Raw genomic sequence first — 57,671 nt, 5'->3', positions numbered from 1 at the left:
AACGACGCGTTGCTCGAGAAGCTCAAGTCGAACATGCAGGAAGTGCGTGCGCGCGGCGGGCAGCTCTTCGTGTTCGCCGACGCGGACACACGGATCGATAACGGCGACGGGGTCTCGGTGATGAGGATGCCGGATTATTACGGGTTGTTGTCGCCGATATTGCACGTCGTGCCGTTGCAGTTGCTCGCGTATCATGCGGCGTGCATCAGGGGGGCGGATATCGACAAGCCGAGGAATCTGGCGAAGTCGGTGACGGTGGAGTAGGGAGGGTGGGGCGCGCGGTCACGGGAAACGAAAGCCGTAACTGAGGCTCGTTTACATCTGCCGAAATGTGTTTGCCCATCCTGCTTTTGAGGCAAACCGCCGCGTCGGCATCCGCTCCGCGCGCCTGCCCAAACGTGATGACCGAGGTTTCGCGATGCCGCGTATGTCTCGGCGTCGAGCGTCGTGCTGATGTGATCCTCGGGCGCGAGCGCCGCGCGCGCATCGGCGCGGCGCATCGCCGCGTCGAAGATGCACGTGTGTTCCGCGTGCGCGTCGCGTTTCGAATCTTCGAGGCTGATGCACACGCGCCGGTAGCGCTCGCTCTGCTGCGACAGCATGCGCCGCACCAGATAGGTCCACGGTGACGCGGCCGCCTAAATCAGCGCCTCATGGAACCGGCGGTTGCACGTTTCCCACGCGGCGCGGTGCTCGATCGACACCGGCTGCTCCCACGCATCGGCAGGGTCGCGAAGCGGCCGAAGCGCGCCGGATGCCGGGCGACGAAGTCGGCCGTGTATTCGTTGACCCGGCGCGGCGGCGAGTGGGGCGCGATCCAGCGGTATCTGGAGAGGGTGGGCCAGCGCGTCGCATCGGCGTGACGCCGGCGTCATTCGTCCATCAGCCGGACCTTCACGCGCTTGCCCTTGATCTTGCCCGCATTGAGCTTGCGCAGCGCGTCGCGCGCAATGCCGCGTTCGACCGCGACGTACGTCGAGAACTCGGTCACGTTGATCTTGCCGATCTGCGCGCCGCTGAAACCCGCATCGCCGGTCAGCGCGCCGAGCACGTCGCCGGGGCGGATCTTGTCCTTGCGGCCGCCGAGGATCTGCAGCGTTTCCATCGGCGGCAGCAGCGGTTCGTTGCGGTCGGCCTTCAGTTCCGCGAGCGGATGCCATTCGACGTCGCGCTTTTGCGCCTGCTCGATGCCGCCCACGCGTCCCATCTCGTCCATGCTCGCGAGGCTCAGCGCCCAGCCGTCCTGGTCCGCGCGGCCCGTGCGGCCGATGCGGTGCACGTGCACCTCGGGATCGAGCGTCACGTCGACGTTGATCACCGCTTCGAGTTGCGCGATGTCGAGGCCGCGCGCGGCGACATCGGTCGCGACGAGCACCGAGCAGCTCCGGTTCGCGAACTGGATCAGCACCTGGTCGCGCTCGCGCTGCTCGAGTTCGCCGTGCAGCGCGAGCGCGTGGAAGCCCTGCGCGCGCAGCACGTCGAGCAGGTCGCGGCATTGCTGCTTCGTGTTGCAGAACGCGATCGTGCTCACCGGACGATAGTGGTTCAGCAGCAGACCGACCGCGTGCAGCCGCTCATCCTCGGTCACTTCGTAGAAGCGCTGGCGGATCTTGCTGTCGTCATGGCGTTCATCGAGCTTCACTTCCTTCGGATTGCGCAGGAACTGCTGGCTCAGCTTCGCGATGCCGTCCGGGTAGGTCGCGGAGAACAGCAGCGTCTGGCGCGCCGGCGGGCATTGCCGCGCGACCTTCGCGATGTCGTCGAAGAAGCCCATGTCGAGCATCCGGTCCGCCTCGTCGAGCACGAGCGTGTTCAGCGCGCCGAGCGTGAGAGTGCCGCGGTCGAGGTGGTCCATGATGCGTCCCGGCGTGCCGACGATGATGTGCGCGCCGTGTTCGAGGCTTTGCGTTTGCGGGCGCATCGGCGTGCCGCCGCACAGCGTCAGCACCTTGACGTTCTCCTCCGCGCGCGCGAGGCGGCGCACTTCCTGCGCGACCTGGTCGGCCAGTTCGCGCGTCGGGCACAGCACCAGCGCCTGCACGTCGAAGCGGCGCGCATCGAGGCGCGCGAGCAGCGCGAGCGAGAACGCAGCCGTCTTGCCGCTGCCGGTCTTCGCCTGCGCGATCAGATCGTGGCCGGCGAGCGCGATCGGCAGGCTCGCGGCCTGGATCGGCGTCATGTCGGTGTAGCCGAGCTGCGCGAGATTCGCGAGCGTGGCGGGCGTCAGCGGCAGCGTGCTGAACGGCATGGCGGTCGGTTGGCGGGTCATGGCGTCGGGGGAGGTCGGTTGGAATTCGCGGAGGCCAACGGGTTGAGCGGCAGTCTGATTCAGATGGAAGCGCGGCGTAAATGCAGCAGATGATCGGTCATGGCGGCGAGCCTGCATGCGCTGCCGGTTGCAGAGGATCTCGATGTATTCGCGGATCGCGCTTCGTGCCCGCTCACGCGTCGTAAAGCGCCGATGATAGACCAGTTCGTTCTTGAACGTGCCGGAGTAGGATGCGATCGGCGCGTTGTTGCAGCAGTTGCCGCGGCTCATCGACGCGCGCATGCCGAACGATCCGACGCCCCGTTTCTCGATTTTTCAATGTCGGCAAACCGTCCGGAAGCACCCGCGGCCTCGTCGGTTGCGCGCCGCGACCGCACGCCCCTCGCTCGAAATGCGCGCAATCCGTCAGCTATACGACTGATACACGCTAGGCTGCCCGCCGCGCCTGATCAGCAGCACGTCATAAGGCATGTGACGGCCGTTGTACGCCGGTCCGTCCATCCCGGGCGCGCCGATCGGCATCGCGGGCACGGCAAGCCCGACGGCGTTCGGTTTCTCGCGCAAAAGCCGCTTGATCTCGCGAGCGGGCACGTGGCCTTCGAGCGCGTATCCCTGGACGAGGCCCGTATGGCACGACGCGAAGCGTTCCGGCATTCCGGCTTTTTGCCGCACGTCGGACGTGTCCTCGACGTTGTGCACGGCGACATCGAAGCCGTTGTTCTTCAGATGCGACAGCCAGTCCTCGCAGCATCCGCAAGTGGGTGTCTTCCACACCTGAACGACGGGTTTCGCCGCCGTCTTCTGCGCAAACGCGACGACAGGCAGCAGCGCGAGGCCGGCTGCAATCGCGCGTCTCGTGGGCGAAACCGGTTTGTCTTCGGGGAGTTGGGCCATGATGATTTCCGTTGAAATGAAAAGCGGGCGCGGTGTGTGCGCTGCTTGCCGAGGTAGTCTTGCACGGCGCGCCAAAGGGGCGAGGCGGGCGATCGATCAGCGCGCGTGGCCATTTTAGCGGGCCATTCCGCGCATCGGCGTTTCTGTCGATGTTGCCGCCGGTTCTGCGTCATTGTGCCGCATCGAGCGGTTCGAATCGCCGATCCCGCCGAAAGGCGCGAACCAGAAGATGCCGATGAGCCCGCGGAACAAGCGAAATCTCGAAGTGCTGAGCGACAAGCCGATGCAGCGAGAAGCCGATGCGTTATCCAATCACTTAATTCGATAATCCAGTTTTCATATAAATGATCGAATTTTGACTTGCCGGTTTCGGTGAACTATTTTTAATCCGTTATGCGGCGCAAAAAACAAAGACCCGGTGCAGGTCATCAACAACTGAAATAGCCTGTGGAGACAACCATGAAACCAACCGAATTCAAAATCACGGTTTCCGGCGCGGCGTTGGACGGGAGACAAATCGCGCATGCGTCCGCGCAACTGAACATCGCGCTGCTTACCGCGCTCGTCGGCGAGAATGCCACTCAGATCAAGGGGCCTGCGTGGAACGTCGTGCTGCCGAACGGCGGGCGGATCATCGTCGCCGAAGAGGCGGAGCGCCTGCTCAAAGTGACCGAGCAAGAGCGGATCGGGGAATGAGATGACGCCGGCCGGAGGAAGCGCGGCCGGCGCGGCGCAGGCGGATGCGGGCGACGCGTCGCTCGGCACCTGCCCGAGCGCGCCGGCCGAGTCGGCCTCAGCGGTGCTGGGCGCGGTGATGGACAGCGGGACCGTCGCCTATATCAGCCCGAAGATCCCGATCAGCAGGGAATTGCTCGACGGTCTGCGCGCAAACGGCGTGCCGGTCGAAAACCGCGTTCGATTTCTCGGCCCGTGCCTGGGCGGGAAGTGCGCGCAGTGGACCGGGCATCGTTGCGGCCTCGTCGATGCGATCGTGAAGGAGCCTGCGGTGCTTGCGCCGCCGGAGGCAGGATTGCCGAAGTGCGGCATCCGAAGCACGTGCAGGTGGTACGCGCAGCATGCGAGCGCCGCCTGCATGCAATGCCCCGTCGTCATCCATGAGCCGCATGCCGGATAGCGTGTCCGGCGTGAAGGTTTCGATGACGGCGAACATGTCGGACGATGTCGCCGAATGCGGCAAGCATCATGCATGGCGGGTTGGAGAGGAACGCGCGCCGCAACGGAAGACGCGCCGAACCGATTCCGTCCGAAGGTAGCGAAGCTGTCAATCAAGCCGCTTGCGAAGCGATGATGCGAGCCGGCGGTCGTCGACGTGCACCGGGGCCCGAATGTCGACGATGGGTCATACATCTGCCTTTCAGTATCGCGGGGGCGCGTTCGATCGGCCGGCATGCTGTTGCGACCGGCCGTCGCCGCATGCTTTCTTCATACGATGCTGGAAGCGACAGGTGCTTTGCCGGATTGACGAAGCGCGCGATGTTCCCGAACCCAGGCGCTTCGCCACTTGCGCGCCGCGCACGCGAATCGCGCGGTGCGACATGTCCATAACGAGAATAAGGATATCGAATTGTCTGAACGAGAATCGATTCTATTATCGTCCGCATCTCTTCATCTTCATCCTTTCCTTTCGTTCATTACATGAAAGCTCTTCAGACGATTTCCGCACTGGCGTTCGCGTTCGCGTTCTCCGCTTCGGCGACGCCCGCGTTCGCCGCCGACGACGCATACAGCCTGACGCTCAAGGATCACAAATTCTCGCCCGCGGATTTCACGATTCCGGCCGGCAAGAAAGTGAAGGTGACGGTCAAGAACCTCGACGCGACGCCCGCCGAGTTCGAGAGCGACGACTTCAAGGCCGAGAAGGTGGTTCCCGCGGGCAAGCAGGTCGACGTCTACATCGGGCCGCTGAAGGCGGGCACGTACGAGTTCCACGACGAGTATCACGAAGCCGAATCGAAAACCAGGCTGAGCGTCAAGTAAAGCGCCGCGCACCATGCTCTCCACCGCTGTCATCGTCTTTCGGGAAGTGCTCGAAGCAGCGCTCGTCGTGTCCATCGTCCTCGCGGCGACCAAGGGCGTGCGCGGCCGCACGTGGTGGGTGAGCGGCGGCCTGCTCGGCGGCGTGGTCGGCGCGGCGCTCATCGCGGCGTTCGCCGACGTCATTTCCGCGTGGGCGTCGGGCATGGGGCAGGAGGTGTTCAACGCGGGCGTGATGTTCGTCGCGACGATCATGCTCGCGTGGCACAGCATCTGGATGGGCAAGCACGGCCGCGAGATGGCGCTGCAGTTGTCGCAGGTCGGCCGGGCCGTCGCGGCCGGCAGCCGGCCGCTCACGGGGCTCGCGATCGTCGTCGGCGTCGCGGTGCTGCGCGAAGGCTCGGAAGCCGTTCTGTTCCTGTACGGCATCGCGGCGAGCGACCCGGGGCAGACGCCGCAGATGATCGTCGGCGGCGCGCTGGGCGTGCTCGGCGGCGTCGGGCTGGGCGCCGGCATGTATGCGGGGCTGCTGCAGATTCCGCTGAAGCGTCTCTTTTCCGTGACCAACGCGCTGATCGTCCTGCTTGCCGCGGGCATGGCGAGCCAGGGCGTCGGTTTTCTCGTGTCGGCCGGCTGGCTGCCTTCGTGGGGCGACACCGTCTGGGACACGTCGTGGCTGCTCAAGGAATCGAGCGTCGTCGGCAAGATGCTGCATACGCTCGTCGGCTATACGGCGCGACCGGCGGGCATCCAGATCGTCGCTTACGTCGCCACGCTGCTCGTCATCGTGCTGCTTGCGCGCAGAGTGGCGCGTGCGCAAGCGACTGCCGCGTCGCCGACTCGCGCGGCGTAGCCGCCGGCGCATCGACGTTCGCGCGATGCCGAACCCTTCCGGCATCGCCGCGAAGAAAACATCGGCACGCGAACGCCATGCCTGATGAAAGCCAAACGAAATCGATCCTGCGCGACGAGCGGTACGTCATGGACAGCGGCAATCCGCAGGCGTGCACTCGTATGACGAGATAGCCGCGCGTCCACACCCGTTCTCCAAACTCCGTCGCACATATGCGGCGCGCCGTTGCGGCGTCCCGCGGCTGCCGCACGAGCGAGAAGCCGCTGCGCTGTCATCAGCGGGTCACTCCGTGCCCTTAGGGTTCCTGTCTATTACCGATCATTACAACACCGGCGCCGTCAAAGCGGCGTCGCGCCTTCTTGAAGGGGTTCATTGTGTATAGACGTTTCCTGCTCGTTGGGATGACGGCGTTGGCGCTCGCGGCGTGCAACAGCGATTCCGTCGACACGCCAGCGCTCGGCGACACCAGCACGACGCTGCTTGCGACGGGCCAACTGATCTCGCCCGCGGCCGCGCCGGGCACGGCGTTCGTTCCGCTGAATCCGGGGCTCGCGGATTCGCCGAACTACATCGCCGGGCAGCCGGTCTCCGAGGCGCTCAGCCCCGACCGCAAGACGCTTCTCGTGCTGACGAGCGGCTACAACAACGTGCTGGATGCGAACGGCAAGATGATCAAGTCGGACTCGGGCGAATACGTGTTCGTGTTCGACGTGTCGGGCGGCACGCCCATCAAGAAGCAGGTGCTGCAGGTGCCCGACACCTACGTCGGCATCGTGTTCGCGCAGGACGGTCAGCACTTCTACGTGACGGGCGGAGGCGACGACAACCTGCATCGCTTCGCGCTTTCGCAGGGCGCATGGGGCGAGGCCGGCGCGCCGATCGCGCTGAATCACAAGACGGGCAACGGCATCGGCAGCACGCCGCTCGCGACGGGCATCGACGTGACGGCGGACGGCAAGCGCGCGGTCGTCGCGAATCGCTACAACGATTCGATCACGCTCGTCGATCTCAACGCGGGCGCGGTGCTCGCCGAGCGCGATCTGCGGCCGGGCAAGAGCGGCGGCGCATCGGGCACGCCGGGCGGCGAGTATCCGAATGCGGTGCGCATCGTCGGCAACAAGACCGCATACGTGTCGAGTGAGCGCGATCGCGAGATCGTCGTCGTCGATCTCTCGACGAATGCGCCGCAAGTCGTCACGCGCATTCCCGTCAAGGGCAATCCGAACAAGATGGTGCTGAACGCGGCGCAGTCGCGCCTTTACGTCGCGTCCGACAACGCGGACATCGTATCGGTGATCGACACGGCCGCGAACAAGGTCGTGTCGACCGTGTCGACGGTCGCGCCCACGGGGCTCGTCACCGAGATGCAGTATCGCGGCGCGTCGCCGAACGGGCTCGCGCTGTCCGCCGACGAGCGCACGCTGTACGTGACGAACCGCGGCACGAACGACGTCGCGGCGATTTCGCTCGCGGGCGCGTCGCCCGCCGTCACCGGCCTGATTCCGACCGGCTGGTATCCGTCCGACGTCGCGGTCGGCGCGGCGAACGCGCTGTACGTCGTCTACACGAAGAACATGCCGGGCCCGAATCCGGGCAACTGCAAGGACAGCGGCCGCACCGTGCCGTGCCCGGTGAAGAACACGCCGGTGAAGCTCGTCGAGAATCAGTACATCGAACAACTGAGCAAGGGCGGCCTGATGTGGATGCCGGCGCCCGGCAGCAAGACGCTCGATCTGCTGACGACGCAGGTGGCGAACAACAACAGCTTCAACGCGGCGCTCACGTCGAACGACATCGCGACGATGGCCGCGCTGCGCAAGAAGATCAAGCACGTGATCTACATCGTCAAGGAGAACCGCACGTACGACCAGATTCTCGGCGACGTCGGCCGCGGCAACAGCGATCCGTCGCTCGCGGAGTTTCCCGACGCGACGACGCCGAGCATGCATGCGCTCGCGAAGACGTTCGTCACGCTCGACAATTTCTACGATTCCGGCGACGTGAGCGGCGACGGCTGGCCGTGGAGCACGGGCGCGCGCGAATCGGACGCGGGCGCGAAGATGCTGCCCGTCAACTATGCGGGCAGCCCGGTGCGCGCCGGCTCGCGCGGCGGCTCGTACGATTGGGAAGGCCAGAACCGGAACGTTGACGTCGGGCTGACGGGCGCGCAGCGCGCGGCTGCGAACCCGGCGCTGCCGGCCGATCCGGACCTGCTCCCCGGCACGGCTGACGTGTCCGCGCCGGACGGCCCGTCCGACGCGGTTCAACAGGGCTACATCTGGAATGCGGCATTGCGCGCGGGCCTCACGGTGCGCAACTATGGGTTCTTCATGGAGATTGCGCGCAACAGCGGTCCAAACGCGATCCCGATGGACCGCGCACCGTTTGCCGACCAGGTGGTGCAGGGATATTGCGTGACGCCCGCGCTCGTCAATCTGACCGACTCCTATTTCCGCGGCTACGACAACGCGTATCCGGATCTCTATCGCGAGCTCGAGTGGGAGCGCGAGTTCAACGGCTTCGCCGCGAACGGCCGGATGCCGTCGCTGACGCTGTTGCGCCTGCCGCACGATCATACGGGCTCCTATTCGACCGCGCTCGACGGCGTCAATACGCCGGAGATTCAGATGGCCGACAACGACTATGCGGTCGGCCGCGTCGCGCAGGCAGTCGCGAACAGCCCGTATGCGGCCGATACGCTGATCTTCGTCGTCGAGGACGACGCGCAGGACGGCCCGGACCATGTCGACGCGCATCGCAGCACGGCGTTCGTGATCGGGCCGTACGTGAAGCAGAACGCGGTCGTCAGCACGCATTACACGACGGTCAACATGATCCGCACGATCACCGAGGTGCTCGGCCTCGATCACCTCGGGCTGTTCGATGCGACGCAAGGCCCGATGACCGACGTGTTCGATCTGAACCAGTCGAAGTGGGGCTTCAAGGCGGTCGCGTCCGGCCTGCTCGCGAACACGCAACTGCCGATTCCGTCGGGCGACATCAGGACGGCGGCGCTCAGGCCGACGCACGGGATGCGCTACTGGGCGCTCGCGACGCGCGGCATGGACTTCTCGGTCGAGGACCGGATCGACGCGGTCGCGTACAACAAGGTGCTGTGGAAGGGGCTGATGGGCGGCCGGGCGTACCCGGTGCGCGTTGGCGAGCGCGTGACGCCCCATCGCCGCGACGACGATGACGACGTGAAGGTGTCGCAAGCGAAGAGCGCGGCGCGCGGTTGATATGCAAGCCGTCGAGCGGTGCGCGCAGGCGCGCCGCTCGGTCGAAATGCGCGTGGTGGCGGCACGCGCGGGAGAAGAACGGATCGGCTTCGCGCCGGTCCGTTCTGCTTTTCGGGGCATCGCCGGTCGCGCGGCGGAGAAGGCTCGTCCGCGAGCGTTGCTTGTCCGGGTGGGTTGCGTTTGCAATAATCCTCGACTGACAGCCGAAGTCCGTGCCGCGCCGTGTCGTTCTCGACGATAAAGCGTCGGCGGTCCGGCTCCGATTCTCCCGAACGTTCCGATTCTCCATGCGCAAACGTACGCAGTTCGTCATCAGGATGTGGCTCGCGCTGAGCTGCTGCCTCGCAATCGCCGCGCACGCCGCTCGAAGCATCGAGCCGGCGGACGTCGGGCGCATCGTCGACGCCGTTGCGCAACCTCTGCAAGAGAAGTACGGCATTCCGGGGCTCGCGATCGCGGTGAGCATCGACGGGAGGCATTACTTCTACAACTACGGCGTCGCGTCGACAGCGACGCGGCGGCCCGTCACCGGCCGGACGCTGTTCGAGATCGGCTCGCTCAGCAAGACGTTCACGGCGACGCTCGCCGCGTACGCGCAGGAAGGCGGCGAGCTGTCGCTCGCCGACAGCGTGAGCCGCTACCTGCCGGCGCTGCAAGGCAGCAGCTTCGATCGGATCAGCCTCCTGAACATGGGCACGCAGACGTCCGGCCTGCCGCTATTCGTGCCCGACACGATCACGAATACCGCCGAGCTGCTCGACTACCTGAAGAACTGGCGGCCCGACCGTGCGCCCGGCACGCATCGCGTCTATTCGAATCTCGGCATCGGCACGCTCGGGATGATCGCGGCGGCGAGCATGAACGAGCGCTTCGAGGCGCTGATCGAGAAGAACCTGTTTCCCGAGTTTCGCATGCTGCACAGCTACATCGACGTGCCCGCCGAGCGGCAAGACGATGATGCGCAGGGCTACACGAAGCAGGGCGCGCCGATTCGGCTGAGGGCGGGCATGCTCGCGTCCGAAGCGTACGGCGTCAGATCGTGCGCGACGGATCTGATCCGCTTCGTCGACGCGAACATGGGGCTCGTGCCGCTGAGCGACAAATGGGCGCGCGCAATGAAAGCGACGCATGTCGGCTACTACGAAGCGGACGGCATGATCCAGAGCCTGATCTGGGAGCAGTACCCGTATCCGGTGAGTCTCGGCAAGCTGCTCGCGGGCAACGATCTGATCGGCAAGGACGTCGTCGCGAAGCCGTTCGATCCTCCGCTGCCGCCGAGGCAGGACGTGTGGATCAACAAGACCGGGTCGACCAACGGGTTCTCGACGTATGTGGCGTTCGTCCCGTCGAAGAAGGTCGGCGTCGTCATTCTGGCGAACAAATCGTATCCGTTGAACGAAAGAGTGACGATTGGCTATACAATCATCGACTCGATCGTTCGGGCCGAACGATGAGACACCATCCAACTCGTCGAGACCTATAGTGAAAATCCGGCACGCGCTGTCGAGCGCGCTCGTTTTGCTGGGCTGCGCCGCCGCCCCCGCGCATGCGAAAACCCTCTGCACGGCGATCGCCGACGCAACGACAGGCAAGTTCCTGCTGAAGGACGGCGATTGCAGCCGTCGCGCGACGCCCGCTTCGACGTTCAAGATCGCGATGAGCCTCATGGGCTACGACGCAGGCTTCCTGCGCAATGAACACGAGCCTGTCTTGCCGTATCGCGACGGCTACGTCGACTGGGGCGGCGCGGCATGGAAGCAGCCGACCGATCCGACGCGGTGGCTCAAGTATTCGGTCGTGTGGTACTCGCAGCAGATCACGCATCATCTGGGCGCGCAACGCGTTGCGCAATACGCGAAGGCGTTCGGCTACGGCAACGCGGACCTCTCCGGCGACCCCGGCAAGAACAACGGTCTCGATCGCGCGTGGATCGGCTCGTCGCTGCAGATCTCGCCGCTCGAACAGATCGGATTCCTGCGCAGGATGCTGAATCGCGATTTGCCCGTGTCCGCGAACGCGATCGACATGACGGAGCGGATCGTCGATACGACGACGCTTGCCGACGGAACGATCGTGCACGGCAAGACCGGCATGGCTTACCCGCTTCTGGCAGACGGTACGCGCGACAAAGCGCATGGATTCGGCTGGTTCGTCGGCTGGATCAAGCGCGGCAAGGAGACGCTCGTGTTCGCGAGTCTCACGCAGGACGAGCGCCAGGAGCCGGGTTCCACGGGCGTTCGCACGCGCGATGCGTTCCTGCGCGAGTTGCCGCAGCGCCTGGCTGCGCACTGACGCGGCGACGCGCGGCGAGCGCGTCTACGATTCCTTTCGCGATGCGAGCGCGCCGTCGCGCGTGCGGCAGCGCATTGCCGAACGACAAAAAAGCGGCAGGCGTCATAAGACGACCTGCCGGACGTTTGATCCGCGATCACGCGGGACGCTACCATGACGCTCAGGACCCGGCATACGGGTTGCAGAACGTGCGCGGGCCGACGCAGCGCTCGTCCTGAGCCGCTTCGGACATGCCAGACGTACCCGCCTCTGCGGCGCCGCGCGTATCGGCGACCGCGTGCGTGGGTTGCTGCGGCTTGGCCCTGTTCGCGAAGCGCGGCGCGTAGAGCGGCGAGATTTCCGGATAAGACGCGTCGGTCACGTAGTCGAGCCCGTTGGCCTTGGCCTCGACCAGTTCCTGGTAGACCTGGGCGCGCGTCTTCCCGGCCGGTGCGTCCGCGAATGCCGCAGGCGAAACGAGCGCGGCGGCGAGGGCGGCAGTGAGGAATGTGGCTTTCATACGTTCTCCATATCAATATCGAATCCAGAAGGGGGAATTCGATGATTGACATTTTGAACAGGGGGCCCTCCGGCAACGTGACTTCGCTATGATGTTTTTGTCATTTTGATGAAAAAGCCGCATTCGAATTTAAAATGGCTCGCGACATGACTCAAGTCTGTTCGAGATGCCAACGCGAATCATGGCCAGACGGCGCGCAATCGCCACCGTCGGTCACGTGCTCACGAGGAAAGCGCAGGAAGAACGTAGTGAAGACGTTCGGCATGCTTGCGACCCGGCAATCGCCGCCGTGCTCGGTCATGATCGAGCGCACGATCGCGAGCCCGAGCCCGGTGCCCGAGGCCGAATCGTATCGCGAAGGATCGACGCGATAGAAGCGATCGAAGATCCGCGGCAGATGCACGGCTTCGATCCCGCGGCCGGTGTCGGTCACGGCGATCACGACGTCCCGCTCCGACTGCTCGCAGCGGACGACGACCGTCGAGTGATCGGGCGCATGACGGATCGCGTTGGACAGCAGATTGCTCAGCGCCCGCTGCACGAGGATCGAATCGCCGCTGAAGCTCGCCTGGCCTTCGACCACGATCCCGATGCCGCGATCCTCGGCGACGGTCTCGTAGTAGCGGACGAGCCGATCGGCCATCTCATAGGCGTCGATCGGCTCGATGTCGAGCTTGTTCTGATGGCCGTCGGCGCGTGCGAGGAACAGCATGTCGTCGACCATCCTCGCGAGCCGCTGATATTCCTCGACGCTCGATTCGATCACCTGACGATACTCGTCGACCGACCGCCGCTGCGACAGCGCGACCTGTGCTTCGGCGAGCAGATTGGTGAGCGGCGTGCGGATGTCGTGCGCGAGGTCGGACGAGTATTCCTTCAGCCGCGTGAATGAAGCATTGAGCCGCACGAGCATCCGGTTGAACGACACCGCGAGCTCTCTGAGCTCGCCTGCCATTTCCGTTTCGGCCAGCGGCTGCGCGAGACGGCTGCTCGAGATCTGATCGGCCTGCGCGGCGAAGCGGCGTAGCGGCATGAGCGCGTAAGCGGCGATCCAGTAAGCGACGGTTGCCGCGACGGCGGTGCCGACGAGAATGATCGCGACGATGCTGATCGCGCACGTTCGCAGCAGCGACTGCTCGCGACGGAAGTCGTACTGAACCGCGACGCGCAGCGGCAAGCCCGGATTGCCGGTGAGGCGCGCGTTGGCCACGAGATAGCGCCTTGCGTTGCGCTTGTCGTCGACGATCGCGGGATCGAGGCCGGGTCTCGCCTGCCGCACGCCGCCGTATGGCACGTACCAGCCGCTTTGCATGCATGCGGTGCCCAGTGCGTCGTAGATCGCGAAGTCGACCTTTTCGTCGCTATGGAACGAGTAGTAGAACTTGGTTCCCTTCTCGCGCAGCTCGGCGATGCTGCGCGCCTCGTCGATGTGCGCGACGACGCCGGCGAGCGTCGTCTCCATCGCGCGCTCCGACGAATACGCGAACGTGCGCGTGAGCGTTTCGTACAGCAGCAGGCCGCTGATCGCGAGCAGCACCGACGTGGACAGCGCGAACTTGATCGCAAGCCGCGCGCGCATCGTGCGCGGCGCGAGGCGACGCATCATGCGCACGATTCGCACGGCTCGCCTCGCTGCTCGAGGACGTAGCCCATTCCGCGCACCGTGTGGATCAGCTTGGGCTCGTAGTCCTGATCGACCTTCGCGCGCACGCGCTTGATCGCCGCGTCGACGACGTTCGAATCGCTGTCGAAGTTGATGTCCCAGATCTGCGATGCGATCAGCGAGCGCGGCAGGATCTCGCCCCGCCGGCGCATCAGTAGCCACAGCAGCAGAAATTCCTTCGCGGTGAGCAGGATCGTGTTGCCCTGGCGGCGGGCCTTGCGCTGGATGAGATCGAGCTCGAGATTCGCGACGCGCAGCACCGGCGCATCGGTCGCCTGGCCGCGCCGCAGCAGCGAGCGCACGCGCGCGAGCAGCTCGGCGAAATCGAACGGTTTCGCGAGATAGTCGTCTCCGCCGAGCTCGAGGCCCTTCACGCGATCGTCGACGTGATCGCGCGCGGTGAGGAACAGCACCGGCGTGCGGTGCGTTCTGCGCAGCTCGCGCACGACCGTCCAGCCGTCGCAGCCGGGCAGCATCACGTCGAGGATCGCGAGATCGTAGTTCTCCGTCTGCAACTGGTGCAGACCGCTGATCCCATCCTGGGTCCAGTCGCAGACGAAGCCTGCTTCGGTGAGCCCGCGCTTCAGATACATGCCCGTCTTCGGCTCGTCTTCTACGATGAGGACCTTCATTTCAAACTCTTTAAGAACTCGTTAAATTTTCTTTGAGAATGTGTGTCGTTCACAGTTCAACATTTCGGTTTCCGTGATTAAACGTGCGATTCGGATATCGTTTTTTCCGGCAAATGCAGCGATAAAACGTCACATCCGAGAACCGATCCGTGACATGGACGTGCGATGCGAAGAGGTGAGGGCGTGCGGGCGCCCGGTGATGCATCGATGATGCAACGTGCCGTGGCGCGTCGTCGTTTGCGTTTGTCACGTCGCTTGCGCTGACGACGACGTACGATGGACGTCTGCGTCGGTCGAGCGTAACAAACATGTCATGCGGATGCGGCAGCAATCGATTCGACGCCTCGATGCCGAAGAGAGAAACCGACGTGTGCCGACACGCTTCGTCAGATGGCGTGCGACGCGCGAGGCGGGGGAGCAAAAAACGAAAAGCGCGGCTGCAACCGGGAAAATCGAAGAAATACGATACGCTTGCATGCGATGAAAAGTGCCGGGCGTCACGAGCAACGCACGCAAGTGAGTGACGGTATTCCTTATAAGGTTTGGGGATATTCGACCTGAAATAGCTGCTGCGCACAAAACCTTGTGGACCGTCCCGCTCGATTTGGCGCCTGAAAATCTCTCGCCCTTACGCTTTCAAACAGCATTTTCTTGCGCAGCCGCTACTTTCTTCTACGAGATCGGCGGCATGGAGAAACGGCGCAGCGTGGAGCCGGCGTCCGCATTCGACATGATGGTTGTTTTTGCCCGGACGCGGAAAGCGATTCTCCGCCGGGTAATTGAGATGAAACTTTTTTTGATATTAGCTAAAAATGTTTGACACGAGGATTTCAGCGAGATAAGTTTTGTGCAAGCTTCTGGAAAGAAACGAGACCGGGCGGCGCAAGCGCCGCAACGTGGACAGGCGGGCGACTCTGCTGACGATAGCCGGTGCCGGCGGGTCCGCCGATCCGCCGCTTGCACGCTGCTCGTGATCTCGTGTCGACATCGAGAAACAAGAATGTAATCCGAGTTCGCCGTCGTCGAACGACACGGCGAATGCTTGATGCGGGCCTGACGAGTCGCAAAGATGTACCGATAAATACAAACGCGGCAAAAAGAACCTGAGAGGGTGGGGCAGACGGAGCGGGTCACCGTTCCGCTCGTTCCCATGACGCAGATCTGACGGAAGACGAACCGTCCGGCTCGCGCAGCCGGACGGTTCGGTCGACCGCGATCGGTTTGTCGGCAACACGTCGTCCAGCCAAGTTACGTCGTTCGCATCGGCGCGGCGTGTCCTTTCTTGCCGGCAGCGCAGCGAAGCAAGCAGCGACAGCACAACATCGTCGACTCATTCCGTTCCATTCCGTTTGGGGGAGTATGGGCATGTCAATATTGATTCGTACTACTTCTATTAGGATGACCGTGCTGTGCGCCGCACTGGCAGGTCTCGCTTCGGTCGCGCGAGCGGAAACCACAGCCGCGCCTTGGGTTCCGGGGCCCGCCGATGCGGTCGATCAGTTGATCGTCAAGCTGCGCGCCGCGAAGACGTTGTCCGGTGCGCCGGCCGCGAAGGCCGCGCAAGCGGACGTCCAGGCGGTCATCGATCGCGTGCTGGCCGCACGCAATGCGCGCGCGGCGGGGCGCGCATTCGGCGCGGCCGCCGCATCCGCGCCCGGCAATCCGGGCGATCCCGCCGCGGGCATTCGCATCAAGCGCGACATGTCGGGCGGCGCGACCGTGCTGTCGCTGCGGCGCCGCGTGCCGCTCGCGGAGGCCGAGGGGCTCGCGCGCGATTTCGCGGCGGACGGTGCGATCGAATATGCGGAGCCCGATGCGCGGATGCATGCGTTCGTCGTGCCGAACGACACGCGCTATCCCGAGCAGTGGGGCTACTTCAATCCGACAGCCGGCGCGAATCTGCCGAAGGCATGGGATCGCACGACCGGGTCCGCGCGCATCGTCGTCGGCGTCATCGATACCGGCTATCGCCCGCACGCGGATCTCGCCGCCAACCTGCTGCCCGGCTACGACTTCATCTCCGACGTCCCGACCGCGAACGACGGCAACGGCCGCGACAGCGACGCATCGGACCCCGGCGACTGGGTCACCGCGCAGGAGGACACCGATCCGAGCGGTCCGTTCTACGGTTGCGGCGCGAGCAACAGCTCGTGGCACGGCACGCACGTCGCGGGCACGATCGGCGCGGTGACGAACAACGGCGTCGGCGTCGCGGGCATCTCGTGGGTCGGCAAGGTGCTGCCCGTGCGCGTGCTCGGCAAGTGCGGCGGGATGCTGAGCGACATCGTCGACGGCATGCGCTGGGCGGTGGGCCTCGCGGTGCCGGGCGTGCCGTCGAATCCGAATCCGGCGAAGGTGCTGAACCTGAGCCTCGGCGGATACGGCCGCACGTGCAGCTCGACCTACCAGAACGCGATCAACGAGATCGCGTCGCGCGGCGCGAGCGTCGTCGTGGCGGCGGGCAACAACGGCGGCCCGGTGTCGACGACGCAGCCGGCGAATTGTCAGGGCGTGATCGCGGTCGGCGCGATCGACAGCAACGGCGTGCGCGCGAGCTTCAGCAACTACGGCGCCGCCGTGAAGATCGCCGCGCCGGGCGTCGGCATTCTGTCGACGCTCAATGCAGGCAAGACGTCGCCGGGGGCGGACAGCTACGCGAGCTACAACGGCACGAGCATGGCGACGCCGCACGTCGCGGGCACGGTCGCGCTGATGCTCGCGGTCAATTCGACGCTGTCGCCTTCGCAGGTCTTGCAGCGGCTGCAATCGAGCGCGCGCCCGTTCGCGAGCGGATCGAACTGCTCGACGAGCACTTGCGGCGCAGGGCTGCTCGACGCGGGCAACGCGGTCGACGCCGCTGCGCAGTGAGCGAACGCGGGCGTTGCGGCAGGGAGGTTTCGCGTTCGCGCGCGCCGATGTCCGTCATGCGGGATGCGGGCATCGGCGCGGCGCATCGATGTGCGACGCGCTTTCCCTTGCAACGCCCGCATAGCGACGCCGCCGTCGCAGCATGGCCGGCGGCGTCGAAGCATCGCGTCGCGGACGCGCCCGATTTCGTGAGGGCGACGATACGCGCGATGCGGCCGGCAGCGCCCGCCGGCATGTTCAACACGACGCCATCCCGCACGGGATGACCGTTCCCAGACGATCATCGAAACAAGGACAACAATGAGACTTCATCGAACCGAACCGCGTCGCGCCTGGATTGCCGTACTCGCCGCCGCCGCGACGCTTGCCGCTTGCGGCGGCGACGACGGCGCGGGCATCCCGGGTGCGTCCGCGCTCGCTCAGGTCCAGCAGGAGGGGGCCGCGCCGTCCGCGGCCGGCACACAGCAGCTCGCTGCGCGCTTCTCGCCGTCAGGCGTGGCGTATGCCAGCCTGTCGAGCGGCGGCCGCTATCGGCCCGTGATCCAGAACGGGCAGGTGCAGCCGTCGCTGTCGGGCGGCACGATCTCCGAGGAGGCGTGGGTCGAGACGCCCGTCGATTCCGACGGCGACGGCGCGAAGGACCGGATTCACGTGCGCATCGTGCGTCCGTCCGAAACCGCGTCGGGCGCGCGCACGCCCGTCATCGTGCTCGCGAGTCCCTACTACAACGGGCTTGCCGACAGCCCGAACCACAACGTCGACGTCGAGCTCGACGGCACGCCGCATCCGGCTGCTTCGGTGTCCGCACGAATCATGGCCGCCGCGCCGCAGACGCGTATCTGGCAGCAGGTCGACGCGGCCGCCGCGGGGCGCTCGTGGATCGAGGGCTATTTCGTGCCGCGCGGCTTCACGGTCGTGTACGCGGATTCGCTCGGCACGGCCGGCTCGGACGGCTGCCCGACGATCCTGACGCGCGACGAATCGGTGGCGATGGCCTCGGTGATCCGCTGGCTCGGGCGCGGCGCGGCCGCGAAGGACGCGAATGGCAAGCCGGCCGTCGCGACCTGGTCGACGGGGCACGTCGGCATGTACGGCGTATCGTACGACGGCACGCTGCCGAAGATGGTCGCGAGCCTGCGCACGCGCGGGCTCGATGCGATCGTGCCGGTCGCCGGGCTGACGGACATGTACGGCTACTACCGGTCGGGCGGGCTCGTGCGCGCGCCCGACGGCTATCAGGGCGAGGATGTCGACGTCTACATCAAGGCGCTGCTGACGAACCCGCATCCGGAGCGCTGCACGCATCTGATCGATGAGGCATTGCAGAAGGAGGATCGCAAGACGGGCGACTATTCGGCGTTCTGGGCGGCGCGCGAGATTCCGAGCGCGCTCGCGGTCGCGCCCGCGCTCGTCGCGCAGGGGCTTGCCGACGACAACGTCAGAACCGATCAGTCGACATCGTGGTATCTCGCCATGCGGCGCCAGGGCGTGCCCGCGCAATTGTGGCTGCACCGCGCGCGCCACACCGATCCGACTCGCGTGTCCGCGATGGCCAACGCGTGGACCGAGCAGGTGAACCGCTGGTTCACGCGCTATCTGCTCGGCTACGACAACGGCGTCGAGCGCAGCCCGGGCTCGGTGATCGAGCAGGCGGACGGCACGCTGCTGAAGGAGGCGAGCTGGCCCGCGCGCGGCGCATCGTCCGTCACGTATTTCGCGGGCGGCGACGGCGCGAGCACCGGCACGCTGCTGGCCGAGCCGGCGGACGGCCCGCTCGCGAAGTTCACCGACGATGCGAGGATCATGGCGCTCACGCTCGCGAACGCGAACACGGGCGAGCATCGCAGCCGCTTCGAGACGATGCCCGTCGCAAGCGCGACGCGGATCTCGGGCACTGCGACCGCGCGCGTGCGCCTGACGTTCTCGGCGACCGCGAACGTGACCGCGCTGCTGATCGATCGCGCGCCGGACGGCAGTGCGACGATCGTCACCCGTGCATGGACGGACCCGCGCAACCGTCTGTCGAGCTGGTTCTCGGAGCCGGTGCTGCCCGGCATGCCGTACGACTTGCGCCTGACATTCATGCCGCGCGACTACAAGCTCGAAGCGGGCCACCGGCTCGGGCTCGTCGTGCTGTCGAGCGACAACGAGGCGACGCTGCGGCCGACGCCCGGCACCGAGCTCACGCTCGATCCGGCCGGAACGAGCGTGACGGTACCGCTGCTTCCGGCCTGACGGGAAGCGCGCGGGCACGGGGCGGCGTGCCCGCGCGCCGCCTGACCGGGGCTTCGACGCGGGCGGGTCGCTCGCGGCGAAGCCGTTTGCAGCGACGATTCGGAACACGAACGAACCGGGCGTTTTCGGACGATCAGCGCTTCGTCCGCCGGCGGCCTAGCGGTGGCAGCAGCAGTTCGGCCACTTTGCCGCGCAGCGCGGGCAGCACCTCGGCGTCGAACCAGGGATGCTGCTTGAGCCAGCCCTGATTGCGCGGCGATGGATGCGGAAGCGGAATGAATTCCGGTGCGTACTCGGACCACGCGCGCACCGTTTCGGTCAACGAAGGTTTGCGGCGCGCGCCGAGGAAGCGGCGTTGCGCATACTGGCCGATCAGCAGCGTGAGCCGGATGTCGGGCAGTTCGCCAAGCAGCTTGTCGAGCCAAAGCGGCGCGCATTCCGGACGTGGCGGATTGTCGCCGCTCGCGCCGCGCCCCGGATAGCAGAAACCCATCGGGACGATCGCAAACAGCGATTCGTCGTAGAACGTCGTATCGTCGACGTTCAGCCACTTCCTCAACCGTTTGCCGCTCGCGTCATCCCACGGGATGCCGGATGCATGGACGCGCGCGCCGGGCGCCTGACCAACGATCAGGATGCGCGCACGCGGATCGGCGCGCACGACCGGCCGCGGCCCGCACGGAAGATGCGGCGCGCAGACGGTGCACGCGCGGATCTCGCGAAGGAGGGCATCGAGGCAGGCGTGTCGCGTCGGCTTCGGACGTGTGCCGTTGCGGATCGGCGACGGTTCGTTTCGTTTCGGTGGCATCGCCCGTGATTATGCCGCCGTTTTGCCGCGCGCGTTCCATCCCGTTTCAAACGTTTGAAGCGACTGCCGATGAGGGAGAGCGCTGGCAATCCTAATGCACATCGGCGCGCGAAACTGGTAGGGTGGCGTGCGGCTCCACCGCGGCGGCGCGTCGGCGTCGCGACCCGAACGCGTGACGCATGCGCGCCCCATTGCATCGAAAGCGACTGCACGGGCAGTCGGCAGCAACGAAAGGAAGCCTTCATGAGCACCGCATCCGCCGCCGGCATCGATCCGGCCGAATGGAAACTCCGCTGCGACCTGGCGGCGTGCTATCGCCTCGTCGCGATGCACGGCTGGGACGATCTGATCTTCACGCACATTTCGGCGCGCGTGCCCGGCCCCGATCACCATTTTCTGATCAACCCGTACGGAATGATGTTCGAGGAGATCACCGCGTCGTCGCTCGTGAAGGTCGATCAGGCCGGCAACAAGGTCGGCGATTCTCCTTACGCGGTGAACCGCGCGGGCTTCGTGATTCACAGCGCGGTGCACGCCGCGCGCGAAGACGTGCAATGCGTGCTGCACACGCATACGCGCGCGGGCGTGGCCGTCAGCGCGCAGCGCGGCGGCATGCGGGCGATTTCCCAGCAATCGACGTTCGTGCTGCCGTCGCTCGCGTATCACGATTACGAAGGCGTTGCGCTCAGAGATGACGAGAAGCCGCGCTTGCAGGCCGATCTCGGGCGCGCGACGTTCCTGATGCTGCGCAATCATGGCTTGCTGACGGTCGGTCCGACGATCGCGGACGCATTTCTCGCGATGTATCTGTTCGAGACCGCGTGCCAGATTCAGCTTGCCGCGCAGAATGGCGGCGAGTTGATCGAGATACCGCCCGAGATCGTCGCGACGAGTGCCGAAGCGGCGTCCGTGCAGACGGGCGGACTCGGTGGCGCGTTCGTGTGGCCGGCGTTGCTTCGCAAGCTAGAGCGTCGCGACGACGGCTACAGGACCTGAACGCTCGCACACGCAAACTCGAATACAAAGGAGCGGCGCGCTTTGCGCGCGCCGCCCAACGCCCGTCGTCGTGCGGACTGCTCACGACGCCTGCTTGCCATTCACGTTGACGAATCTCGGACCGTAGAACACGGGTTTCGACAGATCGGTGTAAGTGCGCAGGTAGCCGATTTCGTCCGGATACAGCTCGGCGAGTTGCGCGACGGCGGCGGCCGGCACCGGATGGCGCATGATGTTGAAGCACGACAGCACGCGCAGGTCGACCATCCCGTGCACGGCCCCGCCGAGCGTCTTCCACGAAGCAGCAGACGGGCCGTTCCATACAGCGTCGAGCGCCGACAGGATCGCCGAAAAGCCGTTGTCGAACGCGTTCAGATCGTTTTCCACCGTGCTGCGGTCGGGATCGAGCGCGAGAATCCTCGCGTAGCCGTCGCCCGGCACGGCGAGCGTGTTGATCACGACGGGCGCCGCGATCGCCGCACCGCCGAAGAAAAGCGGCTCGTTCTTCGGATTGAAATCGACGGGCGGTGACGGCGCCTGGTAGCGCGCGCCGTAATAGAGCTCGGCGAAGCGCGCGTAGTGCGACTCTTCGTCCTCGAACGGATTGCCGGCGAACACGTCGCCGCGCCCAGAACCTTCGCCCTGCTGAAGAATTTCGTCGATGCCCGCATGGAACGAGTCGACGGGATCGACGCCCGGCGTGTACGTGACGGTCGTGAAGCCGATGTCGTCGCCGACCTGGTTCGCCGGGCCGCCCGCCTGCACCGCCGCGCGCACTGCGTCCGCGTTGCGCTCGACGGCATCACGTATGCTCTCGTAGAACGCGGCGATCGTCGGGTAGCCGCCGCCGCGGCCCAACTGGCGCAGCAGGAAGGCGGGCGTCTCGATGCGCAGGAAGTTTTTCAGTTGCGGCTTCGAATAGCGCGCGAGACCGACGTGCAGATCCGGCTCCGCGCCGCCCGGCAGCCCCGTCGTCGGATATGCGATCCGGATCGACTGGAATTGCGGCGAACCGCCGAGCGCGGCGAGCAGATTCGACGCGATGGCCATGTGCACCATTTCTTCCATCGCGATGCTGCGGATCGCGTTGTATGCGGTGTAGTTCTGGACTTCCAGCGAAAACATCGCGGACAGATACAGCGGCAGCGTCGAGTATTCGAGCTCGATCGCGGCTTGCAACGCGCGCTTGATCCACGCGACGTCGCGCGCAGCCGGGGGGACAGTGTTCGGGTTCATCGCAGGTTCCTCGATCGATCGTTCAGCCTCGATAGAACAGCGCATACGACGCGTTGCCGGCGCGATACGGCACGACGTGCGACGCGCCCGCGACCGTCGTCGCGGCGCCGATGCGCGTCCAGCCGAGGCAGTTCGCGTGAATCCGATAGACGGCCGTCGCGCCGTCCGAGGCGATGTACGTGATGAGCGTTGGCTCGCCGTGCGCCCACGGCACGCATGCCGCATTCGTGATCTTCAGCGCGTCCGGAAGCTGGCCTTGCAGGTAGCTGCCGACCTCGACCGTGCCGAGCGCTGGATTGTCCTGGATGTGATCGATGTTGACGTTGAGCTTCGCCGTGTTGATCTTGAAGAAGAAGTTCGCGCCGCCGAGCTGGAAGAACGAGAACTGCGTCCAGCCCTTCGCCCACTCGTGATACCAGACGTTCAGCGCGAGCAGCGGCGGCACGCCGTCCGCCGACGAAGGCGTCACGGCGACGCTGAAGTTCGCGACGCGCCCCGTGTTGAAGTCGTAGCCGAGGATGTATTGCTGGCCGAGCGACGTGAACGGCGCGACGTTCGTGAAGCCGCGCGTCGGGGTGTTGCGCGGCAGCGCAAACGTGTACGGCGGAAACGCGCTCCGATCGGCGCCGAGCGCGAAGAAGCCGAACGTGCCGTCGTCGGCGCGATACGTAAGCAGATACGGCACGTTGCCGAGCGCGAACGACGCGACGCTGTCCCACGGCCCGCCGGCGAGTTCGATCTTCGAATCGACAGGATTGATCCACGGCGCGGCGTCGCCGAGCGCATAGACGTCGGTCCTCTGCGTGGCCTTGTTGTAGGCGATCAGATCGGGCCCGCCGGCGCGCGGCAGCGCGACGAAGCTCGTGTAGCCGCCCGCGAGCGGGCCGTCGCCATCCCACACGCGTTTCAGCGCGATTTTTTCGGACCCCGAATCGGGGTGAATCGAATAGAGGCTGCTCATGTTCGCTCCTTTGCGATCGAACGGCCGGTGACCGGCGGGCCGGGCGCGAACGGCGTCCAGGCGCTGCCGACCGCTCATGAAATCGATTCGACGAACAGCGGCAGCGGCGTCGGGTCCGCTCCCGCGACCTGGAAGTAGCTCAGCCGGGCCGGCTTGCCTGCACCCGCGAGCTCGAGGATCTGGAAGCCGCGGTTGTACCAGCCGTCGATCAGATCGAGCTGCAGCTCCGCCTGCTTCAGCGGCACCGGATACTTTTGCGCGTAAGGCGCTTCGTTCGCCTGAACGGGAATCGCGCTGTGTCCTGCGCAGCGGCCTTTCGGCAGCGTCTTGAAGATGCGCGTCGCCTCGTCGCCGTCGGCCGGCCAATCGGACGGGCGATACGCATCCGCGAAGATGCCGAGGTTGTGCTCATGACCCCAGATCCACGCGGCCACGCGGTCGCCGAACGTCGGGCCGAATTGCCGCCAGAGCCCGGTGTTGACCCATTCGCGATTGAAATCGGCGGGATCGGGCGCGCCGGATGCGTCGCGGCGCTGCGCGATGCCGCACACGTCGAGCGCCGAGTAGAGCTGATGGTGCGACAGCAGGACCGAGCGACCGGGGAAGTTCGTCAGCTTGTCGAGATGCCATACCGCTTCGTCGGTGCGCACGCTTACCTGGTCGACGGGCGACGTCGTGTCGCGCGTCGGCAGATCGTCAAGCGGCGTGTGCAGAAAGTACGGATTCCTGTCGGTCGGCCAGTGCGGGCTCGCGCCGGCGCCCGCCGTCTCGACCTTGCCGATGTGCAGCCGCTCGAGCGTCGCCTGCTGCGCCGACGCGGCGACATTCATGTAATGCCCGTGATAGCCGGTGTCGAGGCCGAGGAACTGCCAGCCGTCGTCCGCGGTGCGCAGGCAGAAATAGCTTGCCTGCTGCCGCTGCGCGGGACTGTCGACGAGCTGGCCCGAATCGAGCGCATGCAGGAACGACACCGCGCCCGTGAAATACTCGTGATTGCCGGGTACGGTGAAGAACGGCACGCGCCGCTTGCCGCCGCGCAGCACGTCGCGCACGAGGCCGGCCAGCCGATGATCGGTTTCGAAGCGCGTGCCGGAGAAATAGACGTCGCCGAGATGCAGGATCGCGTCGGGCGCGAATTTCAACGCGGCGACGAGGACGGCTGCCGCGACGTCGGTGCCCGTACCGATGTCGCCGACGATCGCGACGCGCGCCCGCGCCGGCAGCTTCCATTCGATCACGCCGTAGCGCAAGTCGCCCTTGCCGGCGCCGGCGGCCTGCCATGAGCGATACTGCGGCTCGCCGCCCTTGTGATACGGATATTGCCAGTAGTACTCGAAATACTGGACGTACATCTGCTGCCACAGCGGATTGCCGAATTTATACTGCTGCGTCTGATGTTCGACGTCGCGTTCGATCTGCGCATCGTCGGCGATGCGCGCGTGCGCGCGGCGGTGATGCAGATACGACAGGTAGGCTTGCACCGCTGCCTCGTCGTCGCTATCGGCGGGAGGCGCATCGAGCGGCTGGTTGTCGAGCATCGCGCGGCAATAGCGGTCGGTCGCGCGCATCAGCGGGTGGTCGGCGTCGATGCCGGCGGACGGGCGATGCTCGACGCCGAGCGCGTGCGCGAGCACTTGCGCGACGCACGACTTCCACAACGCCAGGTGCGGAACCTCGAAGTGTTCGATCGGAATCATTCATGCCTCCGGTTCGCGCGGCGCGGCGCGAGACGTGCGCGGCCGGGGGAACTGCAAGTTGATGCACGTGTCGCGCGTGAGGTCGAGACCCGGCCAGTCGTCCCAGAGTCCGGCCGGCAGCGTGAGCGGGCGCGGCGCCATCCGCAGCACGGGCGTCGTCAGCGCCGCGAGCTGATCGAGCGCCGGGAAGGAGCGCGGTTGCGGATACGCGCTGTGTATCCACGCAGCCACATAATCGTCTCCGCAGCACACGAGCGCGCCGTCTACGCCGTCGGGCGGCTCGACCTGAAAAGACGCCGCCCACACGTGTACGGCCGCGAGAAAATCCGACGCCCGAAGATTCGCGCGCCTTGCGCCGACGAAGTGCTTCGTGCTGCCGAACATCCAGTCCGCGAGGCGATCGATGAGGAAATACGGCTGCTCGGCGACGAGCGCATCGGCGTGCGGGTCGAGCGCAACGGGCACTTCGGGCAGCTTGCTGCGCGTCATGTCGTAGACGTCGCCGTGCAGGTTCTGATAGATCCGCGCCGCGATCGCCTTGGTCGCGCGATCGTGCGACGCGGGCGTCGCCCAGAACATCAGCGCGGTCTGGTCGGGGACGGCGGGCGGCTTGCCGGCTTGCGGCATCATCGTCGGCAGATAGGCGCGCAGTCCGACGGGCGGTTGCAGAAGCACGCAAGCGGGCACGAACACGCTGCCGAGAAACTGCGCGAAATGCTCGTAATCGAGCGCGGGCGACCGGAAGCCGCGCCACACGTAGACGGCGTTCGGCGCGACCGGGAAAGACTCCTGCGGCGTGTTCATCGGCTGACCTCGCGTGCGAATTGCATGTTGAAGCTGCTTCCCGAGCGCACGTCCATGCCGGCCCATTCGTCCCAGAGTCCGATCGGCAGGAACGTCGGCGCGGGCGCGAAGGTTTCGCTCCAGTCGGTCAGCACGGCCTGCAGGCGCGGCACGCCGCTCGGCGGCTGCGCGGCGCCGGCCGCGACGGGGCCGAGCTCCCAGTAGACGACATAGTCGTTGCCCGCGCATGCGAGCGCGCCGGCAAGCGGTACGTTCTTCTGAATATCGGCGAGCGCTTTGGCGATGGCCGAGCGAAACGACGCGGGATCGGCGGCGGAGGGCCGCGCCGCGACGAGATGACGGATCGCACCGTGCATCCAGTCGGCGGGCGCGTCGTACAGATAGACGGGCTGATCGACGGCGAGCGTACCGTCGAAGCGGACCGGAAAATCGGCGCGGCTCTGATTGTCCTGCGTCAGGTAGACGCCGTTGTGCGTCAGCGTATACGTGCGCACCGCGAGCCGCGTGAAGCCGTTCCAGTACGTCGCGGGCGACGCCCAGAACAGGATCGCGGTCTCGTCCGGCACGGACGCGGGCTTGCCGGGCAGGCCCGCCGGCACCGTCGGCGCATATGCGCGCAGGCCCGCATCGATCTGCATCTTCACGGTGGCCGGCACGAACACCGTGCCGAGCTTGCTCATGAATTGATCGAGGCCGAGCGACGGCAGCCGGAAGCCCCGCCATACCCGCACCGAATCCGGTGCGACGCGCATGTCCTGCGGCAGATCGTTCGTGCTCATTGCGGTGCTCCTGTCGTGGCGTCCGACTTGGCCTCCGATGCAGCGGGCCTGCCGGTGGCGACGAGATGCTGCGCGACCCTGGCGAGAAAGCCGGTGGGCGGTTGGGGTTCATGTGTCTTGTCGTAGCGGCATTCGTTCGGGAATTGCCAGTGACGATTCACGCAGAACCGGCATGAGCCTTCGGTGCGCGACAGATAGCCGCCGCCGTCGGCGTCATGCCACGTGAGCGCGCGTTTCGCGTAGAGCTCGTCGAGCACCGAAGCCATCGACGCATGCGCGTCGACGAAGTACGCATCGAGCGTGCGGGACGCGTCGGGGAACTGGCTCGCGAGCCATGCGCGCGCCGCATTCGCCGCATCCGCGTCGGCGGGCAACTGGATCGCGACATAATCGTCCGGGTACTCCTGCGTCGGCGGCACGAGCGTGAAGCCGTTCTGCGGCGTGAGCGCCGCGACGCATTGCGGCTGGGCCGCACCGAACGCCTGCCAGTCGTGCGGGCTCATCCGGTATTGCTGCAGGAAGAAACTGTTGTACGAGAAGTGCGGCGTGATGACGAGGCGTGTGCGATTGAAGTAGCGCACGCCGCCGATCGTCACGTCGAACTCGACATAGGCCGGATGCGCGGGATCGGTCGTTTCCTTCAGCAGCGTGTAATCCTTGTCGGCGGGATGCGGCGACAGTGGCGGATCGCGCCGCACATGCGCGCCGAACGCCGAATGGAACATGTTCCAGCTCGATTCGCTGACGATGTAGAGCACGGCGGGCCGCGTCTGCACCATCTGCTTGATCGCCCATGCGTTGCGGCTCACGCAGTTGTCGACGATCGCCGCGACGCTCGCTTCGCTGCCGCCGAGGAAGCCCGGCTTCCAGTGCGGCGACGCGCACGCGACCATATCGAGCTGGCAGACGTCCTCGCCGACGTGCAGCGCCGCGGCCGGATGGCCGCCGTTGCGCAGCGTGCGCTCGAAGCGCTCGAGCACGGGCACGAACTGCAGGTAGTAGCTTTGCGGCTGCTGCAGCACGTCGACCTGGATGCCTTCCGGCACCGACACGCGCGCGGCGAGCACGTCGCCAGCGGCGAAGCGGTTGTGCGGCCGGTAGGTGTCGAAGAGCAGCACGTACGGGAAATCGCCGGCCTTGCCGGGGATCGCGATCGTCGTATCGGCTGCGTCGCCGTCGTAGCGCACCGTGATCGACCACGCGGGGCTGTCGTCGATGCGCGCGGCGCCCGTCACCTCGCCGCCGCGCGCTGCGCTCACGCGTCCTTCGAGCAACATGAAGCGCCGCACGAAATCGAGATAGAGCTTCTCCTGATAGACGGTGCGATAGCGGTAATACCACGCGTATTTCGCCCATGCGTCGGTATCGCCGTCGGACGAGAAATCCGGATAGCACCATGCGGCACCCGTCTGGCCCGGCAGGAACGCAGTCAGATTCGGATTGATGCCGATCGTCATGATGGGCGCCTTGCGGCAGCCGTCGATCACTTCGCCGTTCGGGAACGCCGGCGGCCGCGTGTGGCCGGTGATCCAGCGCGCCGCGCCGCTCTTGCCGTTCGCGCTTGCCGGATAGGGCACGGTGACGTCGAAGTCGAACGCCGTATACGGGCCATACGCGCGCTGCTTCAGATCAGCGGGCCAGAAGAACGAGCACGTGCCGCACGAGCGCACCTGGAACGCGAGCTGCACCTCGAGCGGATCGTCTTCGTCGGCGGGCCGGTGCTCGCGGCTCGGGTTGTAGGTCGCCGAACCTTCGCCCGCTATCGTCGCCCACGTCGCGAGCGCGCCGTTGTAGCTCGTCTGCAGTCCGAACGTCGAATAGATGAGGCCGGACCAGTCTGCGCGCACGGCGTCCGGGATCGGCGTGCCTCGGTCGGTGCGGCGCCGGACGATCGGATCGGAAATATTGCGCACGCAAGCGAAACGCACGCCGAGGCGGTTCGCCTGCTGGGCGATGATCGCGTCGTCCATTTCGAGGCACGAGTACGCATGCGCGTCGTTGCCCTCCGCGATGTAATAGAAATCCGTCGTCAGAAGCGGCGTGTCCTTCAGCGGGCGGATCGCCGGCGCGTGCAGGCATTCTGGCCGAATCGCGTCGTTGAGAAGATCCGGCAGCGTCAGCTCGCCCAGGCCCGGATCGTCGGGATGGCGCGCCTTCAGTTCGTCGAAGAGCGCGGCGAGCGATTGCGGCGTGACGATTTCGCTCATCCTGAACAGCAGCTTGCTTTGGACTTCGCCGACGAGCGCGGTCGACGGATACCACGTCGGGCAGCGATACATGTTGCCGCGGTCGGGGCTCGCCGTGTTCTGCGGGCGTTGCAGTTCGAGCAGCGCGGCGTTCGCGAGCACCGTGTCGCCGAGGCGCTGATCGTGGCGTGCGCCGCCTGCGGTGCCGATCGTGTAGATGCGGTCGGGGCGCGCGTCCTCGACGATGCAGCGGAGCATCGCGGACAGGCCGTCGAGCCACGGCGAATGCGCGAGATGCGTGTTCGACTTGAACAGCAGCACGTTCCACGGGCGTTCCGAGCGGTCGACGATCCGCACCATCTGGAAGAGCCCCCAGAGCGTGCCCGATTTCGCGTCCGCTGCGTACGACGATGCGCCACGCGTGTACGGCAGCCATGCCTGCTTCCATGCGTAATCGTCGTAGTTGCCGGCGTGGCCGCTGTTGACGAACACGTGGTCGAGTGCGAACCACTCGGCGCTCGTCCACGTGATCACGACGATGTCGGCGTGCGGCAGCGGATCATCGGGCGTGCGCGAGCCGGGCGCGATGCGCACGGGCGCGCGCCGGCCGATGCGCTCCCATGCGACGGGCGGCAGCGTCGTGACGCCACGCAGCGGCGCGGCGGTTGCAATGTCGGTATGGCGCGTGACGAGCGGTACGAGCGCGCCGTCGGGCAGATGCGCATTCATGGCAAGGCTCCTGGGCGATGTGGGGGCGCGTGAGCGTCGACGTTTTGTTCTACTGAGGACGCTGCGCTATTCGGCCGGTTCGTGAGTCTTGCGGATCAGTGCGCGCGCCTGTGCATCGGTCTTGCCGGGCGGCGGCACGATCAGATCGGTTTCGGACAGCGCCTTCCACAGCTTCGGGTCCTGGAAGGCGATCGTGCCGCCGCCGCGTTTCTCCTGCGTCACCATCCGGTTGATGTCGCCGACGCATACCCAGTTGTCGGTCGTCGTGATGCCCCATTTCGCGTGGTCCTGCGTCTCGGGCCATGCCCACGGCGCGCCCAGCTTGCGCAGATCGATGAACTTGATGTCGTAGGTCTTGTGCACGCCGTCGGAATCGAGGATGGGCGGGACTTTGCCGCGAATCCACGTTTCGACGTACATGTCGGCTTTCAGCGTTGGGCCGACGAGGTCGTTCCAGAAATCCTTGCCCCATTTGCGGTTCTTCGCGATTACCTTGAACGGCACGCCGCCGCGCGTCTCGAAATCGAGCGAGTCGGAGTCGCCGGGCGCGGACGCGTTGAGCGGCTGCGTGAGCGCGTATAGCGGGCTCGCGTGATCGAGTCCGCCGGTGCGCGGCAGGTAGACCTGCGGCTGCTGATGCAGCGCCATCTGCGCGGCGAGCTTGCCGGCCGTCGCGAGATCGAGGCTCATGCACAGGAACGTTTGTCCGTACAGCGGCGTCGGCACGCCGGGCGCCGACGGGTCCGCGTATTTCGGCCACGAGTGCAGCAGCCACAATGCGGAGTTCGACGCGGTGTCGAAGGCGATCACGCCTTTGGTATGGCCGAGCGTCGCATTGTTCGAACGATTCGCATCGGCGGGCATTTCGTCGTTGTAGAGAATCCAGCCTGTCGTGCTGCCCGGATCGCCGAAGATCGAATCGAGCGTGTAGAACAGCGCCCCCTTCGGATCATTCATCAGATTCGGCGATTTCTGCACGGCCCCGGTTTCGCGATCGTAGTACACGTATTCGTAGCCGGTCGCGCTGTCGCTGTCGGTATCCTTCGTGAGCTTCGGCACTTTGTAGGCGAACCATAGATCGACGGATCGATTCTGTTCGTCGCGCGGCGAGATAGCCATTTGATGCCCCCGGTTGCTGAATGGCGCCGCATGCGCGGCGAGCGGCGCCCGCTGTTGCGAGGCGTCTTTTTCTTGTCGTCGACGGTTGTCCGCTGTCGCCGGCTGCGTGGCACGCGCAACGCGGCAGAGCTTCGCTTTATCCGGGCGCGCAAGCGCCCTCGCGAGCGGCGGACGGATGCGCGTTGCGCGCACGGGGTTGCCGAATGCCGGCATGCGTGCGCACGACGTCACCCGCCGGCTCGCGTCGCGAACCGTCGGTATCGACGATCAATGAGTAGGAATGCGAATGGACTAGCGGTTGAATCGACTGATGCGCATAGAGGTCCCCTCTTTTTTACTTTCCGTTGTCTTCGCGCCTGAACCCGTTCGTTGACGGCCGAACCGGTCCGACTCCGGACGCAGCGGATTCTTGTGGTCTTAGCATAGGACACGCAAACGAAAACGGTAAGCACAATCCGGGCGCGTTGCGATGCGGGATGGGATCGGCGCGGGTTTTCGGTGGGGGCGAGGCGCTAGCCTCCTGGCGTGGGGCGAGCCGCGGCGCCGGGGGAGATGTCGTCTGTGCGGGCGCCGCTCGATTCTGAGTTAAGCGCTTCACTCGCCCGCACGCCGCGACGATGGTCCGAACGAGCGCCTGGCGCGGCGGGGCAGCCGTCGCGCGCCGGGCTAACGTCGATGTCGTCGGCACTTCCGTGGCGCCCGTGCCGCTTGTGTGTCAGGCGCGGCAACGCACTTCGACGGTCACGTGAGACAAACTCTTGAAGCGCTTCAGCAACTGATGATAGAAGCGTGAGTCGCGCGCCGGATCGCCTGTTGCGACGGACACGACTGCGCTCATGTGGCCGGGGCCGAGACGCCAGACATGCAGATCGGTGACGCGATCGCCGCTGCCTTCGATCGAGCGGCGTACGCTGTCGGCGAGGCGGGCGTCCGGATTGACGTCGAGGAGGATGCGCCCCGTGTCGCGCAGCAGGCTGTACGACCAGTTCGCGATCACGAGTGCGCCGACGATGCCCGCGAGCGGGTCCGTCCACATCCAGCCGAACGCGCGTGCGAGCACGAGCCCGACGATCGCGAGCACCGAGACGGCCGCGTCCGCGATCACGTGCATATAGGCGGACCGGATGTTGTGATCGCTCGACGTGGCGTCGCTCGTGCCGCCGTGGCCGTGATGGTGCGCTTGTTCGTGCTCGACGAACGCAAGCGAATGCTCGGCGTCGTGGAATTTCACGATCGCGGTGAACGCATGTGGTTCGGGGATCGTATCGATCGATTCCAGGCAGTCGCCGCGATTCGCCATGGCGAACGTCTGCCGCGATCCGTCGGCGCGGATCGTCGTGATCGTCGCCCGCGAGTCGCCGATGGACGCCTGTTTTGCCGCAGGCGAGATCCGGAATACCGGCGGCACGCCGTCCTCGAAGATCGAGACGGCGAACACGCCCGCGCGCGTCGAGATCGCCTGCGCTTCGTCGTCGTCGTGTTCATGGCGGGCGTCGTGTCCATGCGCATGGCCATGATGATCGCCGCTCAGCAGCCACACGCTCGCGAGATTCACGAGCAGGCCGAGCATGGCGATCGGAATCGCTTCGTCGAAGTGGATTGGAACGGGCGACAGGAACCGCGCAATCGCTTCGTATGCGATGAGCAGCGCGATCATCGCGAGCACGATCGCGCTCGTGAAGCCGGCCAGGTCGCCAAGCTTGCCCGTGCCGAACACGAAATGCGCGTCGTTCGCGTGCCGGCGCGCATACGTGTACGCGAGCGCCGCGATCAGCATCGCGCCCGCATGGGTCGACATGTGCAGGCCGTCCGCGACGAGCGCGAGCGAGCCGAACAGCGTGCCGCCGACGATCTCCGCGACCATCATCGCCGCGCACAGCGCGATGACGATCCAGGTCCTGCGTTCGTTCTGCTCGTGCGCCGCGCCGAGGAAAATATGGTCGTGACCTGCGCCGAACGCGACGTCTTCGAATTCGCTCATGGATCGCTCCGCTTATTTGAAATAGCTGTGGACCACGTCGATCAACTGCTCAGCCGCGCTGCCTTCGTGATCGTCGCTCGTGTCCGCGTCGACGAGGTGCGTGCGGATGTGGTCCTCGAGCACGACGGCCAGCAGGCCGTTCATTGCGCCGCGGCAACTCGTGATCCGTTGCAGCACTTCGCTGCAACCGGATTCCTCCTCGAGCGCGCGCTCGATCGCTTCGACCTGCCCCTTGATGCGACGCACGCGGTTCAGCAGCTTCTGTTTTTCGCGGATGGTGTGGCTCATCGCTGTTCCTCAAAAATACCGGGGGGGAGTATATAACAACCTGCGTGTTCGTATAGCGGGGAGGGGTATTCGAGAATCGTAGTTGGTGCACGGAGGCGGTACGGGATGGCGATCGCGCGTCTGCGCCCATCCGGCGTACGGAACGAGCGGTTCGAGGGAAGGTGGGAGAGGTCGGGATATTCGGCTGGGCCGTAGTGCGGGCCCATCGGTGCGATGTGAACGTCGAACGCCCAAAACAACGAGGGCACCAGCGGCGCCCTCGTCATCGACATCGCGTGCTGCGAATCGATCAGCTTGCCTTGCCGACAGCCAGGTGCTTGCCGAGATGGTGCTGATGAGTCGTATGCGTCGTTGCATGCGAGCGCGTGCGGCCCGATTGCGCATCCGCGAGGTTCGAGTGCGTGGACGCGCGGTCCGACGCGCGTGCGAAACCCTTGTCGCGGTCGCCCGAATCGAAGCCGTTCGTGTTCGTCATGCCTGAACTGCTCATATGACCCGCCGACATGCCGCCAGCATTGCCGCCGGCACCACCCATGCCGCCCATGCCGCCGCCGTGGCCGCCGCCCGCCGCGTGCGCGACCGACGACATCAACACGAACAGTCCCGTAGCAGTCAGTGTGACCAAACGAATACCTTTCATTTTCGCCTCTTCCTAAACGTTGTTTGGGCCATTGCATTGTATGAACCGCATATGGCGCGCAACGGCGGCGTTGTAATCAAAGGTAACTGCGGCGACGGGCCGCGTTCGGCGCGGCGGCGCGCGCGGACGAGAGCCGCGCGCGCTGGCCGTGCGCGGGCAGATTCGGCCGTGCACCTGAAAAGCGGAAGCACGCGTTACCGATCGGTTACAAGCGTGCTGCGCTTTTCGGCGCGGCCGCCGGTCAGTTCGGCACGGCGCCGGCGATCGCCGCGCGCATGAGCCCGTAGCGCGGCTTTTCCTGAGCGCTGTTCGTCAGCAAGCCGTAAGTGCCGCTGCGATCGTCGTAAAGCTCATACCAGTTGAAGCCGATGACGTTGTAGGCCGCTTTCGCCGCAACCAGCTCAGGGATTGTTTTCGCGATGTACGCGGCGATTTGCGCGTCCGAGTTGTCCGTGTTCACGCCGATCTCGGTGATGACGATCGGCAGGTTGTAGCGGTCCTTCAGCCGCGCCAGCACGTTGTATCGGCCGGTCTTGCCGAGCGCGCTTTCGAAATCACCGCCATTCGAATACCAGTGCCACTGAAGCACGTCAGGCGTGATTTTTGGATGACCGGTCGTGCCGTCGGGCTGCGTGCCCGTCATCAGGCCGTCGAGGAAACCGAAATGCAGAGCGCCCGACGTCGCGTTCGCGATCAGCTTCGTCGTGCGGTTCGTGTCGACCGAACGCCAGCCGTCGAGCGCGCCTCTGAGCGCGCCGCGCCAGATCGGAAAGGTGGAATTGTCGTAGTCCGAAACATTGATGCCGTCGCCCTGGATCGGCGCGTTGTGGCTGTCGATGTCGTACTCGTTGCCGAACTCCACCATCGGGATGCCTGCGAGTTTCTTCGCCGCGTAGACGGACAGCTTGTATGCATACGCGTAGGCGCTCGCTTCGGTCGGCTGCTGCCCGTTCAGCGACGGATCGGCCCAGGGATGCGCCTCGATCATCGGCAGGACCGTGATGTGGGAACCGAGGCCGGGGATGGCCGCCGATGCGAGCGCATCGATGTGATCCGGAATGTACGCGTCCTGTCGATAGACGCTCATGCCGAGCCCGGCGAGATGGCTTGCCTGAGTGGCGAGCGGGACCGATGCGTAGATGCCGCCGTCGACGTAATGGCCGTTCACGCCGAAGAACGGCAGCACCGAAGCCGTTTCCGAAGGCGACGAAGCGCCGGATGCGGGCGCGGCCGCGCCGGACGACGCGCCGGCCGGCGACGTGCCGGAGGCCGGTACGACGATGCCGTTCGCGGGCGAGGCGGCGGCGTTGACCTTGCTCTGGTCTCCGCCGCCGCCGCAAGCGCAGAGCAGCAGCACAAGCAATATCGCTGGCGCCGCCGGATAATGAATAGGAATGCTAATGGATTGTGTCACGCTCATGGCGACTGCGGCTAGGCGCTTCATGGTGGGTTCTCCGATCAGGGAAAACTCTATTTTAGGTTAAATTGAGATAAACCTATCTCAAAATTCCGAAGCGATCGCCGAGAATGTTTGAAGTCGAGAGATAAATAGTGGCTTTCGGGTAGCTTTTGCCTACTCGGCGTGAGGATTGGAGGACGCCCATGACACGCTCCGAAACGGCGAATGCCGCAGTGTCGAAAAGTGTAGAGAGCCAGTGTGACGGGACTTTGCGGCCTGCGCGGACGATGTCGGCTCGTGCGCGGCGTGCATCGGAGAGATGAATGCTTGAACCAATAAAAAACCGGAGGTTTTTAAACATCCGGTTTTTCTGGTGATTGATTCCTCGTGTGCTTCTTTGTGTTTATTGATTGGGAATCCGACGAAACTGGAACGGCTGCATTCAGTTGCGGGTGGCCTTCGCGACCGCGCTCTTCGCCGGCCTGAACGTTCGCTCCACTTGCACCGGCCGGCGAGGGCCGCGAGGCTTCGTCCAGCGCGCGACGATTTCGCGCCAATCGTCGCGCAGCGATGTGCGGGGCGGACGCGGCGGCACGACGTATGCGTTGAAGACGTGGCCGGCGATTTTCGCGCCGACGCTATCGAGGCGCTGCAACGCCGTTTCGAGCTCCGACGCGCGCGTCGTCCTGCCGCGCGACACGAGCAGCACCGCGTCGCAGTCCTGCGCGGCGATCGACAGCGTGTCGCTGTATGGGAGAACGGGCGGGGCGTCGACGATCACGAAGTCGTAGCGCGTGCGCAGCGCCGCGAGCAACTGCGGAAATTCCGCGCGTTCGAGCAGTTCGCCCGGATTCGGGCCGGTCAGCGTGCCGGGCGTCATCACCGACAGCTTGCCCTTGCCGAGCCTGACGATCGCCTTCTCGAGCGGCTGTCCGCCTTCGAGCACGTTCGCGAGACCGATCGCGCCGCCGTTGCGGCCTACCCCGAGCGGATTGTGCGAGCCGCCGCGCATGTCCGCGTCGACGAAGAGCACCGATGCGTTCGCGTCGGCGAACAGATAGGCGAGATTGGACGCGACGAAGCTGCCGCCGACGCCCGCCGTCGGGCCGGCGAACACGAGCACCTTGCCGCCGCCGCGGCCGTCGTGCGCGAGCGCTGCGCGCAGGCTCGTGCGCAGCGCGCGCAGCGCTTCGACGCCCGGATCGTTCGGGCATTGCGCGGCGAGCGGTTTCACCGTCGCGCGCGCCTTGCCGGAGCGATCGTCGTCGAGCGCGAGCGACGCCGCGGACGGCGCGACGACCGCGACGCACGGGATGTCCGATACGTCCGCGATCGACTGCGGGCCGCTCAGCTCGTCGCGATGGCGCGCGAGCAGGTAGGCGGCGGCGAGGCCCGCGAACAGCCCGCCGAGCAGCGCGCCGAGCACCACGATGCCGCGTTGCGGCCATGCCTTCTTGTACGGCTTGTTCGCCCAGTCGACGACGCTCACGCCGGGCGTCGTGCTGGCGACGGCGATCTCGAGCTGCTGCGCGTTGGTCAGCACGCTCGTGTAGAGCTGCGCCGCGACCGATACCTGCCGCGACAGGCGAACGAATTCCCGCTGCGCGGTCGGCAGCTTGTTGGCCGCCGTCGTCGTCTGCTGAATCTCCTTCTTCACTTGATCGAGCTGCGTCTGCACGGTCTGATACGTGGTGCTGCCGGGCAGGAAGCGCGCCTTCACGTTGTCGAGCGCGAGCTGCAGCACGGTCTGATGCTCGGACAGCGAGTTCAGCCGGTTGATGAGCGCGATGCCTTGCTGATCGACGTCGATCGTGCCCGTCGTCGTGCGGTAGCGGTTCAGCGCGTCCTCTGCTTTCTCGAGGTCCTGCTTCAGGCCGGGCAGCCGCGCATGCAGCGAGTCGAGATTGCGCTGCGCCTTCTCCGCGCGATACTTGATGTCCTGGTCGAGATAGACGCGCACGATCGCGTTGACCATCTCCTGCACGCGTTGCGGCGTGTCGGCCTGATAGATGAGCTTCATCATCGACGGCTCTTCGAGCGTCGAATCGCGGTTCGACACGACCGTCTTCATTTTCTTCATCACGTCGTCGTAGACGAGCTGCGTCGGCTCCCTGACGATCGAGAACGCGATGCCCGAGCGCGCGCGCAGCGTGTCGACGCGAATCCGGCCCGCCTGCGCGCGTTCGCCGTCCACGGCGACGGTGAACGGCACGCTCTCGCCGAGTGCGCCGCGCGCGAGCAGGCGGTCCTTCTTGTCGTAGAGCGTCCATTGGCCGTCGTTGCCGGCGACGAGCCGGAACTTGTCGCCGAGCGCGGCGTCCGGCAGCGAGAATTCGCCGAGCTTGAGCTTTTCGCCGCCCCATGCGAAGCCGGACAGACCGAGCCACGGCGACGCGAGCTTGTCGTCGTTCGCGTGGCCCGACGCGAGTGGGCGGCCGACGAGCGGGAAATGGTCGAGCGTGCGGATCTCGAGATTCGCGCCGATTCGCTCGATCGCCGCGCCGACGATCGCGCGCGACGTCAGCACCTCGCTCTCGTCGTTCGCGGACGGGCCGTTCGAGATCGTGCCGGACACGTCCGACAGCGCGCTGATCGACGATCCGGGCTTTGTCTGGATCCGCAGCAGCGCCTCGGCGCGATACTGCGGCGTGGCGACGAGCGCGTACAGCACGCCCAGCGCGAAGAACACGGCGACGATCGTCGCGAAGAGCCGCCGGTGCCGAACGACGCTCCACCATAGGCTTGCGAGCCCGTCGTTTCGCTTGGCGTGCGGTGTCGCCGAAATCGGTTGTGCTTTCAGATCCATCGTTGTTTCCCGTGATAGGCGACGACGGCCGCGGTGCGCGCCGCCGCAATCCTCTCAGTCAATCCTCTTCAGCGAGCGTCGAGCGAATCCGGCCCGATGCGGCCAGGCAGCCGGGCGCGACGCTCATGCCCCGATCGTGATGAATATCGGCCCGCGCGCTTCCGGCGCGTCGAGCCGCCTGCGATTGCCGGCGTCGAGTCCGGCGCCGTACATGTCCGTCGCGGCTGCGCCGGTGGGCAGCCGCGACAGATCGACGCCGATCGCATTGCCCGCGCCGTAGCACCAGACCACGTACTTCGTCGCGCGCGCGGCGTCGAGCTTCAGCACTACGTAGCGCGCGTCCGAATCCAGAAAATACTGGGCGCGCACGGCATTCCCGGTGAACGAGAAAAGCCGGCGAACCGCGACGTACGCGGGCAGCGCCGCGTCGTCCGCATCGAGGAGTCCGAAGTTGTGCTCCATGTTCCTGCGATCGCGGCCGTCGTCGCGAATGTCGTAGTACGACGTGAGCCCGATCTGCGAAATCCAGTTCGCGAGCAGCAGCCGCACCGCATAGTTCGCCTGGCGCGCGCGCGCGACGCTCGAATGGCCGTCGCCGATGTCGGCCACGTAGTTGTAGCCGTAGCTCGGGTACGACCATTCGGTCGCCCAGATCTGCGGCGGGCTCCGGTACGACGACAGGTCGCGCCGCAGCGCCGCGTAGTCGGCGAACACCGTTTCCGGTTCGGTCTGCCGGTACGGATGCACGCTGACCGCATCGGGCGCGGGCTGCGCCGGGCTGGCGATGTCGCCGACCGCGCGGATGAACGTGCGGTTGACTTGCTGCACGCCGCCCGTCGCGACGATCGCATCGGGATTCGCGGCCTTCACCGCCTGCACCGCCAGCTTCAGCACGTTCCGGTAAGCGACGGGCGACGGTTCGCCGTGCCAGTAGGTCTTGTGGTCCTGCTCGTTCCACACTTCGAAGCGCACCGGCTTGCCTTTGTAGCGCTGCGCGGCGTTGAACACGTACTGGCGGAACGCGGCGAGTTGCGCGGGCGTCGTCGGCGGCCGGTTCGGGCTGTGCAGGCGATGAATGCCGCCGAGAATGAACAGCGCGCCGAGCCCGCGCTCGGCCAGATCGGCGACGAGCGTGTCGTATCGCGAGAAATCCCAGCCATGCGGCGTATCGACCGCTTCCCAGAACAGGTCCGCGCGCACGAACGAGAAGCCTGCGTCCTTCACCGCGTCGAGCAGCTTCGTATCGTCGATCGCATGCACGGCGATGCCGGTGTTCCCGCGCGAGGCGGCGAAGCCCGGCAAGCCGACATAGCCGCGCTTCGCGTCGGCGCTCGCCTGGGCGGCGTCCAGCACGACGGTCGTCGCCGCGCGCGGCAGGCCGGGCGCGGCGAGCATCGCACCGGCGAGCGCGACGAGCAGCCGGCGGCGCGGGTTGGGCGTCGGGTTCTTCATGTCGTCGTTTCCTTTGCGGCGCATCGGGGCGTCAGCGCGCATTCGGCGCGACCACGCCCGCGCCGTATCGCAGCCGCTCGAACGCGATGCGCGCGCTTGCGACGCGCGCGCGCCGCGGCGCGTGCAGGTTGATCGAGCGCAGCGTCAGGCCGAGGAACAGCAGGCAGCCGGTGGTCTCGCAGATGTCGGTCGTCACGCCGCTCACGAGCAGGAAGCACAGCATCAGCCAGACGGGCCGATCGTTCGCCGGCAGCGCGAGGATCAGGCGCACGAATGCGGCGACGATCAGCGCCGCGCCGATCACGCCGAAGTTCGCGACCGTGTAGAGCGCCATGTTGTCCGCGTAGCCGACGTTGAAGCCGAAATCGGCGGTGTAGTAGCCGACCGCCGAGCCGAATCCGCCCGGCCCGATGCCGAACCAGATCAGGTGCTCGCGCAGCAGCCCTTCGATCAGCAGCGGCCACGTGTTGATGAAGCGGTCCTGCATCGACGACAGCGAGCCCGAGCTGCCGACATCCTGCGTGCTCGCGAGCGTCACGATCCAGCCGGCGACCGGCAGCGCGATCGTGATCGCGCTCGTCCAGATGCACACCGTGCGAAGCGAACGCGTGCGCAGCATGCCATGCAGCGCGACGACGAGCGCGAGCGCGACGAGCGTGGTCTTGTTCGTCGTCGCCCAGATGCCGAGCGCCGCGAGCGCGAGCAGGGCGGCGAGCGCGAGCCGCGAGCGCAGGCGCGGGAAGATCCAGGTCGTCAGCAGTCCGATCATCAGGCCCGTCGTCGCGCTGCTGCGGCCGAAGCCGGGCAGCCGCGACGAGGTGCCGACATACGAGGACTTCGCGAGTTGCACGCTGACGCCGCCGATGTCGATGCTGCCGCCTACCCACGGCAGCTTCACGAAATAGTTGAGCAGCACGCCGCCGATGCACAGCAGCGCGAGCGCGACGAACGCGCCGAGCATCCGCCGCGACTCGAGCTCGTCGAGCGCTTGCAGCGGCATCACGATGCCAAACAGCATCGGCGCGATCGTCCAGATCCAGAAGCCGGCCGCACTGAGGCTCACGCCGTTCGCGAGCGACACGCACGTCTGCGCGGCGAGGTACGCGGCGACGAGCACGTGGCTCGCCTTCGGCCGCTGGACGATCGCGAGCCCGAGGCACGCGACCATCAGCGCCTTCGGCAGATAGCCGAGCGCCGCGACGCCCGCGAGCGACGTGTAGTAGCGGATGGCGCCGGACAGCACGTCGCTCGCGACTGCGATGACGAACGTCGCCGCCCAGAGCCTGTGTATCTTCGAGATACGTGGCATCGGTGCGTAGTGGTCGGATGGCGAGTCGAACTGCGGATCGAACCGCCGGGTCTTGCGGGCTGGCATCGTCGGGTCTCGAACGGTTGCGGGCACCGCCTTCAATCAGCGAGCGATGCCGCAACAACGGCGGTTTCGGCTCGATTCGTCTGATTCACTCGGGCCGCGCGCGTGTGGACGCGTTCGTGCGGCCGGCCGTCGCCTCGACGGCCCGGTTGGCGGGCGCCGCCGCCGCCCGTGGGCGACGGCGTCGAACATGGATCGACGCGCGAGCCATGCATCTGTGTCGAAGGATAGCGTCGCCGTTCGGCCGAGAAAGTACGACAGCCCACACTACGCAGATCGCGCGGAAGGCGGGGAATCGGCGCTGGCGGCGGCAAAAATAGGGGAAGGCGATGGGAGGCGGCGCGCGCGTGGCGGAAGATCGCGCGCGGGAGAGGCGGCCGCGGCGGGCCGGCGCTCGCCGGTCGTCTGCCGGCAGGCGGCGTTACGTGCGTGGCCCCCATCCGGCTATCCGCCCGAGCTTCGCGAACATGCCGTGCCGCGCGATCCATTCGGCGTACGCGCGATAGTCGGGATCGCGCATCAGATGCCGTTCCTCGGTTTTCGCGCGCAGCCAGTACAGCAGATTCACCGCGACGAGCGCCGCCGAATGCATGATTGCGAGGCGCCATCCGAGCGGCTCGACGAACGGCACCGAGATCATCCAGTACGACAGGTTCTTCGCGAGATACGCGGGATGCTTCGTGAACCGGTACGGGCCGGACGTGATGATGCCGCGGTTCGTCAGGTTCGAGAAGCGCAGCCCGAACGAGATCGTCGACAACGCATAGCAGAGCAGCAGCACGACGATGACCACGCCCCACGCGAAGCGGATCACCGGCACCGACAGCAGCCAGTTGTCCCAGAACATCGAGCCTTCGTAGTGAATGTAGTTGTTCGCGATCAGCGACCAGAACGGCTGATAGCAGATCAGCGCGGCGAGCCAGCCGAGCGTCGTCGGCTCGGCGCTGCGCACGTGCGAATCGAGCAGGCGGAACGTGCACAGATAGCCGACCGCGCCGAACATCAGGTCCATCGTGTACGACAGGTCGTACATGAAGCGGAACGTCGCGAGCGAGAACGGCGCGCTGGCAGCGCTCGCGAACGACGCGCCGATGCGCTCGGCGTCCGTCGACAGATAGACGACCATCAGCGGCAGGAAGAACGCCTTCACGGCCCAGCCGGCGAGCATCTCGCGGATCGGCCGCCAGTCGGCGGGGCGCTGTCCGCGCAAGAGCCACCGGCCCCAGCACAGATAGGCGTCATCGGCGTCGCGCATGCGCCGGTCCATCCAGCCGAAATAGAACGGCGCGGCGAGCGCGACGCGCGGCGCGAGCATGCCGACGAGCGACCAGAACGGCTGGTAGAACGCGCCGTGATATTCGGGCAGCAGCCAGTAGACGAGCGCGATGCCCGCGTAGACCGACGCGAGCGCGGCGAGCCGCAGCGACACGCGCGCGACGCTGAGCGGCCGCAACGCGCGATTCGCGAGGCCGGCGCTTGGCCGCAGATGGACGCGCGCGATGAAGAGCTCATACGCGCCGATCGTCGCGATGATCGCCGCGCACGCGAGCAGGCTGCGCTCGGCGCCCGTCAGCGCGGCCGCGCCGCGCGACGCCCACAGCGTGACGAGCCCCGCCGCGATGCCGGCGAGGCCGATCGAAAATGGCGTCGCCGAACGCGGTGGCCGTTCTTGCGCGTTCGCGACGCTGTCGAGAGTGGATTGCATGTCATCCCCCGTGTCATGACATGGACGGCGGGCGGCCGGGCGGTTTGGAATGATTGGGCCCGGCCGCCGCGCCGTTCGGCTTGCCTGCGCCTACTTGCCCGACACGCCGCCGAGCAGCCCGCCGAGCAGGTTGGTCACGGGCGCGAGCAGGTTCGTCGTCGACGAGCCGCTCGCGGTCGTGCTGCCGGTCAGGCTGCCGACGACGCCCGTGACGGGCGCGGTCGTCGTCGAACCGGTGGCCGTCGCGGGCGGCGTGGCCGCGACGGTGCCGTGCACGCCGGCGCTCAGCGAGCCGACGAGGTTCGTGACGGGCGCGAGCACGGCGCTCAGGCCGGCCGTCGCATTGCCGCCCGCCGAACCCGACAGGCCGCCGAGCAGGCCGGTGACGGGCGCGAGCGGATTCGTCGCCGTGCCCGCCGGCTGCGTCGCGCCCGCCGTGAGGCCCGCGTTGACGCCGAGCGTGGCGCTAAGCGAGCCGACGGCGCCCGTGATCGGCGCGAGCGGGTTGGTCGAGCCGCCGGACAGCACGCCGGTGATCGGCGCGAGCGGATTGGTCGTGCCGCCCGTCAGCAGGCCGCCGACGCTCGTGACCGTGTTGCCGAGCTGGCTGACGACGCCGCCGACCGCCTGGACCACCTGGTTGTTCGTCGAGCCCGACACCTTCGCGCCGGCCGCGTTCAGCCCGTTGCCGACGGTGGCCAGCAGATTGTTGACGGGCGCGCCGAGTCCGGTCGCGGTGCCGATCGTCTGCGTCGTGCCGGATACGGCGTTCGTGATCGGGTTGATGATCGAGCTGACGCCGGTTTCGAGCTGCTGGACGGGCGCGCTCGTGAGCACGTTGTTCAGGCCGGAGCCGACCTGCGTGACGGTGCTGCCGAGCGTGCCGACCACGCCGCCGAGCGGCGACGTGACGGGCGCGAGCGGCGCGAGGGGGCCGGTGCCGATGCTCGTCACGACGCGGCCGAGCGACGAGACCGCGTTGCCGACGTTCGATACGACGCCGGACGTCGACGTGAGCGTCGGGCCGAGCGGGTTCGTCGACGTGCCGAGCGTGCCGAGGCCGGCGACGGTGCCGTTGCCGAGCGTCTGGACGCCGTTGCCGAGCGAGCTGACGGTGTTGCCGAGGTTCGTGGTCGTCGCGCCATTGACGCCCGGCACCGACGTGCCGGAGATCTGGTTGCCGGTGGCGGAGACGACGGTGCCCGTCGCGGTGATCAGGTTGCCGGTCTGCGAGAGGATGTTGCCGAGCGGGGAGGAGGCGGTGCCGGAGGTGCCGGAAGTGCCGGAAGTGCCCGAAGTGCCGGAAGTGCCCGAAGTGCCCGAAGTGCCCGAAGTGCCCGAAGTGCCCGAAGTGCCCGAAGTGCCCGAAGTGCCCGAAGTGCCCGAAGTGCCGGAAGTGCCCGAAGTGCCCGAAGTGCCCGAAGTGCCCGAAGTGCCCGAAGTACCCGAAGTACCCGAAGTACCCGAAGTACCCGAAGTACCCGAAGTACCCGAAGTACCCGAAGTACCCGAAGTACCCGAAGTACCCGAAGTACCCGAAGTACCCGAAGTACCCGAAGTACCCGAAGTACCCGAAGTGCCCGAAGTGCCCGAAGTGCCCGAAGTGCCGGAAGTCCCGGAAGTCCCGGAAGTGCCCGAACCCGACGATCCGGACGTGCCGCCCGAACCCGACGATCCGGACGTGCCGCCCGAACCCGAGGTGCCGGACGTGCCCGACGTCCCCGTATTGCCGACGGTAGTGGGCTTGACGCCGCTGGACGGCGACGACGGGCCGTCGACCGAGCCGCAGCCCGACAGGACGAGGAGTGCGGAAACGCCGATTGCGATGGCCGATTGATTGAACAGTTTTTGCATGACAGGCTCCCAGATAAATCACGATGCCAGCCGTCGACGCAATTTTCGTACCATTGATTATTTTGTAGAGTTCGCCTTCTTTAATGTATAAAAAATATCAAATCATCGATTAATCGTTCGAGATTGGCCTGGAAAGTCGGATTTTCTGCGAGACCGCAAAGAGCGTGTTCCCGTTTCGCTACGTGACGTTCCGGGCGACGTAACGGGCTGCGCCGGGACCGCGGAACATTCGGGTATCGCCAAGGCATTGCGTCGGACGTCGACATGTCGATATGCAGTGCGAACTCGAATGTGTCGCGTGCGTTGCGATATCGCACGAAAACGGCTCGATTCGCAAAGGAGCGTGAGGTAGACGCGGCTTCGACCGACCGTTCGGCATCGCTTTGCCGGCAGCCTTGGCGTTCTCGCGTTCACGTGGCCGGCACGTTGATCGATCGCTGCGCGCGCGCCGGCAACCAGCGGCAACCGACATCCGCCGCCCACCGCACCGGCACCCATCCCCGATGCCGATACGGCCACGACTCGGCCCCGCCGCGCGTCCCGAGCGGGCGACGCGCGGCGATTCCCGCCCGCTACTTGACCGAGCTCGCGCTGACCTTCGCGAAGTCGAGGCTGCCGAAGCCGGTGTCGTCATCCCATCCGGACTTCGCGCTGTAGCCGTAGCTGTTGTAGCCGTTGTTGCCCGACGTCACGTCGTGGACGAGCGACGGGTTGCCCGGCAGGCCCTGGTAGAACGCCGACGTCGGCAGGCCGAGGCTGTTGGCGTTCGCCGATTCGACGCGCGCCCAGCCGCCGACGAAGATCGGCGACGCGAGGCTCGTGCCGCCGACCAGTTGATTCGCCTGGCCGTTGATCACGAGATACGCGCCCGTCGCCTGCGCGGCGTCGAACGCGACGTCCGGCACGACGCGCTTCGTCACCGAGCTGCCGAGCGCGGCCGTCTGCCAGCTCGGCGCCGCTTCGTAGCCGCTGACGCCGCCGCCCGTCGCCCACAGCCGCACCGCATTGTCGAGCGGCTGGCCGCTGCTGCTGACGTCCGCGTAGGCGAGCCCTTCGTTCCAGACGGTCTCGCCCGCCCAGGTCGTCGTGCCGCTCGTCGACAGGGTCGTGCCGCCGACCGCGACGACGTACGGCGAGCTCGCCGGCGACGACACGCTGTACTTCGCCAGATTGATCTTCGTCGTCACCTTGCCGCCGCTGTAGGTGCCGACGTAGCCGGGCGAGCCGTACGGCGAAGTCGACCATTGATAGACGCCCGCGTCGCCGGACGACACCGAGAAGATCTGCCCTTGAGCGACCGCCTGCTTGAACACCGCGTCGTTCGCGGCGAGCGAGCCGTCCGAATTCGCGGCTGCTTCGTCCTCGCCGAGCGATACGTTGATGACTTTCGCGACGTTGTCGGTGACGGCCTTGTTGTATGCGGCGGTCAGCGTCGCATTCGTGAGGCCGCTGTCGTTGCTGTCGCCGTTGACGGCCGCATAGAAGATCAGTTGCTTCACGCCACCCGAGGTGCCGATGATCGTCTGGCTGTCGAGATCCCATTCGCTCGGATCGCCGTCGTTCGCGAGCGTGCCCGCGCTGCCCGCGACGACGGCGGTGTTGACGGTCGGCAGGCCCGCGTTCTGCGTGAACGTGTTCAGGTCGGCGATCGTCTGCGTCATGTCGCCCCACGTGATGATCCCGACCGTCGTGCTGGTCGCGGCGGGCAGGCCGCTCGCGTCGTAGATCTGCGCGAAATCGGTCGGCTGATGGCCGACCTGCGAGCCGCTCGCCGTCGCGTTCTTCGTGATCGTGTCGGTCTGGATGCGCGCGTCGGCCGGCGTGCCGCGATGGATCAGCCGATGCGGAACGGCCGCGCTCTGCAGCCCGAGCACCGATTCGACGAACGGGCTCAGCGATGCGGGAACCAGCGCGGCCGAGTCGTTCGCATAGACCGCCTTGCCGCGGTAGTTGAAGCGCTTGAGCGTCGTATGGAAGCCGCGCTCCGCGTTCGACGCGTTGCCTTGCGCGAAGATCAGCTTGTTGTTCGCCGATACCGTGATGTTGCCGAAGCCGTTCGCCTTCAGGTGCGCGACGACGGCCCGCACCTGATCGTCGGTCGGCGCGAAGCGCGCGTTGAACTGCTCGGGCGTCAGGTACTTGCGATAGTTCGCGCTGCCGGGCTGGTTCACTTCGCGCACGAGCGCGTCGAGTTGCGCTTCGTTGCGGCTCTTCAGCACGATGGTCACGTGCAGCGGCTGGCTCAGCTCGAGCGGCGTGACGTTCGTATCGGTGAGCTCGGGCGTGCCGATCACGTTGAGCGCGTAGCTCGGCGCGGTCTTCGCGAGCGTTTGCGATGCGGCCGCGGCGCTCGCGCGCGCGATCAGGAAGGCGTCGGTGCGGGTCGGCGCCCAGTCGGGGGCCGCGTGCGCGACGAGCGGGGACAACGTGGCGGCAATCGCCAGCGGTAGCAGCGACAGCGCGAAGCGTTTCGAGAATAGCCGGTTGACATGCTGAGTTCTCTGCATTTTGGAGCCCCAAGAAAACGATGAAGAACGGATGCGGCGACGCGCTCCGACGGGTAGGGACGCGCGGCGCGCAGCCGATGCACGGCGATGCGGCGAGGCAGACGTTCACGGCGACATGATTTCCTCCCTTCGTTGGGCTTCAGCGGCGGCGCGGTTCGCGTCGGGCGAGTCCGCGCGTTTCACGCTGGCCGTTCTTCAAATGCTTAGGAATCCAATTCATATGGCGCGCGAAAGACCGCGTATCCGCAGTTAATCGAGCGATTTTCGGTATTTCCGATTCGCGATGAATGGCATTGGATTGCCGGTTAATCGGGAATTAATCGATGGCCCGGAAATTCACTGCGGTTTCTTCGTGATTTGAATGCCGCCCCTCGCCAATAACGTAATTGAATTGGAAGAATTCAGTCAGGATGATGTCGGATAGTGCTTGTGCCGCGCGCCCTCGCGGCATTTGTCTGCGAAAAGATAGCAAGGAAAAAATCAGAGCGTCAAACTTTTTTTGATTGGATCTAAAAAATTTAGTGGCGTAATTCGTTCGGCTCGAATTCGATTAAGACGGTTGTCAGTCAATCGACGGAAGGCGTTCGAGGCGAAATGGGCGCGGCGAATCCGTATTACGAATTCGCGGGTGGGGATTTGCGGGACATGAATTGCTCGACGAGCCGCAGCGCATTCCGGCATGCGTCGAGATCGAACGCGTGAATCGTGCTTGCCGCGGCGTCGAGCCCCAGTTGCGTCGCGAGCCAGCGGATTCCCTTCGCGCGCGCCTCGAACGCGTTGCAGCCGTCGCGCCGCATCTTCGCGGCGACGAGCGGCTCGAGCGCCGCATGCAATTCGGATTTCGCGTGCCTGAGCTCGGCGTTCGCGAGCCGGCCGAGCGGCACGTGGCGCCGGCTGCGCGGAAACACGCCGATCCACGCGTCGCACGGCGGACAGATCCACAGCTCGCCGTGATCTTCGCGATAGGGATACGCGTCGTCGCCGAAGCGCGCGAGCAGCGCTTTCGCGCCGCAGTAGTCGCAGACGGGTTGGGGGAGGGCGGGAACGGGGCGGCCGACTCGCATGGTTCAGGGCGGAGGTCTCGAGGGTGGACAAAGCGATAGCGTATACGAATGACCGGATCGCGCGGCCGCGGTTCCTTCCGGGCGTGATCGCGAGCCGTGAAGCGGCGCGGCCGCCGCGCAGGTTCAAGCGTGCCAACTCAAGCGTGCCGCGCGCCGCAGACGCGGTTGCGGCCCGTCGACTTCGCCTGGTACAGCGCGGCGTCGGCCATCTTGACGAGCGTCGTGTCGGAGTGCGCGACGTGCTCGTGCGACGTGACGAGGCCGATGCTGACGGTCACGCGCGCATACGGGCTTTTCGCGTGCTGGATGTCGAGATCGTAGACCGCGCGGCGAATGTGCTCGGCGATCGCGGTCGCGCTTTTCGCGTCGGTGTCCGGCAGCGTGATCACGAACTCCTCGCCGCCGTAGCGCGAGACGTCGTCGACCGCGCGGCGCACGTTCAGCGCGAGGCAGCGGCCGACTTCGCGCAGCACGCCGTCGCCCGCCTGGTGGCCGTAGCCGTCGTTGTAGTCCTTGAACTGGTCGATGTCGACGAACAGCAGCGACAGCGGCCGGCCGGTGCGCAGCGCGCGCGCCCATTCTCTGCGCAGGTTCTCGTCGAACGCCCGGCGGTTGCCGAGGCCCGTTAGCGCATCGGTGCGCGCGAGGCGCTGCAGGCGCAGCTCCGCGTGCCGCCGCCAGCGCAGCTCGCGCGACAGCAGCGCGGTGCCGCTGACGATCACGATGCCGAACGCGAGCATCAGCGCGACGAGCCGCTGCGCCCGGATGCGCCACTGCAGAAAGACGTGCCGCTCGGCGGGCGACACGTTGACGACGATCGGCAGCCCCGGCAGCCGCTTGTACACGTAGAGCCGCCGCACGCTGTCGATCGACGCGACGCCGGTGAACACGCCTTCGTCGTCGGCGCTCGCATGCGCGTAGAGGGCCGAGTTGGCGACGCTGCGCCCGACCATCTTCGGATCGAACGGCAGGCGCGTGATCAACGTCCCGTTGGTCTCGAAGACCGACGCCGTGCCGTCCGGCCCGACCGACAGGCCGTCGAGCAGCGCGCGGAAGTAATCGATGCTGAGCGTGCCGACGACGATGCCGCCGAACGAGCCGTCGGCGCGCGTGATGCGCCGGCTCAGCGCGACCGTCAGCGCGCCGTGCCGCAGGCGCGCCGCATACGGCTTGCTGATGTAGAGGCCGCCTTGCGGATGGTCGCGCTGATAGACGAAATAGTCGCGATACGCGAAATTGGCGACGGGTGGCGGAAGCGGGAAATGCGAGTCGAGCACGACGTCGCCGCGCTCGTTCATCACGTAGATCGTGCCGAGATACTTGCCGGTGGCCGCGCGGTCGAACAGCACCTTGCTGCGTATCGCGGGATCGAGCGCCATGATGCGCGGATCGTTGACGCCGTCGACGACCGCCTGCAGCGACAGATCGTAGAGCTCGATGTTGCGCGCGATGTCACGTTCGAGCAGCAGCACGAGATTGTGCGCGTTTTCGACCGCATGTAGGTATGCGTCATTGCGCGATTCGTACAGCACGCGCGCGCAGAACAGCCAGATCAGCGTGAGCAGCAGCACGCCGCAAACGATTACGCCCGTCGGCGACATCAGGCGCTGCATCCATGACTGCAGGTGACGAGTCGCGAAGGAGGTCGAACGCTTGCGCATGACGTCGGGGGAGCCTGTCGGGTGATCGGACCGGCGGCGTCGCGGTGTGCGCACGCCGTTCGATCGGACCGTCGTTTCGTCCGCCGCCGCGCGAATGTTTCAGCTCACGCGGAGGCGACGGTTATTCGGGTTATCGTGCAATGCCACATTTTCTTGAGCATTCGAGCGTCGCACAAGGGCAATTCCCTAGGCGGATTTGCGCAGCGGCCGTTCGTCGCCGCAAGTCCGATTCGCGGTGGAGGGGCGGAATGCGCATGCGGTGGATTGCCGCATGGTTGCGAGGCGATTCCGCCGCGGCGTGGGCGCGCGACGGCGGCCGCCCGATCAAAAAAAACGCGCCGCACAAAAGGCGGCGCGCGTCGCGAAGCCTGCCGTCGTCAACCGCCGATTCAGCTTTCCGCGCTTTCGGTCAGGCGCTCGGGCGCGGCGGCCACCGGCTTGCCGGCGACCTCGAGCAGCCAGTCCGTCGTCTGCGCGGGCTGCGTGACGGGCAGCATGTGGCCGCCGTCGACGACCGTCAGATTGACCGCGTCGAGCCGCTTCTTCAGCGCTTCGCCGTGACGCTGCCAGTTGAGGATCTGGTCGCCGCGGCCGTACAGCACGTCGACGGGCACGGTCAGCGCCGCATAGCGGCTTTCCATGTCGGGCAGATCCTCCGGCGCGGCGACGAGATCCGACGACGCCGAATAGAACGCATGCGGGCGCAGCCCCAGCAGGCCGCCGCCCTTCACGCCGAAGTCGTGCGGCACCGCTTCCGGCGCGAAGATCAGCTCGATCGCCTTGCGGCTTTGCAGAATCGACACCGGAATGCCGAGCGTGAACGACGCGAAGCGGCGCACGAGCGACGAGCGCAGCGCGAGGCCGCGGAACGGGCCGGGCGGCTCGGTCTCGGTGTGCGTGAGCGGCGCGATCAGCGCGATCCGGCTCACGGCCTGCGGATGGTCGAGCGCGAGCGCGAGCGAGATCGCGCCGCCGAGCGAGTGGCCGACGACGACCGGCTTGTCGAGGCCGAGCGTCGCGATGAACATCGCGATCGTGCGCGCCTGCGCATAGACGTTCGCGCTCGAGCGCGGGCCGCGCGTCGAGCGGCCGGAGCCGGGGCGGTCGACGAGGATCACGCGATGCGATTTCGCGAGCCGCTGCAGGTCCAGATACGCGAAGTTGCGCAACTGGCCGCAGAGGCCGTGCACGAACACGATCGGCGGACCTTCGCCGTATTCGACGTAATGCAGGCGGTCCGCGCCGACGTCGACGAACTTGCCCTCGGGCGGAAACATCTTCTTGATGCGATACGCGGTGAACAGCGTGAACGCAAAGAGCGCGACGAACGCGTAGACGAGAAAATGGAACAGCTTGATTATCATCGGGATCACCTTCCTTCATAGGCGGGCTGATGGGGGGCGTCACGTTCGGCGAGCGCCGGGCGGCGGCGCTCGAACTGCATCGCGCCGTCGGCGAGCGGGCCGAACCTGAATGTGGCGAAATCGCGCGCGTAGTTCTGGTAGGACTTCCACGGCTTTTTCGTGCCCTGCTTCGGCAGCACGCCGGCGGCGCGCTGGATATAGCCCGACGTCAGGTCGACGGCGGGTTCGAGCTCCATGCCGCCGGGCGCGAGCCGCGGCACGCAGACGTCGTAGCCGTGCGTGCGCATGTGCTCGAGCAACCGGCACACGTATTGCGCGATCAGCTCGGCCTTCAGCGTCCACGATGCGTTCGTGTAGCCGAACGACGACGCGAGATTCGGCACGCCGCTGTACATCATCCCCTTGTACGACACCGTCTGCGACAGGTCGACGGCCACTCCGTCTACCGTCACGGCCGCGCCGCCCAGCATCTTCACCTTCAGGCCCGTCGCGGTGACGATCACGTCGGCCTCGAGGCGCTGGCCGCTCTTCAGGCGCAGGCCGCCCGGCGTGAAGCGCTCGATCTCGTCGGTGGCGATCGACGCGCGGCCCGCGCGGATCGCCTTGAAGAGATCGCCGTTCGGCACGAGGCAGAGGCGCTGGTCCCACGGCTTGTAGCGCGGCGTCAGATGCTTGTTCACGTCGAACTGCGGGCCGAGCTGCTTGCCCGCCGCGCGGAGGATGAATTTCTTCGTCGCATCCGGGCGGCGGCGCGCGAGGTTATAGAAGTACATCGTCAGCAGCACGTTCTTCAGCCGCACGAGCCGGTGCGCGAGCCCCGACGGCAGCCAGCGGCGCAGCGCGTCCGCGATCGCGTCGCGCGCGGGCAGCGACACGATGTAGGTCGGCGAGCGCTGCAGCATCGTCACGTGGCGCGCGTCGGCCGCCATCGACGGCACGAGCGTCACCGCGGTCGCGCCGCTGCCGATCACGACGACGCGCTTGTCCCTGTAGTCGAGATTGCCCGGCCAGTGCTGCGGATGCACGATGCGGCCCTGGTACGCGTCCATGTCCGGCCAGCTCGGCGCGTGGCCTTCGTCGTAATCGTAGTAGCCGCTGCACATGTAGAGGAAGCGGCACGTGTAGACCGCTTCCTCGTGCTGCGCGTCGCCTGTGGCGCGCTGCACGCGCACCGTCCAGCGCGCGCTCGTCGAATCCCAGCTCGCGGCCGTCACCTTGTGGCTGAAGCGGATCGTCTTGTCGATGCCGTATGCGCGCGCGGTGTCCCTGATGTAGTCGAGGATCGTCTGGCCGTCCGAGATCGCCTTGTCGCCGTGCCACGGCCGGAAGCTGAAGCCGAGCGTGAACATGTCGGAATCCGAACGAATGCCGGGGTAGCGGAACAGGTCCCACGTGCCGCCCATCGTCGCGCGGCTTTCGAGGATCGCATACGTCGCGTCCGGGCAGCGCTCGCGCAGGTAGTACGCGGCGCCGACGCCGGACAGGCCGGCGCCGACGATCAGCACGTCGAAGTCGGTCGTGGCGCGGGCGGCGCCGCCCGTTGCCGCATGCGGCGCGCGCTCGTCGGGCGCGCGCGCGGCGTTCCAGTCTGTCGTCGAGCTCATGCGGGGTCCTTGCTGATAGTAACGGGGGCGGGCCGTGCCGCAGCCTGTTGCCGCGCGAGGTTGCGCGCGCGCGACTTGCGCACGAAGCGCAGCACGAAGACCTGGTACGCGGCGCCGAACAGGCGCGCGAGCTTGTCGACGCGGCGCGCGTCGGCGCCGACGAGCACGCGCCGCGCGTTGCGCTCGACGCCCGCGATGATCTGGCGCGCGGCTGCCTCGGGCGTCGTCGCGTTGATGAGCCGGTTCGCCGCGCGGCGATGCGTTTCGACATCCTGACCGGTCAGCGTCGCGATGCTCGAATCGATCCGCGACGCGGTGGCGATGTTGGTCGCGACGCCGCCCGGATGCACGCAGGTCACGCCCACCGGCGCACCTTCGAGCTCGAGCTCCATGCGCAGCGCCTCGGTGAAGCCGCGCACCGCGAACTTCGTCGCGTTGTACGCGCTTTGCGTCGGCATCGCGACGAGGCCGAACAGGCTCGACGTGTTGACCACGTGGCCGTCGCCCGATTCGCGCAGATACGGCAGGAACGCCTGGGTGCCGTGCACGACGCCCCAGAAGTTGATCCCCATGATCCATTCGAAGTCTTCGATTCGCGCCGTCTCGGCGGGCGCCGCGAGCGACACGCCCGCGTTGTTGAAGACGAGGTTGACCTTGCCGTGCGCATCGCGCGTCTTGCGCGCCCAGTCGAACACCGCGTCGCGCGACGCCACGTCGAGCCGCTGCGACGTGATCTTCACGCCGTGCGCCGCGCAGATCGCGACGGTCTGCGCGAGGCTGCTCTCGTCGATGTCGCCCAGCGCGAGATGGCAGCCGCGCCGCGCGAGCCCGACGGCGAGGCTGCGCCCCATGCCGGAACCCGCGCCCGTGATTGCCGCCACCTTGCCGGAAAGATTCCTCATCTGACGGCCCTCCCTAAGGGTGTCTCGTGGTGTCTCGTGATATATGTCGGATTTAAATGTGGTGTGAACCGTCACCACTTTAATTTTGACATTGACTGATGTCAAATAGCGAAATGGAGAACTCTCTCGAACTCAGCAAGAAGGGCCGCCCATACGGCGGGGTCGCATCCGAGGCGCGCGCCGCGGAGCGCCGCGACGCGCTGATTCGCGCGGGCACGCGGATCTTCGGCACGATCGGCTTTCGCCGGGCGACGGTGCGCGCGATCTGCCAGGAGGCGAAGCTCAACGACCGCTATTTCTACGCGGCGTTCGACAGCGCCGACGCGTTGCTGCGTTGCACCTATCAGCATCACGCGGAGCAGTTGCGCGCGTCGGTGACGCGGGCGGTCGACGCGCTCGGCTGCGCGCGCGACGGGCTCGAGGCGCGGGTCGACGCGGGGCTCGCGGCGTTCTTCGCGTTTTTGCGCAACACGTGCGCGGCGCGCGTGCTGCTGCTCGAAGTGATGGGCGTGAGCGCGGAAACCGATGCGACCTATCAACGGAATCTGCTCGAATTCGGCAAGATGATCATTTCGCTCGCCGGGCCGGTGAGCGAGAACGCCGACGCGCGCGCGGACCAGCGGATCATCGGGCTCGCGCTCGTCGGCGCGATGACGAACGTCGGCGCGGCATGGCTGCTGACCGGCTATCGCGATCCGGAGGAGAAGATGGTGCGAAATTGCCGGAAGGTGCTGCTCGGGACGCTGCGGTTTCTCGCAGCGAGGTGAGCGGGCGGCGTCGGCGCTGGGTTCCAAGCCGTCGCTCCGAGCCGTCGCGCGCTTGCGGCCCGCGCTTGCGCGGCGAGCCGCGCGTTCAGCATGACGCCGCGAGCCGCGCCTTCAGCGCGTCAATCAACGCGCGCACCTTTGCGGACGAATGGCTTGCCGACGGAAACACCGCGTGGATGTCGCCGGGCGGAAACGACCAGCCCGGCAGCAGGCGCACGAGCCGGCCGGCCGCGATGTCGCCGGCGCTCGAGAAACTCGTCGCGACGCCGAAGCCGCCGCCCGCGAGCACCGCCGCGCGGCACGCGGTCGCCGTGTTCGACACGAACGCGCGCCTGCAACGCACGCTCGCGCGCTCGCCGCGCGCGTTCGCGAGCTCGAGCGTCGTGCGCGGCACCGTCGACAGCATCACGTACGGCAGCGCGCCGAGCGCATCGGGCGCGGCCGGCGCGCCGTGGCGCGCGACGAACGCCGGGCTTGCGACGAGCCAGCGCTCGAAGCCGCCGAGCTTCACCGCGCGATGGTTCGAATCGGCGAGCCGGCCGAGCCGGATCGCGACGTCGAGGTTCTCGCGCACGAGATCGACGACGCGGTCGTCGCATTGCAATTCGACGTCGAGCGCCGGATGCGCGTCGCGCAGCGCGACGAGCGCTGGCGCGACGACGAGCGCGCCGTAATCGACGGGCGCGCTCACGCGCAGCGTGCCGCGCAGCGGCCCCGCGTCGCCCGCCACCGCGGCGAGCGCCGCGTCGGTCGCGCGCAGGATGTCGCGGCACGCGTCGTAGAACGCGCGGCCCGCCTGCGTCACGTTGAGCCGCCGCGTGGTCCGCACGACGAGGCTCGCGCCGACCTCCGCCTCGAGCCGCTGGACGTGCGTGCTCACCATCGTCTTCGCGAGGCCGAGCCGTTCGGCCGCCGCCGTCAGCGAGCCGGCCTCGACCACGGCGACGAAGATCGCCAGCCGGTTCAGGTTCACGTCGCGGATGTCCGCCATTGCCGATTGTCCATTCGTCAAGGATTGTGTTTCGGCAATTATCCATCTTATGTGAACACGATGCGCGCGCTACGCTGCGGGTGTCGGCGGCCGGATCGTCGCTGCGCCGCGCCGATGGCCGGCGCTGTCGGCCGCCGCGCGTTTGCGCCGTGTTGCGTCGTCGTTTGACGCTTGTTTTTTGTGCTTCGCCCTTCGTTCGAGGAGTGCCGCCCCATGTCCACCCGCCGCCCGCCCGCCTCGCCGATCCGGCTCCACCGGAGCCCGCTGTCCGGCCACTGTCATCGCGTCCAGTTGTTCCTGTCGCTGCTCGGCCTGCCCGTCGAGCTCGTCGAAGTCGACATGCGCGGCGGCGCGAACCGCCGCCCTGAATTTCTCGCGCTCAATCCGTTCGGACAGGTGCCCGTCATCGAGGACGGCGAGTTCGTGCTGTTCGATTCGAACGCGATCCTCGTCTATCTCGCGAAGCGCTACGGCGATCCGTCGTGGCTGCCCGACGATCCGCCGCGCGCGGCCGCCGTGCAGCGCTGGCTGTCGCTCGCGGCGGGACCGATCGCGTACGGCGCGGCCGCCGCGCGCCTCGTCACGCTGTTCGGCGCGTCGCTCGATCGCGCGAGCGCGATCCGGATCGCGCAGCGGCTGTTCGACGTGATCGAGCCCGAGCTTGCCGGCAAGCGCTTCGCGACGGGCGGGCATCCGACGATCGCCGACGTCGCCGCGTATGCGTACATCGCGCACGCGCCCGAGGGTGGCGTGTCGCTCGATCCCTACCCGAATTTGCGCGCGTGGCTCGCGCGCATCGAGGCGTTGCCGGGTTTCGTGCCGATGCCCGCGAGCGACGCGGGGTTGCGCGTGGCCTGACGCCGCCGGGCGCGGCGCTGCCCGCCGCTGCCCGCCGCCTGACCCTTGCGAAGGAGAACGACATGACGCAACCTGCGTCGGCAGCGCCCGAGGCGCCGCCGCCCGTCGCGCCGTTTCACGACGGCGAGCTCGCCGCGCAGCGGCGCGCGGGCGTTCTGGATACGGCCGCCGTGTCCGGCGGGCGCGGCATCCGTACATTCATGCCCGATCAACATCGCGCGTTCTTCGCGCAATTGCCGTTCTTCGTCGTCGGCGGCATCGACGGCGACGGCCAGCCATGGGCGACGCTGCGCGTCGGCGCGCCGGGCTTCGTGTCGTCGCCGCAGCCGCGCACGCTCGACATTGCGGGCGGCGCGCTGCGCGACGATCCGCTCGCCGGCCACTGGCGCGTCGGCAGCCTGCTCGGCGGGCTCGGCATCGAGCTGCATACGCGGCGGCGCAACCGGATCAACGGCGTCGTCGCGTCGCTCGCGGGCGACGCGATGTCGGTGACGGTCGGCCAGAGCTTCGGCAACTGCGCGAAGTACATCCAGAGCCGCACGCCGACGCCCGCGCCGCCTCGGCAGGCGGACCCCGCGCCGCCTCAGCGCCGCGCCGCGCGGCTCGACGCCGACGACCGCGCGCTGCTCGCGCGCGCGGATACGTTCTTCATCGCGACCGCGAACGCGTCGGATGCGGCGGGCGGCGCGCGCGGCGTCGACGTGTCGCATCGCGGCGGGCCGCCGGGCTTCGTGCGCGTCGACGACGACCGCACGCTGACGACGCCCGACTACAGCGGCAACAACTTCTTCAACACGATCGGCAATCTGCTGCACGACCCGCGCGCGGGTTTGCTGTTCGTCGACTTCGAGCGAGGCGACTTGCTGTACGTCGCGGCCGACGCGGAGATCGTCTGGGACGGGCCGGCGATCGCCGCGTTCGACGGCGCGCAGCGGCTCGTGCGCTTGCGGATTCGCGAAGTGCGGCGCAGCGCGGCGGTGCTGCCGTTGCGGTGGTCGGCGCCGCGGTTCGCGCCGCAGTTCGCGGCATGGAGCGGGGCGGGCGCGTTTTCGTCTTCGTTGGGGATGGAATCGGCGCAAGTGCTGGAATCGTCGGCGTCATCGACAGTATTGAAGGCGTCGGAGGCGTCGGAGGCAACACAGGCGACGAAAGAGATGGCGCAGGCTTGCGCCGTGATTTCCGCGCCGTCGCCGGACACCCGCTGGCGCACGCTCGTCGTCGCGGCGGTGCGCGACGAGACGCCCGACGTCCGCTCGTTCCATTTCGAAGCCGCCGACGCGCGCCCGCTCGCGCCGTTCGAGCCGGGCCAGCATCTGACGATCCGGTTGCCCGCGGCCGCGCGATCCGGGCCGCTGATCCGCAGTTACACGCTGTCCGACGCATTCGACGGCCGGCGCTACCGGATCAGCGTCAAGCGCGACGGCAAAGCGTCGTCGTGGCTGCACGATCACGCGCGGCCCGGCGTGCGCATCGATGCGATGGCGCCGCGCGGCGCGTTCACGTTCGATGCGGCGAGCCCGCGGCCCGCCGTGTTCGTGTCGGCGGGGATCGGCATCACGCCGATGATCGCGATGCTCAACGGCGCGCTCGCGTACCGCGCGGCGGGCGCGCCGGCCGATGCGCACGCGAAGCGGATCTACTTCGTGCACGGCGCGCGGCGCGGCGCCGAGCGGCCGTTCGCCGCGCATCTCGCCGATGCGGC

General features: G+C 66.8%; 46 protein-coding genes and 1 pseudogene (2 of these 47 only partly in view). 16 read left to right on the top strand and 31 right to left on the bottom strand.

Translation table 11 applies throughout. From position 1 onward, the window contains the following. Positions 1–264, top strand: the end of a protein-coding gene (gene glmS, locus WT16_RS22600; protein ID WP_063534262.1) for a glutamine--fructose-6-phosphate transaminase (isomerizing). Its footprint begins 1,554 nt before the window's first position; only the last 264 of its 1,818 coding nucleotides appear in the window; the start codon falls outside the window, past its left edge; it ends in the stop codon at positions 262–264. A gap of 71 nt (positions 265–335) precedes the next feature. Then, positions 336–629 (top strand): hypothetical protein, encoded by a 294-nt coding sequence (locus WT16_RS33910; RefSeq protein ID WP_155246047.1) that lies wholly within the window; start codon positions 336–338, stop codon positions 627–629. A 242-nt stretch (positions 630–871) separates the two neighbouring features. Here the strand turns inward: WT16_RS33910 and dbpA are convergent, their stop codons facing one another. The 4 genes and pseudogenes from dbpA to WT16_RS33905 form a co-directional block, all read right to left on the bottom strand. Continuing rightward, a complete protein-coding gene (gene dbpA / locus WT16_RS22595) occupies positions 872–2,248 on the bottom strand; it encodes an ATP-dependent RNA helicase DbpA (protein WP_230479353.1) in 1,377 nt (458 codons plus the stop codon). A gap of 66 nt (positions 2,249–2,314) precedes the next feature. Next, positions 2,315–2,566 (bottom strand): annotated as a pseudogene (locus tag WT16_RS35110) (IS3 family transposase); the annotation flags it as partial. 108 nt (positions 2,567–2,674) lie between these two features. Continuing rightward, on the bottom strand, positions 2,675–3,163 hold the full coding sequence (locus WT16_RS22590) for a DUF411 domain-containing protein (protein WP_015603076.1): 489 nt from the start codon (positions 3,161–3,163) through the stop codon (positions 2,675–2,677). Between the two features lie 114 nt (positions 3,164–3,277). Beyond that, positions 3,278–3,475: a hypothetical protein gene (locus WT16_RS33905; protein ID WP_156521482.1), complete on the bottom strand. Its 198-nt coding sequence runs from the start codon at positions 3,473–3,475 to the stop codon at positions 3,278–3,280. Between the two features lie 147 nt (positions 3,476–3,622). Here WT16_RS33905 and WT16_RS22585 point away from each other — a divergent pair, with 147 nt between their 5' ends. From WT16_RS22585 to blaOXA, 7 genes are all read left to right on the top strand, one after another. Next, positions 3,623–3,859, top strand: coding sequence for a hypothetical protein (locus WT16_RS22585; RefSeq protein WP_006028130.1), 237 nt, complete (start codon positions 3,623–3,625; stop codon positions 3,857–3,859). Position 3,860: 1 nt separating this feature from the next. Beyond that, complete coding sequence (locus tag WT16_RS22580) at positions 3,861–4,298, top strand: hypothetical protein (RefSeq protein ID WP_015603874.1); 438 nt, start codon at positions 3,861–3,863, stop codon at positions 4,296–4,298. Between the two features lie 521 nt (positions 4,299–4,819). Then, positions 4,820–5,161 carry a cupredoxin domain-containing protein gene (locus WT16_RS22575; RefSeq protein WP_063534261.1) on the top strand — a complete coding sequence of 114 codons (342 nt, stop codon included), beginning with the start codon at positions 4,820–4,822 and terminating at the stop codon, positions 5,159–5,161. 13 nt (positions 5,162–5,174) lie between these two features. Continuing rightward, positions 5,175–6,011 carry an FTR1 family protein gene (locus tag WT16_RS22570; protein WP_059932945.1) on the top strand — a complete coding sequence of 279 codons (837 nt, stop codon included), beginning with the start codon at positions 5,175–5,177 and terminating at the stop codon, positions 6,009–6,011. A gap of 401 nt (positions 6,012–6,412) precedes the next feature. Then, entirely contained in the window at positions 6,413–9,250 is a 2,838-nt protein-coding gene (locus WT16_RS22565) for a phosphoesterase (RefSeq protein ID WP_063534260.1), read from the top strand. 287 nt (positions 9,251–9,537) lie between these two features. Beyond that, positions 9,538–10,704: a class C beta-lactamase gene (gene ampC / locus WT16_RS22560; protein WP_063534259.1), complete on the top strand. Its 1,167-nt coding sequence runs from the start codon at positions 9,538–9,540 to the stop codon at positions 10,702–10,704. A 28-nt stretch (positions 10,705–10,732) separates the two neighbouring features. Further along, positions 10,733–11,542: an OXA-42 family class D beta-lactamase gene (gene blaOXA, locus WT16_RS22555; protein WP_063534258.1), complete on the top strand. Its 810-nt coding sequence runs from the start codon at positions 10,733–10,735 to the stop codon at positions 11,540–11,542. A 160-nt stretch (positions 11,543–11,702) separates the two neighbouring features. Here the strand turns inward: blaOXA and WT16_RS22550 are convergent, their stop codons facing one another. From WT16_RS22550 to WT16_RS22540, 3 genes are all read right to left on the bottom strand, one after another. Next, positions 11,703–12,041 (bottom strand): DUF4148 domain-containing protein, encoded by a 339-nt coding sequence (locus tag WT16_RS22550; protein ID WP_063534257.1) that lies wholly within the window; start codon positions 12,039–12,041, stop codon positions 11,703–11,705. Positions 12,042–12,192: 151 nt separating this feature from the next. Beyond that, the gene (locus WT16_RS22545) at positions 12,193–13,647 is read right to left on the bottom strand and encodes a heavy metal sensor histidine kinase (RefSeq protein WP_063534256.1); all 1,455 of its coding nucleotides are present in this window, start codon (positions 13,645–13,647) and stop codon (positions 12,193–12,195) included. Beyond that, on the bottom strand, positions 13,644–14,336 hold the full coding sequence (locus tag WT16_RS22540) for a heavy metal response regulator transcription factor (RefSeq protein ID WP_006028121.1): 693 nt from the start codon (positions 14,334–14,336) through the stop codon (positions 13,644–13,646). Before WT16_RS22540 ends, WT16_RS22545 begins: the two co-directional genes overlap by 4 nt. Positions 14,337–14,856: 520 nt before the next feature. Between WT16_RS22540 and WT16_RS33900 the strand changes: the two genes are divergently transcribed. The 3 genes from WT16_RS33900 (at position 14,857) to WT16_RS22520 (ending at position 19,439) form a co-directional block, all read left to right on the top strand. Beyond that, positions 14,857–15,156 (top strand): hypothetical protein, encoded by a 300-nt coding sequence (locus WT16_RS33900; protein ID WP_156521481.1) that lies wholly within the window; start codon positions 14,857–14,859, stop codon positions 15,154–15,156. A 545-nt stretch (positions 15,157–15,701) separates the two neighbouring features. Further along, positions 15,702–17,204, top strand: a complete 1,503-nt coding sequence (locus tag WT16_RS22530; protein ID WP_082875070.1) for a S8 family peptidase — start codon at positions 15,702–15,704, stop codon at positions 17,202–17,204. A 300-nt stretch (positions 17,205–17,504) separates the two neighbouring features. Then, positions 17,505–19,439, top strand: a complete 1,935-nt coding sequence (locus WT16_RS22520; RefSeq protein WP_063534253.1) for a Xaa-Pro dipeptidyl-peptidase — start codon at positions 17,505–17,507, stop codon at positions 19,437–19,439. A gap of 133 nt (positions 19,440–19,572) precedes the next feature. Here the strand turns inward: WT16_RS22520 and WT16_RS22515 are convergent, their stop codons facing one another. Further along, positions 19,573–20,247, bottom strand: a complete 675-nt coding sequence (locus WT16_RS22515; RefSeq protein ID WP_063534252.1) for a uracil-DNA glycosylase family protein — start codon at positions 20,245–20,247, stop codon at positions 19,573–19,575. 243 nt (positions 20,248–20,490) lie between these two features. On the opposite strand from WT16_RS22515, the gene WT16_RS22510 reads away from it, so the two are divergent. Further along, the gene (locus WT16_RS22510; RefSeq protein WP_063534251.1) at positions 20,491–21,243 is read left to right on the top strand and encodes a class II aldolase/adducin family protein; all 753 of its coding nucleotides are present in this window, start codon (positions 20,491–20,493) and stop codon (positions 21,241–21,243) included. A gap of 81 nt (positions 21,244–21,324) precedes the next feature. Here WT16_RS22510 and WT16_RS22505 read toward each other — a convergent pair whose 3' ends face one another. From WT16_RS22505 to WT16_RS22395, 22 genes are all read right to left on the bottom strand, one after another. After that, positions 21,325–22,479 (bottom strand): ferritin-like protein, encoded by a 1,155-nt coding sequence (locus tag WT16_RS22505; RefSeq protein WP_063534250.1) that lies wholly within the window; start codon positions 22,477–22,479, stop codon positions 21,325–21,327. A 22-nt stretch (positions 22,480–22,501) separates the two neighbouring features. Next, positions 22,502–23,440 (bottom strand): hypothetical protein, encoded by a 939-nt coding sequence (locus tag WT16_RS22500; RefSeq protein WP_063534938.1) that lies wholly within the window; start codon positions 23,438–23,440, stop codon positions 22,502–22,504. 74 nt (positions 23,441–23,514) lie between these two features. Beyond that, entirely contained in the window at positions 23,515–25,137 is a 1,623-nt protein-coding gene (locus tag WT16_RS22495) for a metallophosphoesterase (protein ID WP_063534249.1), read from the bottom strand. After that, positions 25,138–25,941 carry a hypothetical protein gene (locus WT16_RS22490; RefSeq protein WP_006028103.1) on the bottom strand — a complete coding sequence of 268 codons (804 nt, stop codon included), beginning with the start codon at positions 25,939–25,941 and terminating at the stop codon, positions 25,138–25,140. Beyond that, entirely contained in the window at positions 25,938–26,720 is a 783-nt protein-coding gene (locus WT16_RS22485) for a hypothetical protein (protein WP_063534248.1), read from the bottom strand. Before WT16_RS22485 ends, WT16_RS22490 begins: the two co-directional genes overlap by 4 nt. Further along, positions 26,717–29,635 (bottom strand): GTPase, encoded by a 2,919-nt coding sequence (locus WT16_RS22480; RefSeq protein ID WP_063534247.1) that lies wholly within the window; start codon positions 29,633–29,635, stop codon positions 26,717–26,719. Before WT16_RS22480 ends, WT16_RS22485 begins: the two co-directional genes overlap by 4 nt. Positions 29,636–29,701: 66 nt before the next feature. After that, positions 29,702–30,754: a deoxyribonuclease II family protein gene (locus tag WT16_RS22475; RefSeq protein ID WP_015604031.1), complete on the bottom strand. Its 1,053-nt coding sequence runs from the start codon at positions 30,752–30,754 to the stop codon at positions 29,702–29,704. Between the two features lie 715 nt (positions 30,755–31,469). Then, a complete protein-coding gene (gene dmeF, locus WT16_RS22470; protein WP_063534246.1) occupies positions 31,470–32,735 on the bottom strand; it encodes a CDF family Co(II)/Ni(II) efflux transporter DmeF in 1,266 nt (421 codons plus the stop codon). Positions 32,736–32,747: 12 nt separating this feature from the next. Further along, on the bottom strand, positions 32,748–33,023 hold the full coding sequence (locus tag WT16_RS22465) for a metal/formaldehyde-sensitive transcriptional repressor (protein WP_006028098.1): 276 nt from the start codon (positions 33,021–33,023) through the stop codon (positions 32,748–32,750). A gap of 289 nt (positions 33,024–33,312) precedes the next feature. Then, complete coding sequence (locus tag WT16_RS22460) at positions 33,313–33,663, bottom strand: hypothetical protein (RefSeq protein WP_063534245.1); 351 nt, start codon at positions 33,661–33,663, stop codon at positions 33,313–33,315. 241 nt (positions 33,664–33,904) lie between these two features. Then, the gene (locus WT16_RS22455) at positions 33,905–35,083 is read right to left on the bottom strand and encodes a beta-glucosidase (protein ID WP_197486497.1); all 1,179 of its coding nucleotides are present in this window, start codon (positions 35,081–35,083) and stop codon (positions 33,905–33,907) included. A gap of 421 nt (positions 35,084–35,504) precedes the next feature. After that, positions 35,505–37,868: a GNVR domain-containing protein gene (locus tag WT16_RS22450; protein ID WP_063534243.1), complete on the bottom strand. Its 2,364-nt coding sequence runs from the start codon at positions 37,866–37,868 to the stop codon at positions 35,505–35,507. 123 nt (positions 37,869–37,991) lie between these two features. Further along, positions 37,992–39,320: a cellulase family glycosylhydrolase gene (locus tag WT16_RS22445; RefSeq protein WP_063534937.1), complete on the bottom strand. Its 1,329-nt coding sequence runs from the start codon at positions 39,318–39,320 to the stop codon at positions 37,992–37,994. A 31-nt stretch (positions 39,321–39,351) separates the two neighbouring features. Beyond that, positions 39,352–40,695 (bottom strand): membrane protein, encoded by a 1,344-nt coding sequence (locus WT16_RS22440; protein WP_009915875.1) that lies wholly within the window; start codon positions 40,693–40,695, stop codon positions 39,352–39,354. 418 nt (positions 40,696–41,113) lie between these two features. After that, on the bottom strand, positions 41,114–42,397 hold the full coding sequence (locus tag WT16_RS22435; protein WP_063534242.1) for an isoprenylcysteine carboxylmethyltransferase family protein: 1,284 nt from the start codon (positions 42,395–42,397) through the stop codon (positions 41,114–41,116). 90 nt (positions 42,398–42,487) lie between these two features. Continuing rightward, positions 42,488–44,251 (bottom strand): collagen-like triple helix repeat-containing protein, encoded by a 1,764-nt coding sequence (locus tag WT16_RS32400; RefSeq protein ID WP_082874963.1) that lies wholly within the window; start codon positions 44,249–44,251, stop codon positions 42,488–42,490. Between the two features lie 572 nt (positions 44,252–44,823). Continuing rightward, a complete protein-coding gene (locus WT16_RS22420) occupies positions 44,824–46,758 on the bottom strand; it encodes a S53 family peptidase (protein WP_015603068.1) in 1,935 nt (644 codons plus the stop codon). Positions 46,759–47,372: 614 nt separating this feature from the next. Next, positions 47,373–47,822, bottom strand: a complete 450-nt coding sequence (locus WT16_RS22415) for a zinc-finger-containing protein (protein WP_059932446.1) — start codon at positions 47,820–47,822, stop codon at positions 47,373–47,375. A gap of 137 nt (positions 47,823–47,959) precedes the next feature. Continuing rightward, on the bottom strand, positions 47,960–49,423 hold the full coding sequence (locus WT16_RS22410) for a sensor domain-containing diguanylate cyclase (RefSeq protein WP_015603320.1): 1,464 nt from the start codon (positions 49,421–49,423) through the stop codon (positions 47,960–47,962). Positions 49,424–49,872: 449 nt separating this feature from the next. Further along, complete coding sequence (locus WT16_RS22405; RefSeq protein WP_009915865.1) at positions 49,873–50,847, bottom strand: alpha/beta fold hydrolase; 975 nt, start codon at positions 50,845–50,847, stop codon at positions 49,873–49,875. A 5-nt stretch (positions 50,848–50,852) separates the two neighbouring features. Continuing rightward, entirely contained in the window at positions 50,853–52,451 is a 1,599-nt protein-coding gene (locus WT16_RS22400) for an NAD(P)/FAD-dependent oxidoreductase (RefSeq protein WP_063534240.1), read from the bottom strand. Further along, the gene (locus WT16_RS22395) at positions 52,448–53,353 is read right to left on the bottom strand and encodes an SDR family NAD(P)-dependent oxidoreductase (protein WP_006028085.1); all 906 of its coding nucleotides are present in this window, start codon (positions 53,351–53,353) and stop codon (positions 52,448–52,450) included. Before WT16_RS22395 ends, WT16_RS22400 begins: the two co-directional genes overlap by 4 nt. A gap of 113 nt (positions 53,354–53,466) precedes the next feature. Here WT16_RS22395 and WT16_RS22390 point away from each other — a divergent pair, with 113 nt between their 5' ends. Next, entirely contained in the window at positions 53,467–54,120 is a 654-nt protein-coding gene (locus WT16_RS22390; protein ID WP_063534239.1) for a TetR family transcriptional regulator, read from the top strand. An 85-nt stretch (positions 54,121–54,205) separates the two neighbouring features. Here the strand turns inward: WT16_RS22390 and WT16_RS22385 are convergent, their stop codons facing one another. Next, on the bottom strand, positions 54,206–55,111 hold the full coding sequence (locus WT16_RS22385) for a LysR family transcriptional regulator (protein ID WP_015603729.1): 906 nt from the start codon (positions 55,109–55,111) through the stop codon (positions 54,206–54,208). Positions 55,112–55,324: 213 nt separating this feature from the next. Here WT16_RS22385 and WT16_RS22380 point away from each other — a divergent pair, with 213 nt between their 5' ends. After that, positions 55,325–55,969 carry a glutathione S-transferase gene (locus tag WT16_RS22380; RefSeq protein WP_063534238.1) on the top strand — a complete coding sequence of 215 codons (645 nt, stop codon included), beginning with the start codon at positions 55,325–55,327 and terminating at the stop codon, positions 55,967–55,969. Positions 55,970–56,031: 62 nt separating this feature from the next. Then, positions 56,032–57,671, top strand: partial view of a pyridoxamine 5'-phosphate oxidase family protein gene (locus tag WT16_RS22375; RefSeq protein WP_063534237.1) — the 5' portion only. Its footprint extends 598 nt past the window's final position; the window shows 1,640 of its 2,238 coding nt (coding positions 1–1,640); the start codon lies at positions 56,032–56,034; the stop codon falls past the right edge of the window.

Origin of the sequence: Burkholderia sp. MSMB1589WGS, assembly GCF_001636105.1 — a bacterium.
GTDB classification, from domain to species: Bacteria; Pseudomonadota; Gammaproteobacteria; order Burkholderiales; family Burkholderiaceae; genus Burkholderia; species Burkholderia humptydooensis.
Note: the sequence above shows the minus strand (reverse complement) of the source record. Positions and strands in the feature narration are given on the sequence as shown.

What these genes read in the sequence shown, in the direction of transcription:
- WT16_RS22455 (WP_197486497.1), bottom strand. Translation starts at nt 35,083, where the DNA reads ATGAGCGTGACACAATCCATTAGCATTCCTATTCATTATCCGGCGGCG.
- WT16_RS22445 (WP_063534937.1), bottom strand. Translation starts at nt 39,320, where the DNA reads ATGAAGAACCCGACGCCCAACCCGCGCCGCCGGCTGCTCGTCGCGCTC.
- WT16_RS22575 (WP_063534261.1), top strand. Translation starts at nt 4,820, where the DNA reads ATGAAAGCTCTTCAGACGATTTCCGCACTGGCGTTCGCGTTCGCGTTC.
- WT16_RS22580 (WP_015603874.1), top strand. Translation starts at nt 3,861, where the DNA reads ATGACGCCGGCCGGAGGAAGCGCGGCCGGCGCGGCGCAGGCGGATGCG.
- WT16_RS22415 (WP_059932446.1), bottom strand. Translation starts at nt 47,822, where the DNA reads ATGCGAGTCGGCCGCCCCGTTCCCGCCCTCCCCCAACCCGTCTGCGAC.
- WT16_RS22395 (WP_006028085.1), bottom strand. Translation starts at nt 53,353, where the DNA reads ATGAGGAATCTTTCCGGCAAGGTGGCGGCAATCACGGGCGCGGGTTCC.
- WT16_RS22380 (WP_063534238.1), top strand. Translation starts at nt 55,325, where the DNA reads ATGTCCACCCGCCGCCCGCCCGCCTCGCCGATCCGGCTCCACCGGAGC.
- WT16_RS22460 (WP_063534245.1), bottom strand. Translation starts at nt 33,663, where the DNA reads ATGAAAGGTATTCGTTTGGTCACACTGACTGCTACGGGACTGTTCGTG.
- WT16_RS22440 (WP_009915875.1), bottom strand. Translation starts at nt 40,695, where the DNA reads ATGCCAGCCCGCAAGACCCGGCGGTTCGATCCGCAGTTCGACTCGCCA.
- WT16_RS22480 (WP_063534247.1), bottom strand. Translation starts at nt 29,635, where the DNA reads ATGAATGCGCATCTGCCCGACGGCGCGCTCGTACCGCTCGTCACGCGC.
- WT16_RS22515 (WP_063534252.1), bottom strand. Translation starts at nt 20,247, where the DNA reads ATGCCACCGAAACGAAACGAACCGTCGCCGATCCGCAACGGCACACGT.
- WT16_RS22500 (WP_063534938.1), bottom strand. Translation starts at nt 23,440, where the DNA reads ATGAGCAGCCTCTATTCGATTCACCCCGATTCGGGGTCCGAAAAAATC.
- WT16_RS22585 (WP_006028130.1), top strand. Translation starts at nt 3,623, where the DNA reads ATGAAACCAACCGAATTCAAAATCACGGTTTCCGGCGCGGCGTTGGAC.
- WT16_RS22510 (WP_063534251.1), top strand. Translation starts at nt 20,491, where the DNA reads ATGAGCACCGCATCCGCCGCCGGCATCGATCCGGCCGAATGGAAACTC.
- WT16_RS22405 (WP_009915865.1), bottom strand. Translation starts at nt 50,847, where the DNA reads ATGATAATCAAGCTGTTCCATTTTCTCGTCTACGCGTTCGTCGCGCTC.
- WT16_RS22400 (WP_063534240.1), bottom strand. Translation starts at nt 52,451, where the DNA reads ATGAGCTCGACGACAGACTGGAACGCCGCGCGCGCGCCCGACGAGCGC.
- WT16_RS22450 (WP_063534243.1), bottom strand. Translation starts at nt 37,868, where the DNA reads ATGGATCTGAAAGCACAACCGATTTCGGCGACACCGCACGCCAAGCGA.
- WT16_RS22570 (WP_059932945.1), top strand. Translation starts at nt 5,175, where the DNA reads ATGCTCTCCACCGCTGTCATCGTCTTTCGGGAAGTGCTCGAAGCAGCG.
- WT16_RS22540 (WP_006028121.1), bottom strand. Translation starts at nt 14,336, where the DNA reads ATGAAGGTCCTCATCGTAGAAGACGAGCCGAAGACGGGCATGTATCTG.
- WT16_RS22475 (WP_015604031.1), bottom strand. Translation starts at nt 30,754, where the DNA reads ATGGCTATCTCGCCGCGCGACGAACAGAATCGATCCGTCGATCTATGG.
- WT16_RS22590 (WP_015603076.1), bottom strand. Translation starts at nt 3,163, where the DNA reads ATGGCCCAACTCCCCGAAGACAAACCGGTTTCGCCCACGAGACGCGCG.
- dbpA (WP_230479353.1), bottom strand. Translation starts at nt 2,248, where the DNA reads ATGCCGTTCAGCACGCTGCCGCTGACGCCCGCCACGCTCGCGAATCTC.
- WT16_RS22410 (WP_015603320.1), bottom strand. Translation starts at nt 49,423, where the DNA reads ATGTCGCCGACGGGCGTAATCGTTTGCGGCGTGCTGCTGCTCACGCTG.
- WT16_RS32400 (WP_082874963.1), bottom strand. Translation starts at nt 44,251, where the DNA reads ATGCAAAAACTGTTCAATCAATCGGCCATCGCAATCGGCGTTTCCGCA.
- WT16_RS22465 (WP_006028098.1), bottom strand. Translation starts at nt 33,023, where the DNA reads ATGAGCCACACCATCCGCGAAAAACAGAAGCTGCTGAACCGCGTGCGT.
- WT16_RS22565 (WP_063534260.1), top strand. Translation starts at nt 6,413, where the DNA reads ATGACGGCGTTGGCGCTCGCGGCGTGCAACAGCGATTCCGTCGACACG.
- WT16_RS22550 (WP_063534257.1), bottom strand. Translation starts at nt 12,041, where the DNA reads ATGAAAGCCACATTCCTCACTGCCGCCCTCGCCGCCGCGCTCGTTTCG.
- WT16_RS22530 (WP_082875070.1), top strand. Translation starts at nt 15,702, where the DNA reads ATGTCAATATTGATTCGTACTACTTCTATTAGGATGACCGTGCTGTGC.
- WT16_RS22505 (WP_063534250.1), bottom strand. Translation starts at nt 22,479, where the DNA reads ATGAACCCGAACACTGTCCCCCCGGCTGCGCGCGACGTCGCGTGGATC.
- WT16_RS22385 (WP_015603729.1), bottom strand. Translation starts at nt 55,111, where the DNA reads ATGGCGGACATCCGCGACGTGAACCTGAACCGGCTGGCGATCTTCGTC.
- WT16_RS22420 (WP_015603068.1), bottom strand. Translation starts at nt 46,758, where the DNA reads ATGCAGAGAACTCAGCATGTCAACCGGCTATTCTCGAAACGCTTCGCG.
- WT16_RS22495 (WP_063534249.1), bottom strand. Translation starts at nt 25,137, where the DNA reads ATGATTCCGATCGAACACTTCGAGGTTCCGCACCTGGCGTTGTGGAAG.
- WT16_RS22485 (WP_063534248.1), bottom strand. Translation starts at nt 26,720, where the DNA reads ATGAGCACGAACGATCTGCCGCAGGACATGCGCGTCGCACCGGATTCG.
- WT16_RS22490 (WP_006028103.1), bottom strand. Translation starts at nt 25,941, where the DNA reads ATGAACACGCCGCAGGAGTCTTTCCCGGTCGCGCCGAACGCCGTCTAC.
- WT16_RS22435 (WP_063534242.1), bottom strand. Translation starts at nt 42,397, where the DNA reads ATGCAATCCACTCTCGACAGCGTCGCGAACGCGCAAGAACGGCCACCG.
- dmeF (WP_063534246.1), bottom strand. Translation starts at nt 32,735, where the DNA reads ATGAGCGAATTCGAAGACGTCGCGTTCGGCGCAGGTCACGACCATATT.
- WT16_RS22520 (WP_063534253.1), top strand. Translation starts at nt 17,505, where the DNA reads ATGAGACTTCATCGAACCGAACCGCGTCGCGCCTGGATTGCCGTACTC.
- WT16_RS22390 (WP_063534239.1), top strand. Translation starts at nt 53,467, where the DNA reads ATGGAGAACTCTCTCGAACTCAGCAAGAAGGGCCGCCCATACGGCGGG.
- WT16_RS22545 (WP_063534256.1), bottom strand. Translation starts at nt 13,647, where the DNA reads ATGATGCGTCGCCTCGCGCCGCGCACGATGCGCGCGCGGCTTGCGATC.
- ampC (WP_063534259.1), top strand. Translation starts at nt 9,538, where the DNA reads ATGCGCAAACGTACGCAGTTCGTCATCAGGATGTGGCTCGCGCTGAGC.